The following is a 54,744-nucleotide window of genomic DNA, read 5'->3' as shown; positions in this document are numbered from 1 at the left end:
AACGCGCAGCATGCGGTCCTCACCGGTCGCAAGCGCGAGCAGAAGACCTATTACAAGCACACCGGTTATGTCGGCCACGTCAAGGAGCGCACCGCGCGCCAGATCCTTGAAGGCAAGCATCCCGAGCGCGTGCTCGAGAAGGCCGTCGAGCGCATGATCCCGCGTGGTCCGCTCGGTCGCGTCCAGATGGGCAACCTCCGCGTCTATGGCGGCGCCGATCATCCGCACGAGGCCCAGACGCCCGAGAAGATCGACATCGCCAAGTTGAACCGCAAGAACACGAGGGCCGCATAACATGGCCGAATCCATCCAGTCGCTCGACCAGCTCTCGCAGCTCAAGACGGCGGCGGCGCCCGACGCGCCCAAGCACGAGAAGAAGGTCGACAAGTTCAACCGCGCGTACGCCACCGGCAAGCGCAAGGACGCGGTCGCCCGTGTCTGGATCAAGCCGGGCGCCGGCAAGGTCACGGTCAATTCGCGCGAGGTCGAGGTCTATTTCGCCCGTCCCGTGCTGCGCATGATGATCGAGCAGCCGTTCTCGGTGGCCGCGCGTTCCGGCCAGTACGACGTGATCTGCACGGTTGCCGGCGGTGGTCTGTCCGGCCAGGCCGGTGCCGTCCGTCACGGCATCTCCAAGGCGCTCACCTATTTCGAGCCGGAGCTGCGTACCGTGCTCAAGAAGGGCGGCTTCCTCACCCGCGACTCCCGCGTGGTCGAGCGCAAGAAGTACGGCAAGGCCAAGGCCCGCCGGTCCTTCCAGTTCTCGAAGCGTTAATCGCTTCGGTCACATTCGCCGCGAAAGCGGCTTCAATGAGATGCAAAAGGGCGCTGATTTCAGCGCCCTTTTTGTTGTTCGTTTGTATGCAAATTGATGACGTGTTTCCCGAAAACTTGGCCCCGCATGAAAACCTGAATGGAACTCGCGGGACATAGCGTCGCATCTGGAAGGGCGCGCAAGTCGGCTGGGCCGATCGCGTAACTTGCTATGTCTAGAAGGGGGCCGACATGATGTCGCTCGATAGCATCACGCTCTATTTGGTCGCCACCATGGTTGCCGCACTGCTCGGCGCCATGATGGTGTTTTTCGGCAAGCAGGAGAACAGCCCCGCGCTGAAATGGTGGGGCACCGCGTATCTCCTCGGCGCAGCGTCCGTCGCGCTATGGACCGCGGCCGGCGACAAGCTCGGCCCGCATCTTTACCTTGCGCTGAACGCAGTCGGCTTCGTCGCCTGCGGCATGGTGTGGAATGCGGCGCGCGTCTTCCACGGCCGCAAGCCGAATTGGCCGGGTCTCCTTGTCGGCGCGCTGGCCTGGGCCGCCGCCGTGACGCTGCTTGATCCCGCCGCGTCCATGCTGCGCATGATCGTCGGCGCCGGCATCGTCTCGGTCTATGCGGCACTGACGGCGAGCGAGCTCTGGGTCGAGCGGCGCAAGAGCCTGCAACGGCGCTGGCCGGCCTTCGTGGTGCCGGTGCTGCACGGCTGCGTGCTGATGCTGCCGATCGTGCTCGGCAGCTTCCTGCGTCCGAACGATGCCGGCTTCTCCGGCAGCATCTGGGTCACCGTGTTTGCGGTCGAGCTCATCCTCTATGCCGTCGGCACCGTGTTCGTGATCTTCATGCTGGTGTCGGAGCGCACGGTGACGGCGCACCGGACCGCCGCGTCCACCGATCCCCTGACCGGCATGCTCAACCGCCGCGGCTTCTCGGAAGCCTGCGGGCGCGTGATCGAGCGCGAGGCCAAGGCCGGCCGTCCCGTGACCGTGATGATCTTCGACATCGATCACTTCAAGTCGATCAACGACCGCTTCGGCCATCCTGCCGGCGACGAGATGCTGAAGCTGTTCTCGACCGTCGTCGTCAGCAACCTGCGCATGACCGATATGTCGGGCCGCATCGGCGGCGAGGAGTTCGCGGCGCTGCTGCCGTGTTCGCTGGAGGAGGGTGTCCTGGTTGCCGAGCGCGTGCGCGAGGCGTTCGAGACCTCCGGCGTCGTCGTCGATGAGGGCCCGGTCGACACCACTGTCAGCATCGGCGTCGCCGGCGGTCCGGCCGGCACCGAGCTCGAGGTGCTGCTGGCCTCGGCCGACACCGCGCTCTATCAGGCCAAGCGCGGCGGTCGTAACCGGGTCGAGGCGGCGGAGGAGCTGCCGCTGTCGCTGGAGAACTGGCGCCGCCAGAGCGCGGCGCGGGTTGGTGCGCCGCAGGCGCGTCCGGCCACCGCCTGAAGCCAAGAGGCGCCTCAAGAGGCGCCTTCGGTAATCCGCTGTTTACCATTCGATCCCTACCATTGCGGTCATGGAAGCGATCCGTCGACAGAACCCGCAGGCTGCCCTGATGTCGCTCGAAGCCGCTGCGGCCTCGGCACGCGGCGGCTTCGCTTGCGTGTTCTCCACCGCGGATGAATACGAGCGCGCGCTCATCACCGAGCGCCGCGCCCAGGGGCGCTACACGCAAAGCCGTAGCTACTGGCCGCTCGCGCTGTTCATCGGTTGCGCGCTCATCGTGGCGGGCACCGCTCTGCTGTTCGCCTGAGAGCACGCATTTTTGACCGGTCAGGGCGCCGATTCGGTGCCTTTTTCTTCGTTGCGGTCTACGGTAGACACACCCATCAAACAAACAGGGTGGAAACCGATGATCACCGAGATTGCGCAAATCGACGTCAAGCCGGGCAGCGAGAAGGATTTTGAGGCGGCCGTCGCCAAGGCCAAGGCCGCCTTCGGCGGTTCGAAGGGCTTTCACGGCTTCGAGCTGCACAAGTCGATCGAGAAGCCGCAGCGCTACCGGCTGATGGTGAAGTGGGCGACGCTGGAGAACCACACCGTCGATTTCCGCGGCTCGGAGAATTTCACCGAATGGCGCGGCCTCGTCGGTCAGTATTTTGCTTCGCCCCCGGAGGTCGAGCACACCGAGACCGTGCTGACGACCTGAGCGACTGCACGACGCCTTACGCCGCCTCGTTGCCTGAGCATGATCTTTTCGGAGAACCGCTGCGCACTTTTCCGGATCATGCTGCCAGGGGCGGCGCCTCGTACGTCTTGAAATGGTCGATCATGACCTTGGCGATGGCGACCAGTGGGAGCGCCAGCGCCAGGCCCCAGATGCCGAACACGACGCCGAGCAGGATCTGGAACGCGAACAGCGTGGCCGGCGGGATGTCGAGCGCCTGCCGCTGCAGGATCGGCGTCAGCACATAGCTCTCCATCGCGTGCACGCCCATGAAGAGGAGGAAGGCCGACAGCGCCGGAATCCAGCCCGAGGCGAGGCTCGCGAGCACCACGACGACGCCGGCAATGATGGCGCCGACGGTCGGAATGAAGGCGAGCAGGCCCGCCTGAATCCCCAGGATGAACGAGCCGGGGATGCCGATGATGGCTAGCCCGATCCAGGTCACGATGCCAACCGCGATCATCACGACGATCTGCGCGATCAGCCAGCGTTCCAGCGTCTCGCCGATGCCGTCGATGATCAGGGTGACGCGGGTGCGATGCCTCGCCGGCGCCAGGAACAACAGGCCGTCGTGGTAGACGCCGGGCTGGGCGGCGAAGGACAGCCCCAGGAACAGCACGATGAAGATGTTTCCCACGCCGTGGATGGTGCCGAGCAGGAGCTTGAAGGTCTGGCTCACGATCGCGCCACCGCTGGAGGCCAGCGCGCCGGCGCCGGGCAAGGAACCGCGCGGGGGTGCTGCTGGCGAGGGTGTCGAGTCCGATGGTGGATTGGCCGAAGCGTCAGACGCAGCGCTGCCGAGATCGAAGAAGCTGGTGTCGATCCCGTGGTTGTCCAGGAAGGTCTTCACGTTGCCGATCTGCGACTTGATGGTCTTGCTCAGCAGCGAGGCCTGCTCGGCGATGGTGGCGCCGCCGAGATAGGCGACGCCCGCGAGCAGCACCGCAAGCACGACGCAGACGATCGCGAGCCGGACCGGATGCGGCAGGTGCACGCGGCGGCCGAGCGCGTTGGTCAGCGCGTTGAGGCCGACGCCGAGCAGCATGCCGGTGAAGATCAGCAGCAGCGTGGTCGCAAAATACCAGGTGAAGACCAGCATCGCCGTGAACAGCACGACACCGATGCCGCCGACCGAAATTGCCCAAGCCAGATCGGTGCGGGTCGTGGGGCGTTGGTCTGCGAGGATGGTCACATCATGTCCTTTTCGGCGGCTGCGGGCGGGGCACTCTTTCGGCAAACGCGCTTTCGATCAAGACCGCGTCAACGCGCTGGTTTGACGCTGTCGCGCGAACGGTGCAGAGCGATGAGGAGAAAACAGGTGGGGGGCGCTTGAGTTTCATCAGCAAGTGGGCCGGTCTGCTCGGGCTTCTGGCCGTGATCGTGATCGGTGACCAGATCCGGATCAACCGGCCCAGCCACAAATACCGCCTCACGGTTGAGGTGACGACGCCTGACGGGATCAAGACGGGGTCCGGTGTTCTCGCCGTCGTGCCTGACCGCAACTATAACCGCGGCGGCCGCACCACGATGCGCGGGGAGGCCGTGTTCGTCGATCTCGGCCAAGACGGCGGCAAAGGCAAGAACCTGGTGGCATTGCTGGCGCATCAGCAGGGCGGCAAGCTCGACCTCGACGACATCAACTATGTCGCGCTCCGTGCCTATGGCGCCGCGCGCGGCAACCGCGTCTCGTTCAACGACATCAGCCGGCAGGCCGGCATTGTCCCGGTGCAGGGGGAGTTGATCCCCGTGCTCGTGAGCTTTGGCGATCCCCGAGATCCCCAGACCGCGCGCCTTGTCGCCGGCGACCATGCGGATGCGGTTCTGGGCGATGGCTACGCCGTCCGTGCCCTCACCGTCGAGGTGGTGCCCAACGGGTTTTGGCCGATCGATTTCGGCGGGGTGCTGGGGGAGCCCGTGACGCGCGGAATCGAGGCGAAATTGCCCTGGCTGGCCACGCCGGACGATCCGGCGGCAACCGCGCTGAAGGCCGCCGGCCTGCCCGTCGTGGGGACAACCGAGGCCCGGGAGGCATTTGCGCGAAAATAGCATTGCCGTCCCGCGATCCCTTCTGTTGAATTTGTTCCATCCCAAGGGCATGTTTGGAGAATCTTCTTACGCGGGAGGTCGGAACGGGAGATGAGAAAGCCGGTCGTCGGCGTGATCGGGAACGCCCATCGCGTCGAAAATCGATTTCAGGTCCAGATGGTCGGCGAGCGCAATTTGCGCGCTGTGGCCGAGGTTTCCGGCGGCCTGCCGATGATGTTTGCGGGAGCGCCCGACATCACCGATATCGGCGCGCTGCTCGATGTGGTCGACGGGATCGTGCTTACCGGCGCCCGCGCCAACGTCCATCCGACCCGTTTCAATGTCGACCCGTGCGAGCGGCACGAGCCCTACGACATCCACCGCGACGAGGTGGCACTGGCGCTCTCGGTCGCTTGCGTGTCCCGCGGCATTCCGCTGTTCGGAATCTGCCGCGGCCTCCAGGAGATGAACGTCGCCTTCGGCGGCTCGCTGCATCCGGAGATCCGCGAAATCCCCGGCCGCATGAACCACCGCATGCCCAGGCTCGAGAACGGCGAGATTCACCCTGATCCAACCGTGGTGTTCGCCGACCGTCACGATGTCGACCTCACGCCCGGAGGCGCCTTCGCGCGGCTGCTCGGCTGCGAGAAGATCAGGGTCAATTCGCTGCACGGCCAGGGCATTCTCGACCCCGGCAAGCGCGTGCTGATCGAAGGCATCGCCGAGGACGGCACCATCGAGGCGATCCGCATCGCGGAAGCCCCGACCTTCGCGCTCGGCGTACAATGGCACGCCGAATACGACCCGCAGCGCAATCCGATCAACCGCAAGCTGTTCGAGGCGTTCGGCGAGGCGATGGTCGTACGCCAGCGCGCGGCGGCGTAGCAAGAAGCTCGCTCGCAGCCCTCGACTGAACGGCGCCTTGGTTTCGCAGCTTACGCCGTCCGCTCCATCCGTCGCGCGCGATAGGCCTGCGGCGACATCAGGGTGAGCTTGCGGAAGGCCTTGCGAAAGCTGCTCTCGTCCTCATAGCCGGCCGTGCGTGCGATGGTCTTGATCGGCTGCGCGGTCGTCTCCAGCAGCGTGCGCGCATGCTCGACGCGGCGGCGCATGATGAAGGCTTGCGGCGGCTCGCGCGTGAGCTCCTGGAACTTCCGGTTCAGCGTGCGCTCGCTGAGGCCGAGCGCATCGGCGAGGCGCTTGACCGTCATCGGGCTCTTGCCGGTGCGGCGAACCAGCAGGTCGGCCCGGGTCAGCAGCGGGTCCTGCGACAGCAAATAGCCGACGGGCATGAAGATCGACTGGGTGCGTTGCGCGGTGTCGATGACGACGTAGTCCGCGCAGAGCTTTGCAATCGCCTTGCCGTCGACCATCTCGATCAGCCTGAGCAGGAGGTCGACCCACGACATCGGTCCGGCCGCGCAGACGATGCGGTCCGCGACCGTGATGACGGCGTCGGCGGCGAGGTCGATGGTGGGATGGCGCTGCCGCAGCTCGCCTTGCAGCCACCAGGTGATGGTGGCGCGGCGGTGGTCGAGCAGGCCGCTGCCTGCAAGCAGGAACACGCCGCTGCAGAACGCGCCGATCAGCCGGCCGCTCGCATGCTGCTGCCGAAGCCAGGCGCCGGCGCGGGCATATTGCGGTTGCAGGCGTTCCGCCGTGACGTGATCGACGAGGTTGCCGGGGACGATGATCGCGTCGAAGCGACCGCGTTTGCCGACCGCGCCATCGACGGCGACCATCTGGCCGCCGCCGGCGCGCACCGGCTTGCCGTCGAGCGAAAGCACCTCCCAGGCGAAGCGCGTTTTCGCACCGCTCTGCTGCATCACGTGATTGGCGAGCGACAGGATGTCGGCGACCCCGGCGATCGCCGAATGCATACAGCCTTCCAGCGCCAGAATTGCGAGCTTCATGAGACCTCCAGGACAGGCGCGGCGATCCTAGCCGATCGGCGCGGGGCTGCGTGGCGGAAATTGCCCGATCTCTGTCTCATCCGCCACTGCCTTGCCGGCGCCGTCAGGTCCAGTCTCGTGCCGTCGTCACACGACATCATTGGAGAGAGACATGCCTTACGTCACCATTTCCACCGTCCGCGGCATCCTGGATGCCGGGCAAAAGAAGACCTTGCTCGAACGCGTCACCGATCTCCTGGTCGAGGTCGAAGGGCAGGGCAATCCGGACTTCCGCCGCAACGTCTGGGTCAGGATCGAGGAGCAGGAGCCGGCGCACTGGTCGCTGGGCGGCATGCAGCCGACGCCTGAGATCATCGCCGGCATGTTCGGCACGATCGGCGCGGATGGCGTGCGGGTCCCACGGCCGTAGCAGCACAGCGTGCGCGGGCGGACCAGCCAAAGGCATGGTTCGCCACCGCCCTGTGCTCAATCGATCTGCGGGGCGATTTCCATTGCATCGCACAATCACAATCACGACCATGGCCCGCATGCGGCCGCATTGAGGTTCGCAAGACGCGCACCATATGCTCTGCAAGGGAGCCCTGCCGTGCAGACCATGAAGGCGGCCCTCGTTGCGGCGATTGGCGTCGTGGCTTTGATCTGCTGCCTCCTTCCCAGCTCAGCGGAGGAGAACGGCCGTCTTGCATTGGTCGTTTCGATCGACGGAGCCATCGGCCCTGCGTCGGCCAGCTACGTCAAGGAGGCTTTGGCCAAGGCAAGCGAACGGCGTGCCGAGGTCGTGCTTCTGAGACTGAACACGCCCGGCGGCCTCAATTCCAGCATGCGCGAGATCATCGCGGATGTGCTGGCCTCGCCGATCCCTGTCGTCGGTTACGTCGCGCCATCCGGCGCCCACGCGGCGAGCGCGGGGACCTATATCCTTTATGCGACCCACATCGCGGCGATGGCGCCGGGCACCAATATTGGCGCCGCGACGCCGGTGCAGATCGGCGGGCCGCTGCCGGGTCTTCCGAGCGGACCGGCGGACAAGGGCGGCAAGGACAAGAAGGACGGTGACCAGCAGAGCGAGTCCAAGGATCAGCCCAAGGATGCCATGACGGCCAAGGCGACCAATGATGCGGTTGCCTTCATCCGCAGTCTTGCGGAGCTGCGCAACCGCAATGTGGACTGGGCGGAGAAGGCGGTCCGTGAGGCTGCCACGCTCTCTGCGAACGCCGCGCTAGAGGCTCATGCCATCGATCTCGTCGCGCGCGATCAGGCTGAATTGCTGAGGCAGATCGATGGTCGCGTGGTCGAGGTCGCAGGCGGCAAGACGCAACGCCTGGTGACAAAGGATGCCGTCGTCGAAGCCATCGATCCCGGACCGATATCCCGCTTCCTGGCGGTGATCACCGATCCGAACGTGGCGTTCATTCTCCTGATGGTCGGCATCTACGGCTTGATCTTCGAGTTCATGTCTCCTGGAGCCGTCGCCCCCGGAGTCGTCGGCGCGATCTGCCTGCTGATCGGCCTCTATGCGCTCAATCTGCTGCCGATCAATTATGCCGGCCTCGCCCTGATGTTGGTTGGACTCGTGCTTCTCACCATCGAAGCCTTCAACCCGACCGTGGTGATCGGGCTCGGAGGGATCATCGCGTTCGTGCTGGGAGCGCTGATGCTTTTCAGGGGCGAGGCGCCGGGCTACCACCTGTCGTGGTGGGTGATCGGCATCACCGCAGCAGTGTTCGCCGGCTTTGCGCTCGTCGTGCTCGGTTCGCTTCGGCGCGTCGGCAGGGCTCCTGCACTGGTCGGCGCGCAGGCCATGCGAGGCTTGCCCGCCGAGGTTCTCGACTGGAATGGGAACGAAGGTCATGTCTTCGCCCATGGTGAGCGCTGGCAGGCGCGCGGCGCCGAAACGTTCAAGCCCGGAGAGACGGTCGAAGTCGCCAACATCGTCGACCTGACGCTGCTGATACGGCGCGCACCAACAGGCGAGGGAGGTACATCATGATGCTGGAATATCTGACCTATGCGGCGCTTGCGTTGCTCGTCATCATGTTCCTGTCCCAGGCTATTCGAATCCTGCGCGAATACGAGCGTGGCGTCATCTTTACGCTCGGCCGCTTTACCGGCGTGAAGGGCCCGGGCCTCATCATCCTCATTCCGATCGTGCAGCAACTGGTGAAGGTGGATCTGCGGGTGATGGTGCAGGTCGTGCCGCCGCAGGACGTGATTTCGCGGGACAACGTCTCCGTCAAGGTCAACGCCGTTCTGTACTTCCGCATCGTCGACCCCGAACGGGCCATCATCAAGGTCGGCGACTACATGGCCGCGACCAGCCAGCTCGCCCAGACGACCTTGCGCTCGGTGCTCGGCAAGCACGAGCTCGACGAGATGCTCGCCGAGCGCGACAGGTTGAACGCGGACATCCAGGAGATCCTCGACAAGCAGACCGACGTCTGGGGCATCAAGGTCACCGGCATAGAGATCAAGGACGTCGATCTCAATGAAACCATGGTGCGCGCGATTGCCAAACAGGCCGAGGCTGAGCGGTTGCGGCGGGCCAAGGTGATCAATGCGATGGGCGAGCAGCAGGCTGCCGAAAAGCTCGTCGAGGCCGGCCGGATTCTCGCGCAGGAGCCTCAGGCGATGCAACTACGTTATTTCGCGGCCCTGCACGACATCGCGGGCGAACGGTCCTCGACCATCGTCTTTCCGCTGCCGACGGGGCTGCTCGACCATTTTGTGCCGCGGCGCGACAACCCGTAGCCATCAGCGGCAGGATGACCCATCTTCGGCCCAAATGGAGGTGTCGAATATCGTTCCCAACTTAAACGGGAGGAAAATTCGATGACGAAGCATGCCGCCAGACCAGCAAGCCGCCGCCGAAATCGGACATTGATGCTCACCGTTCCGCTGGTCGCCCTCGCACTTTGGTCGTGGAGGATCGATGCGGCGCAGGCCGCAGAGCCGGGCAAGGACGCGACGGCGGCCGGCCTGCCGCGCATTCTCGTGCTTGCGACGGGAGGCACCATCGCAGGCCAGGCCGACACGCGCGCGACCGGCGCGTACAAATCCGGCCAGATCACCGGGGAGCAGTTGATGCAGTCGGTACCGGGCCTGGACAAGCTCGCGAAGCTGAACGCTGAGCAGATTTCGTCGATCGGATCCCAGGACATGAACGACAAGGTCTGGTTTGCCCTGGCCCGCCGCATCCAGGACGCCTTCGACAAGAATGAAGCCGATGGAATCCTCATCACCCACGGCACGGATACGCTCGAGGAGACCGCGTTCTTTCTCGACAATGTCGTGCGCGGCGACAAGCCGGTGGTGATCGTCGGTTCGATGCGTCCGGCCACGGCGGTGAGTGCGGACGGCCCCGGCAATCTGTACGAAGCGGTGCAGGTGGCGGCCGATCCGCGCTCTCGCGGCCGCGGCGTGATGGCCGTGCTGAACGACAAGATCCAAAGCGCCCGCTCGATCACCAAGACCAACACCACGAGCATCGAGACGTTCAGCTCCCCCAATGACGGCCCGATCGGCTATGTCGACACCGCCGGCGGCATCCGTTTCATGACCCAGGCCGCCGGCAAGCGCACGACCTATCCGCTCCCGGCAGGCGAGCAATTGCCGCGCGTCGAGATCGTCTACTCGCATGCCAACATGGACGCCGTTCCGATCGAGGACGCCATTTCCCACGGCGCCAAGGGCATCGTGCTGGCCGGCGTCGGCGACGGCAACACGTCGAAGCAGGCCCTCGATGCGCTCGAAGCGGCGGCGAAGAAGGGCATCATCGTCGTCCGCTCCACGCGGGTTCGATCCGGCTTCGTCACCCGGAATGTCGAGGTTGACGACGACAAGAACGGGTTCGTCGTGTCCGAGGACCTCAATCCGCAGAAGGCCCGTGTTCTCACTCAATTGCTGATCGCGGGCGGGGTTACGGCTCCGGCCGAGCTCCAGCGCGCCTTCACTGCAACGTGGTGATTGGGCGCGTCGTGTCCTGCAGGGAGGGTTAGCGTAATCCACCCTGCGACTCCCCAAAACGAAAAGGCGCTCCTCGCGGAGCGCCTTTTGCTTGTCGCAGAGAGTTTGGGCCGCTTAGCCCGAATAGTACATGTCGAACTCGACCGGGTGCGGGGTCATTTCGAAGCGCTCGACCTCGGTCATCTTCAGCTCGATGTAGCTGTCGATGAAGTCGTCGTCGAACACGCCGCCGTTCTTGAGGAAGCCGCGGTCCTTGTCGAGGTTTTCGAGCGCCTCGCGGAGCGAGCCGCACACCGTCGGGATCTGCTTCAGCTCTTCCTTCGGCAGGTCGTAGAGGTCCTTGTCCATCGCCGGACCCGGATCGATCTTGTTCTTGATGCCGTCGAGGCCGGCCATCAGCATCGCGGCGAAGCCGAGATAGGGATTGGCGAGCGGATCGGGGAAGCGCACCTCGACACGCTTGGCCTTCGGCGAAGCGGTGTAGGGGATGCGGCAGGAGGCCGAGCGGTTGCGCGCGGAGTAGGCGAGCAGCACGGGAGCCTCATAGCCCGGGACCAGACGCTTGTAGGAGTTGGTCGACGGGTTGGTGAAGGCGTTGATCGCCTTGGCGTGCTTGATGATGCCGCCGATGTAGTGAAGGCAGGTCTCCGACAGGTCGGCGTACTTGTTGCCGGCGAACACCGGCTTGCCGTCCTTCCAGATCGACTGGTGCACGTGCATGCCCGAGCCGTTGTCGCCATAGACCGGCTTCGGCATGAAGGTGGCGGTCTTGCCGTAGATGTGCGCGACCTGGTGGATGCAGTACTTGTAGATCTGCATGTGGTCGGCCATCAGCGTCAGCGTGTCGAACTTCATGCCGAGCTCGTGCTGGGCGGACGCGACTTCGTGGTGATGCTTCTCGACCTTGACGCCCATCTTGGCCATGGCGCCGAGCATTTCGGAGCGCATGTCCTGCACGGAGTCCTGCGGCGGCACCGGGAAGTAGCCGCCCTTGGTGCGGACGCGGTGGCCGAGATTGCCGCCTTCATATTCGGTGTCGGAGTTGGTCGGCAGCTCCGAGGAGTCGAGACGGAAGCCGGTGTTGTAGGGGTTGGCGGAGAAGCGCACGTCGTCGAACACGAAGAACTCGGCTTCGGGGCCGACGAACACGCTGTCGCCCACGCCCATCGACTTCACCATGGCCTCGGCCTTCTTGGCGATGCCGCGGGGGTCGCGGTTGTAGGGCTCGCCGGTGGTCGGCTCGAGCACGTCGCAGGTGATGACCATGGTGGTCTCGGCGAAGAACGGGTCGATCGTCGCGGTCACCGGATCCGGCATCAGGCACATGTCGGACTCGTTGATCGCCTTCCAGCCGGCGATCGAGGAGCCGTCGAACATCGTCCCTTCGGCGAAAATGTCCTCATCGATCATGCTGATGTCGAACGTCACGTGCTGCCACTTGCCGCGCGGATCGGTGAAGCGCAGGTCGACGTATTTGACGTCGTTGTCCTTGATCGATTTCAGGACGTCTTTGGCGGTCTTCATGCATACCCCTTTTGGCTCTGCGGGTCGGTTTCCAGGTGAGCAAGATTGTTCTCGCTTTTGGCGAGTTCGCGCGCGAGCGCACAAACAAAATCAGGCCGCCGAAGCAGCCTTTTTCTTGTCGGAGTGTCGCAAAATGCGGGATAGCACCCGGCTCAGATAGCGTCCAGCCCGGATTCGCCGGTCCGGATGCGGATCGCCTCTTCGATATTGGAGACGAAAATCTTGCCGTCGCCGATGCGCCCGGTCTGCGCGGCGCGGCGGATCGCGTCGATGGCGCGCTCGACCAGATCGTCGCCGATCACGATCTCGATCTTCACCTTGGGGAGGAAATCGACGATGTATTCTGCGCCGCGGTAAAGCTCGGCGTGGCCCTTCTGCCGGCCAAAGCCCTTGGCCTCGGTCACGGTGATGCCTTGCAGGCCGACTTCCTGAAGCGCTTCCTTCACCTCGTCGAGCTTGAATGGCTTGATGATGGCTTCGATTTTCTTCACTGCGCGCCTCCCGGCCTTTCGATCAAATAGCAACGTCTTCGTCAGGATGCGCTTTTCTTAACGCACGATCTTGTCTTCGCTATGCCGGGATGCCTGACCAACCCGGCAACAACGGCCGGCCACACCCTGATAGATTGCCAGTGAGCACGACGAACCGAAGCGGCTTCCTCGAAAGCAGGGTCTATGCCAAGTTGCAAATGCCCTGATTATTGGAGCGTTATCAGCCTTTTAACGCGCATCTCTGATAGGTGGAGCCGACTGGCTCAAAATACCGCAGACTACGAAATAGGCAATCGGTTCAATATCTGTGCAAATCGTTGTTCTGCCGGGTGGGTCTGTACGGAACGTGCCTGTTGAAAAGGCGTTTGGACCAGGGAAGTGGCATGGAAGTTCTGACCAACGCTGAAATGCAGCGCGCCGACCAGCTCAGTATTGCGGCAGGCACGCCCGGCTTCAAGCTGATGCTCAGCGCGGGACAGGCGGTCGCGGAGGCCGCCAATGCGCTGGTGGAGGAGGGGCCGATCCTGATCGTGGCCGGTCCCGGCAACAATGGCGGCGACGGTTTTGTCGCAGCCGCCGAACTCGCCGCGCAAGGGCGCGACGTCTCGGTGATCCTGATGTGCGAGCGCGACCAGCTCCAGGGTGACGCGGCCTCCGCGGCGCGCGGCTGGAAGCACCCGGTGCTGCCGTTCAATCCGCAGGCGATCGGAAAGCCCGCGCTGATCATCGATGCGCTGTTCGGCGCGGGCCTCAGTCGCCCGGTCGACGGCGAGGCGCATGCGATGATCGAAGCGATCAACGCCAACGGCGCCCCGGTGCTCGCGGTCGACCTGCCGAGCGGCATCAACGGCACCAGCGCAGCTGTGATGGGCGCGGCGGTGAACGCCACCGAGACCGTCACCTTCTTCCGCAAGAAGCCGGCGCATTTGCTGCTGCCCGGCCGTATGCATTGCGGCCACGTGCGCGTCGCCGACATCGGCATCGACGCACAGGTGCTGGACGAGATCGCGCCGCGGACCTTCGAGAACGATCCGGATTTCTGGGGCACCGCCTTTCCGGTGCCGCGCATCGACGGCCATAAATACGCACGGGGCCACGTGCTGGCGGTCTCGGGCGATGCCGCCGCGACCGGCGCGGCGCGGCTCGCCGCCCGTGGGGCTTTGCGGGCCGGAGCGGGCCTTGTGACATTGGCAACGCCGCGCGATGCGCTCGCGATCAATGCCAGCGCGCTGACTGCGGTGATGGTTCGCGCCTGCGACACAGCGGTCGAATTCGGCGCGTTGCTCGGCGACAAGCGCTACAGTACCTGCCTGATCGGACCCGGCGCGGGCGTCGGCGATCGCACCTGCGATCTGGTCCACACGGCGCTTCACGCGCAGCGGCATCTGGTGCTGGACGCGGATGCGCTGACGAGCTTTGCCGCAAACCCCGAGCGGCTGTTTGAATCGATCAAGTCCTCTGAGGACAGTGCGGTGGTGCTGACGCCGCACGAGGGTGAATTTCCGCGCCTGTTCTCCGACCTCAGCAACAAACATCCGGGCCGCTCGAAGCTGGAGCGCGTCCGCGCCGCGGCCGAGCGCTGTGGTGCGGTCGTGCTGCTGAAGGGGCCGGACACGACGATCGCCGCCCCTGACGGCCGCGCCACCATCGCCGCCAACGCGCCGCCCTGGCTCGCCACCGCGGGCGCCGGCGATGTGCTCGCCGGCATCATCGCAGGGCTCCTGGCGCAAGGCGTTCCGGCCTTCGAGGCCGCCAGCATCGGCGTCTGGATGCATGGCGAGGCGGCAAGCGAGGCTGGGCCGGGGCTGATCGCGGAGGACCTGACCGAGACGCTGCCGGCCGTGCACCGGCGGATCTATAGTGCGCTGGGGGTGGAGTATTAGTGCTCAGGCAGCTCGCACTCACCGATATGGGCGAGGCCGCGCAGGTCCATCGGATTGCGTTTGACCAGGCGATGCCGTGGCTCGTTGGGCTGCACACACCTGACGAGGACAGCTGGTTCTACCGCGAGCGCGTTTTCACGACGTGCCGTGTGTGGGGACGGTTCGATGATGGCGTCCTGAGCGGGATCATCGCCTTCCGCGAAGGTTGGGTCGAGCAGCTCTATGTGCTTCCCGCCGCCCAGGGGCGCGGCGTCGGCACAGAACTCCTCGATGTCGTCAAGCGGGCCAGCGACCAGCTGGAGCTCTGGACCTTCGAGCGCAACGCGCCGGCGCGGCGCTTCTATGAGGCGCGCGGGTTCGCACTGGTTGAGCAGACCGACGGGGCGCGGAACGAGGAGCGGGAGCCTGACGCTCGCTACCTCTGGACGGGGCGGTAGCCGCTCACTCCACCGCGTACCAGCGCACCAGCCGCGGCGCGGCCCAGTCGGTCACGACGGATTCGATCAGCCAGCGTCCGGGTGAGGTCGCCGCGAACGCGATGCGCTGGGTCTGGCCGGGCTCGATTGCGAGCGTGTCGAGCCAATAGGGCTTCCAGCCGTCGTCGAGCTTGTCGAGCAGGCGGAAATGATGGCCGTGCATTTGAAACACGGTCGTGGCCGGTCCGGGGTTCTTGAGGGCCAGCACGACGGTGCGGCCGGCCTTGGCGCGGAAGACGGGATTGGAGGAGACGGAGAAGCTTGCAGGCCGTGCCCAGCCGGCCTCGGGCGCGCCGAGCGCGACATCGAACCGCAGGGCGCCTTTGAGGTCGAGCTTCTCGGGGAGGTCGTTCAGGGGGAGCGGCTGTGGCGGCAACAGCGGCGCGCGCCGCTCGAGCTTGCCAGATATCGTGAGGCTCCCGACCTGGCGCGCCTCCTTGCCGTCATGCAACAGGAATGGGGCCGATGTGGCCGCGTCCACGAAGGCGTCGGCGCGTGCGCCGGGGGCGAGCACCAGGGCGCCGTTGCGCGCCGGGAATGGCTCGGCCGGCTGTCCGTCCAGGGCCATCACCTGGACCTCGTGGCCTTCCAATTTGATCGCCAGAACAGAACGTTGCGAGCCGTTGATAAAGCGCAGCCGCAGCCGCTCGCCGGCCGTGGCTGAGAGTTCGAACGAAGTCCGTCCATTGAGGGTAAAGAGCGGTGTCGCGTCCCCGGGGGCGCGGCCGGGCGGAAGCGCGGTCCCATCCGGCCGCAGGCGCCATTCCTCGATCAACAGGACCTCGTCGCGGTCGACAGGGACGCGATTTGTCTCGCCGGCGATGATCGGAAGCGGGCGCGCGGGCAGCTTCAGACCGTCTTCGAAGAGGCGGAAGTCGGCTGCCAAAGTTCCTGCATTTGGTATTGAAACAATTGAGGTTTCAGTCACATCCGGCGCAGTCGGCGTACGCCCTCGCAACGGGTCGGCCCCGGCCGGGCCATTCAGGCCGTACCAGACTGGCGCAAGCGGGACAGGCAGGTCGTTCCGGAAGACCACCTCGCAGCGGTCGCCTCGCTTGAGACGGACGTTGCCGATATGGCTTACGGCGGCCAGCTCCCAGATCGGTGTAGCCGGCTGACCCGGCCTGAGCGCCAGGGTTGCCGGCCTTGCCTGCAGGGCGAGCTGGGCGGTGACAGCGGGGGCCGCGCCGCCGGCGATCAACCCGGCTGCGGGGGCTGCAAGTCCAGCTCCAAGTCCGGCCAAAACCTCACGCCGGGTCGGGTCAGAGATCCGCGTTTTCATGGCTCGATGCGGACCATGAAGCGCTGGATAAGTCCAGCCGTCGCGCCTACTTAAAGCCTGTCTCTATCGGGCCATTTTTTTGCTGCGAACAGTCAGGCACATGCTATAAGCCCGGCCGCCCGCGGCATCGCGGCCGGTCTTGATGCAAATTCACGCGGGCGTGGCGGAACTGGTAGACGCGCTGGATTTAGGTTCCAGTGACGAAAGTTGTGGGGGTTCGAGTCCCTCCGCCCGCACCAAGCGCTTTCAGCGTTTGCACGGATTACCGAAGGGCTGCTTCCTCACGGAGTGTTTCCGGCGGAAGTGGTCCGATGAACCACCGGCGTTGAGGCGTCTTGCCTCGCGCCGGTTCGATTAATGACAGCGTCCCGACGCATGCGTGCCGGGGCCGAGCGAGAAGAAGATTGGACGCCATGCAGGTCACAGAAACCCTCTCGGAAGGTTTGAAGCACGAGTTCAAGATCAGCGTTCCCGCGTCTGATCTCGACGCCAAGGCTGGTGCCAAACTCGTCGATCTCAAGGACAAGGTCCGCATCAACGGCTTCCGCCCCGGCAAGGTGCCGGTCGCTCACCTGAAGAAGGTCTATGGCCGCTCGGTGATGGCCGAGACCATCGACCAGACCATCCGCGACACCAACACGCAGCTGTTCTCCGACCGCGGTTTCCGCCTCGCGACCGAGCCGAAGATCACCATGCCGACAGAGCAGGCCGAGGTCGAGGAGCTGCTCAACGGAAAAACCGATCTGACCTACACGGTCGCGATCGAAGTGGTGCCCGCGATTGCGCTCGCCGATTTCAAGAGCTTCCAGGTCGAGAAGCCTGTCGCCGACGTGTCCGACACCGATGTCGACGAAGCCATCAAGCGCATCGCCGACAGCAACCGCGGCTATGCGGCCAAGGCCGAGGGCGCCAAGGCCGAGTCGGGCGACCGCGTCACCATCAACTTCAAGGGCACCATCAACGGCGAAGTCTTCGAGGGCGGCACCGGCGAGGGCATCCAGGTAGCGATCGGTTCCAATACCTTCATCCCCGGTTTCGAGGAGCAGCTCACCGGCATCGGCGCCGGCGAGACGCGCACGCTGAAAGTGTCGTTCCCCAAGAACTACATGAACGACAAGCTCGCCGGCCAGCCGGCCGAGTTCGAGACCACCGCGACCTCGATCGAGGCGCCGCAGGACGTCGCGATCGACGACGAGTTCGCCAAGACGCTTGGCCTCGAATCGCTGGACAAGCTGAAGGAAGCCGCGCGCGAGCGTCTGGCTGCCGAGTTTGCCGGCGCGACGCGCCAGCGTGTCAAGCGAGCGCTGCTCGACCGCCTCGACGAGGCGCATCGCTTCGAAGCGCCGCCGTCGCTCGTCGACGAGGAATTCAATCTGATGTGGAACTCGGTCAAGGCCGAGATGGATTCGGCCGGCAAGACCTTCGCGGACGAGGATACCACCGAAGACAAGGCCAAGGACGAGTACCGCAAGATCGCAGACCGCCGCGTGCGGCTCGGCCTCGTGCTGTCCGAGATCGGCGAGAAGAACAAGATCACCGTGACCGACGACGAGGTCGGCCGCGCCGTGATCGAGCGCGCTCGCTCGATGCCGGGTCGCGAGAAGGAAGTCTGGGACTATTACCGCAACAACGCCCAGGCGTTGGCCCAGCTTCGTGCACCGATCTACGAGGACAAGGTCGTCGACTTCATCCTCGAGCTCGCCAACGTGACCGAGAAGAAGGTCTCGCGCGAGGACCTGTACAAGGACGAGGACGCGGAAAAGACCGCAGCCTGAAGGCTCTAGAGCGTTTTCGAGCGAAGTGGATACCGGTTCGCGTAAAGAAAGCGCGTCAAACTTAGAATCTAGAGCTCCGTTCCGATTCCATCGGAACGGGGCTCTAGGACAGCCTTCCATTAAGGATGATCAGCAAAGGGGCCCGGCTAGCCAACTGGCTGGCTGGGCCTGTTTGCGAGAATCAGCTTCAAGTGCCCCGTGGATTAAGCCTTAATTCGCTCCGCACTTGTCTGGCGCGAATTGGGCTATATCTGTCGGTACGCCCTGTACCCAAGTCTTATACCAAGCGTTCTACCTCTACCCACTTCCTGCATCACTGGCGTCCATCGGCCTTCCGGCAAATCCAGCCAAACTGGCAGCCAAGACTGGCAATGTCCGCCTCCTAAAACCCTAGGTGACTCATGCGCGATCCGGTTGAAACCTACATGAACCTCGTGCCCATGGTGGTCGAGCAGACCAACCGTGGCGAGCGCGCCTACGACATCTTCTCGCGCCTGTTGAAGGAGCGCATCATTTTCCTGACCGGGCCGGTCGAGGACGGCATGTCGACGCTGGTGGTCGCGCAGCTCCTGTTCCTTGAAGCGGAAAATCCGAAGAAGGAAATCTCGATGTACATCAACTCGCCGGGCGGCGTGGTGACGTCGGGCCTCGCGATCTACGACACCATGCAGTTCATCCGCCCGCCGGTCTCGACGCTGTGCACGGGCCAGGCCGCCTCGATGGGCTCGCTGCTGCTCTGCGCCGGCGAGAAGGACATGCGCTTCTCGCTGCCGAACGCGCGCATCATGGTGCACCAGCCCTCCGGCGGCTTCCAGGGCCAGGCCACCGACATCATGCTGCACGCGCAGGAAATCCTGAACCTGAAGAAGCGGCTCAACGAGATCTACGTGAAGCACACTGGCCAGACCTACAAGACGATCGAGGACGCGCTGGAACGCGACAAGTTCCTCACCGCGAACGACGCCAAGGAGTTCGGCCTGGTCGACAGGGTCATCGACAAGCGCGCCGAAGAGCCGGCGGCGAAACCGCAGTAACGCGAACGGGGCTGCAACATCGATCCCTGGAATACCTATGGGGATTTCTCGGGATCGTCAGGGCGACGTTCACGTTAACGGCGCACTACGCGGCGGCGCAAAAAACAGTCTTGCGCCCCGCGACAGGCAGAAAGTTCCGCTTTCGTGCTTGTTTTTCGTGGCAATCCAGCAACTCCGGGGCGATTTCGATCACTTCGTCCGTGCCAAGACGTGAAATCACGGTATTGTCACGGGTAGCCAGCGCCCCCTCGATTAGCGAATTCTTGATAGTCGGGTGACAGCATGGTTGGCTACGATTGATCGGCTATGATCGCGGAGAATCGAGTGACCGTGATTCGCACGGGATGTAACGCGTAGGGTCTTTTTTGGTACGGAATTTGCTCTATTTGAACTTCATACGGCATGCGTGCCGGAATGGAGCGATCGAGCGGAGCGGGATCGAACCGCGGACGGAGACATGAATGAGTAAGGTCGGCACGAGCGACTCCAAGAACACGCTGTATTGCTCGTTCTGCGGCAAGAGCCAGCACGAAGTCCGCAAACTGATCGCGGGTCCCACGGTCTTCATCTGCGACGAGTGCGTTGAGCTCTGCATGGACATCATCCGCGAGGAGAACAAATCCTCGCTCGTGAAGTCGCGCGACGGCATTCCGACGCCGAAGGAAATCTGCAAGGTCCTGGACGATTACGTCATCGGCCAGAGCCATGCGAAGAAGGTCCTGTCGGTCGCGGTGCACAATCACTACAAGCGCCTCAACCACCAGACCAAGCACAACGACGTCGAGCTCGCGAAGTCGAACATCCTGCTGATCGGTCCGACCGGTTCGGGCAAGACGCTGCTCGCGCAGACGCTCGCCCGCATCCTGGACGTGCCGTTCACGATGGCCGACGCAACGACGCTGACCGAAGCCGGCTATGTCGGTGAGGACGTCGAGAACATCATCCTGAAGCTGCTCCAGGCCGCCGACTACAATGTCGAGCGCGCCCAGCGCGGCATCGTCTACATCGACGAAATCGACAAGATTAGCCGCAAGTCTGACAATCCCTCGATCACGCGCGACGTGTCGGGTGAGGGCGTGCAGCAGGCGCTGCTGAAGATCATGGAGGGCACGGTGGCTTCGGTCCCGCCGCAGGGCGGCCGCAAGCATCCGCAGCAGGAGTTCCTGCAGGTGGATACCACCAACATCCTGTTCATCTGCGGCGGTGCGTTCGCCGGCCTCGAGAAGATCATCTCGGCGCGCGGGCGGTCGACCTCGATCGGCTTCGCCGCCCAGGTGCTCGCGCCGGAGGATCGCCGTACCGGCGAGATCTTCCGCCACGTCGAGCCTGAGGACCTCCTGAAGTACGGTCTCATCCCCGAATTCGTCGGCCGTCTGCCGGTCGTGGCGACGCTCGAGGATCTGGACGAGACCTCGCTGAAGAAGATCCTCACCGAGCCGAAGAACGCGCTGGTGAAACAGTACCAGCGGCTGTTCGAGATGGAGAACATCGAGCTGACCTTCGCCGACGAGGCGCTTGGCGCGGTCGCCCGCAAGGCGATCGAGCGCAAGACCGGCGCGCGTGGTCTGCGTTCGATCCTCGAGGCGATCCTGCTCGAGACCATGTTCGACCTGCCGGGCCTGGAAGGTGTGGAAGAAGTCGTGATTTCGCGCGAAGTCGTGGAAGGTACGGCCCGTCCGCTCTACATCTACGCCGATCGGTCCGATCGCGCCGTCGAGAACGCCAGCGCCTGATTTTCGGCGCTGGAACGCTCCAATCGTCTTTGATAGTAGCGGCTGCGGAATGGTTCTCCGCAGCCGATGTTGCGTCGCTTATACGCGTGCGTAAGCGCCTGATGGCGCGCGTCTTTCAATGACTTGACACCCCCCCGGTCGATAGCCACCTAATGTCGGCGGCGAGCGAGAATTCTCTTCAAGATTCGCCTCAGTTCCGATCCGGCAAGCCCGGTCCAACCTTCGAATGGTAGGCCGGTTTTCTGGATCACCTCGGCACCTTGTGGCGGTTGCGCATGAGCATGGCGGGCTGCGTGCAAGGGGGCAAAGCAAAAGGAAAAGGCCATGACTAATCCAAAACCCCGGCCAACCATCGTCCATGGCGAAACGCACGCCTATCCCGTGCTGCCGCTGCGCGACATCGTCGTCTTCCCGCACATGATCGTTCCGCTCTTCGTCGGTCGCGAGAAGTCGATCCGCGCGCTCGAAGAGGTGATGAAGAACGACGCGCTGATCATGCTCGCGACGCAGAAGAACGCGTCCGACGATGATCCGGCGCCCGATGCCATTTACGAGACCGGTACGCTCGCCAGCGTGCTTCAGCTCTTGAAGCTTCCCGACGGCACCGTGAAGGTGCTGGTCGAAGGGCTCGAGCGTGCGCGCGTGCAGAAATACACCGATCGCAGCGAGTACTACGAAGCGACCGCGATTGCGCTCGCCGACACCGATGCGAAGTCGGTCGAGGCGGAGGCACTGTCGCGCTCGGTCGTGTCCGATTTCGAAAGCTATGTGAAGCTCAACAAGAAGATCTCGGCCGAGGTCGTCGGGGTCGTGCAGGCGATCACCGATTTCGCCAAGCTCGCCGACACCGTTGCCTCGCATCTCGCCGTCAAGATTGCGGATCGCCAGCAAATCCTGGAGACGCTGTCGGTCACCACGCGCCTCGAGAAGGTGCTGGGCCTGATGGAGAGCGAGATCTCGGTGCTGCAGGTCGAGAAGCGCATCCGCTCGCGCGTCAAGCGCCAGATGGAGAAGACCCAGCGCGAGTATTATCTCAACGAGCAGATGAAGGCGATCCAGAAGGAGCTCGGCGACGACGACGGTCGCGACGAACTCGCCGATCTCGAAGAGAAGATCTCCAAGACCAAGCTCTCCAAGGAAGCGCGCGAGAAGGCGCAGCATGAGTTGAAGAAGCTGCGCCAGATGTCGCCGATGTCCGCGGAAGCGACCGTCGTGCGCAACTATCTGGATTGGCTGCTGTCGATCCCGTGGAACAAGAAGTCCAAGGTGAAGAAGGATCTGGAATCGGCGCAGGCGGTTCTGGATGCCGATCACTACGGGCTGGAGAAGGTCAAGGACCGTATCGTCGAGTATCTCGCGGTGCAGTCGCGCGCCAACAAGCTGACGGGCCCGATCCTGTGCCTCGTCGGACCGCCCGGCGTCGGCAAGACCTCGCTCGGCAAGTCGATCGCGAAGGCGACCGGACGTGAGTTCGTGCGCGTCTCGCTCGGCGGCGTGCGCGACGAGGCCGAGATCCGCGGTCATCGCCGCACCTATATCGGTTCGATGCCCGGCAAGATCATCCAGTCGATGCGGAAGGCGAAGTCGTCCAATCCGCTGTTCCTGCTGGACGAGATCGACAAGATGGGCGCCGATTTCCGCGGCGATCCGTCTTCGGCGCTGCTCGAGGTCCTCGACCCCGAGCAGAATGGGACCTTCAACGACCACTACCTCGAGGTCGACTACGATCTGTCCAATGTGATGTTCATCACGACCGCGAATACGCTCAATATTCCGGGGCCGCTGATGGACCGCATGGAGATCATCCGGATCGCGGGCTACACCGAGAACGAGAAGGTCGAGATCGCGCGCAAGCATCTGATCCCGAACGCGGTGTCCAAGCACGGCCTGGACTCCAAGGAGTTCTCGATCGACGACGACGCGCTGCTGCTGTTGATCCGCCGCTACACCCGCGAAGCGGGCGTGCGTAATCTGGAGCGTGAGCTCTCCACACTCGCCCGCAAGGCGGTGAAGGAGCTGATGATCTCCAAGAAGAAGTCGGTCAAGGTCACCGAGAAGACTCTGGAAGAGCTTCTGGGCGTGCCGAAGTACCGCTACGGCGAGATCGAGAGCGAGCCGCAGGTTGGCATCGTCACGGGCCTTGCATGGACCGATGTCGGCGGTGAGCTCTTGACCATCGAAGGCGTCATGATGCCCGGCAAGGGCAAGATGACGGTCACGGGCAATCTGCGCGACGTGATGAAGGAATCGATCTCGGCGGCGGCGTCCTACGTGCGCTCGCGTGCGATCGTCTACGGCATCGAGCCGCCGCTGTTCGACCGGCGCGACATCCACGTGCACGTGCCGGAAGGCGCGACGCCGAAGGACGGTCCGTCGGCGGGCGTGGCAATGGCCACCGCGATCATCTCGGTCATGACCGGCATTCCGGTCCGCCACGATGTCGCGATGACCGGCGAGATCACGCTGCGCGGCCGTGTGCTGCCGATCGGCGGCCTGAAGGAGAAGCTGCTGGCTGCTGCCCGCGGCGGCATCAAGATGGTGCTGATCCCCGAGGACAACGCCAAGGATCTCACGGAGATTTCCGATGCGATCAAGGGCGGCATGGAGATCATCCCGGTGTCGCGACTGGACGACGTCGTCGCCAAGGCGCTGGTGAAGAAGCCGGTGCCGATCGTCTGGGAAGAGGACACCAAGGTGACGGTGAAGCCGGACGGGGACGAGGCCGCCGGCGGACTGACCGCTCACTGAGGTTCAGCGAAAGATGATAAAACGGCGCCTTCGGGCGCCGTTTTTGTTTTGGGGGCAGGGGATCAGGGCGATGCAGATCGACGGGCAGTGCCATTGCGGGCAGATCACCTTTGAGGCCGAGATTGACCCCGAGACGGTGTCGGTCTGCCATTGCCGCGACTGCCAGACCCTGACGGGATCGCCGTTCCGGGTGACCGCGATCTGCACCAAGGCCGACGTCAGGCTGACCAGCGGCACGCCAAAAGTCTACGGCAAGCGCGGCGACAACGGCCGGATGCGCTTCCAGCACTTCTGCGCCGACTGCGGTTCCCCGCTGTTCACCAGCGGCGAGGGCGACCAGGCTGACGATTGGGGCATCCGCTGGGGCTCAATCCGCCAGCGCGACAAATTGCGGCCCGTCAGGCAGATCTGGTGCCAGTCGGCGGCGGTGTGGATCGACACGGTGCCGTTGCTGCCGGGCCGACCGCAGGATTAGGCTGGATTGCCAAGCCGAAGCTCGCCGCAAAAAGCCCGCCTTCGCCCGTTGGCATTCGGCGTGGCAGCCTGCGTCGCTGCGCGAGCGCAGGCTGGTGGGCGGTCACGGATTCGAACCGCGGACCCTCTCGGTGTAAACGATACTGGAAAAACCCGGCGCTAGCAATTTCAATGCTTTGCGTGTTGCCCCGATGCACCCTGTTCTATCTTGGTTCGGCGTTTTCATGGGCGTTTCATGGGCGTGGCGGTTCTGCCAAAGCGTGGCATGGCTTCGAAGACGCGGTTGAAGGTGCCGGGCATGTGGTGCTTGTAGTGGCGGCGGATGATTGCTTCGGACACGCCGCAGTAGTCGGCAACGTCACTGATCGCGACGCCAGCCCGGAGATACCAACTGATCGCGGTGTGTCTCAGCGTGTGCGGGCTAACATCCGGCAGCTTGGCGGCGGCTCGGACGTTCTCGAATGCTTTGGTGATCCGCAACACCGGCTTGCCCTGCCACTCGATAACGGAATGGTTGGATATGCCAAGGCGCTGCCAGCGCCGCATGTGCGACAGCAGTCGCGGGTTAATATCAACGGTCGGCTGGCGCTTATTGGTTTCACGGACGCCGAGCCCCTTGCGGACGAAGGTGCCTTTGTCGAGATCGACATAGCCGCGCCCGATAGTCGGCATAAGGGCCGCGCCGCAGATCGCTCCGGCCCGCGTCCCGGTGTAGAGACCGACCAGAATGAAACGGGCGACATGCTTCCCGGTATAGGGACCGAGACTACCGCCGCGATGACGTTGTCGAGTGCGCCACGCGGTCCAGATCAGATGTGCCGCCTCGCTTCGCGTCAGCCAGCGGTCGCGAGCTTCCGGTGCGTCGGGCAGCACCGGACGGAATTGTTGGATTGCGCCGCCCACCTTGTCGCGAAGGTGCCAGTTGATCGCGGCAGCCAAGTCCTCCAGATCGCGGCGGGCAGCGGACTGAAAGCCACGCTGCTCGGCGTACTGGCGCTGCAAGGTGCCGTTGAGATCGGCCACAACGTGAAGCCCGAAGAAGTCGAGCAGGTTGTCGAGCCGCTTGCGGATAGCTTCGGGCCGCGACAGCTTTTGCGCGTGTTCCGTCCAATAGGTCGAGATGGCATCTGCTACTTTGACGGCATTTGGATCACCGCCGCGCCCGGCCTTCGGCTCGTGTTTGGCTTTGAGGTAGCTCTCGAAGAAGCGCTCGGCTCCCGCAAGGTCGCCTTTGCCGCAGCCAGTGCTAGTTTCCTTTCCTCCATCGAGGATGACGTAGACTTCGGCTCGGTCGTTGCGGGCAGGTCTGAGCCAAAGCCTGGCACTTTTGCGGGGACGCGGCATTTGGTTTTCATTTCCTCAATGTCGGCGAGCGTGGTGAAATCCTTGCCCGCAATTCTGTAAATTGCCAAGTGTCCGGCCGCCGCCTCACGGCGCAGACCGCTCGCCTTAATGGAGCCATCAGGAAAGGCGGCCCGCGCTGCGGTTTCCAGCCGCAGCATCGCATTCGGATCGATGTTCGGGACGATTGTTTCTGCACTCATGGCCGATCATTCCGGGCGGACTTCTCAAGTGCGTCCTTTGGGCTGTGGCCCTCGTCAGAGCCGCTCCGATACAGCGCCTCGCATTCGCGGTGCAGCCGTGCCGTCTGCCCGTCGCTGAAGTAAACTTCTTTGCCACCCGCACGGCCACATTGCGTGCAGACTTCGCGCTCTTCGCCAGCCCCCCCGTTTTGAACCGCAACACCGCAACGAGGCCGGTCGTTATTGGGTTTTTCGCATTTTTGATCCGCAACATCAGTTGCGGCCGTTGCGCTTTGAAAAGGCTCAGAAGTGCCTTTTTCATAACGATCGTTGCGGTGTTGCGGTTTGGAAGACCCCTCCGGGTCTAGAAAGCGTGAGAACGGCTCCTCAAACTGGTGAAGGTAGTAGCCTTTTGGGGTCCGCTTCTCGTCGATGCGGATGCTGCCCGGTACTATCTTCAACGGCTTCAGCAGCCGGGCGAGCTTATTCTGCGTGATTGGCTTCTCGTTTCGGCCAAACTCGGCCCACGGCCGTCCATCCATCTCGGCGAGCGCCTCGACCAGTGCGGCCGATGGCATCCGGTCGACCTCGCGGCATGCGAAGACCGTCCTGATGTCCGCCAGCAGAAGTTCCAGCAGCGCGGCGTCGTCGATATCGGCGGCGACACCCGCCAGCGCAGCCGCTTGCCCACGCTCCAGCCAGCCACCGCCCGCGACCGTCGCGACGGCGAGCAAGGGCCGCCAGTTATCCGCCGCCCGGTTGTAGATGCCGGTCGGCATGTCCGGCTCGGTCGCCGCGATGGCCACCGCATTGTCTGCCGTCCAGCGCGCCAGCTTGCGCGCCAGCACGACGAGATGCCCGACCCGGTCGAGCCGGAACGGCGTGATGGTCTCGTCGCGCTTCCGGCGCGTCAGGATGATCGGCACCGAGCGATCAGTCAGGGTGGCGGGCAGTTGCCCGATCAGCGCGATGGCGCAGGCACCGTAGGTCGAGAACGAGCGCGGCTCGTGGTCGTCGCCGACGTTGCGCAACACGGCACCGCCCTTGCGATGGCCGCTATTGAGGATGCCGCGCAGTTCGTCGTTGTCTCGGAGGAACGTGTCGGCCTCGTCGATCATCAGGGTCGGGCGGAAGCCTTCGACGACCCGGAAGATCGCGCTGGCCGAGACATTGGCCGCAGGCAACGGCCGCAGCACGAGTTGAGACATCACGTCGAGCGCGGTGGTCTTGCCGCAGCCCCGCGTCGGCGAGGTGATCGCCAGCCGTGGCGAGATCATCGTGCAGTCGAGAAGGAAGGTATGAGCAGCCCACAAGGTGCAGGCGTCGCGGCTGGCCTCTGGCATGACGACGTGTGCGCCTATCGCCTTGGAGATTTCATCCAGCAGCATGGCACCATCGACCGGCTCCGGCCACGGCTCCGGCTCCGCAAACGTGATCGCGCCGCCCTGCATGCCGCTGACTTTATCGTCGCCGAGCCGTGCCCGCTCGCCCTGAACCAGTCGGTCAAGAACGGGCGCACGAACTCCCAGCGCATCGGCCGCGACCTTGCGTTCCTGCTCGTACTTGATCAATGAGAGCTTCGCGAGCCGCGAGATCGCTACGCTGGTTATGCTTTCCTGGTCATCGGGCTTGGCGTCATCGGCACTGGTCGCCGGACCGCTCGGCCCCCACAACGGCGCTTCCTTCACTTCCTTCGCCAGCCTGACGCCAGCGGTATCGTTGGCGATGAAGTTCGAGACATCGGCCCCGTCGTGCCGATCAGGAAAAAGATCGATGATGCGCACCGACGAGGCGACGCCATGGATCGCTATGGCGACCTTCTGCGCATGCGCGCGACCGGGGGGATCGGCATCGGGCAGGACCGCGACGTGCCGACCCTTGAAGAACTGCGTCAGCGCGGGATCCCACTTGGCCGCTGCGCCCTCAGAAGCCGTCGTGGCCACGAAGCCGATCTTGGCGAGGGTATCGGCATCCTTCTCGCCCTCGCAGAAGTACACAAGGGCCGTGATTGGAGTGGCGAGGAGTTGCGGCAGTCGATACGGAATCTTCGAGCCATCAGGCTTGCCCTTCGCCCAGCCGATGCCGTCCCAGTGATACTGCGGGAATTGCTTTTTGCCGGTCCCATCCCGGCACTTTCGGACCTTGAGGTAGCGTTCGCCGTTCTGGTCGTAATAGATGTGTTCGCCGAGCGTGGTCCACGCCGCCTTGCCGCCGTTGGTCTTCTCCTGCGGCTGCGGATCCGGCAGACCGAGCTTCGTGCGGACGTGATCGCGGCAGTCCTTCCAGTCATCGCCCGCGAAACTGTGCGTCACGAAGCCTTCGCGATCCGCCGGGTCGGGTTTCACCGACAGGCTACGGTCACCGGCACTGTGTCCGGGACCGGGACAAAGCACCTCAGCGCCTTGCACGTCGCCCCCGAGCAACTCGGCAATCTTCGTGAGTGGAGGTAACGGGGCGATCATGCGCGCCCCCGCGTCGGAATGAGACGACGGCGCTCCCAGCGCGTCGCATGTTCGTCCCGATAGTCGGCAATGGTCCAGCCATCGCCGGACGGTGGCGTTGACCTCGTGCCCCAACTGCCATCGCGGTCAGCAAACGGCTGGTCGCGGGTCACTACGCTCTCTACGACCGCGAATGGGGTGGGCTGGGATTTAGTAATGCGCACAGCGGGCCTCCATCGAGGGAGGCCGACGCGGTCTTGGCGAATGCGCTGATCGGAACTATATTCGGGGTGTTCGATGCCCAAACAGTTCCGGCCGACGCCGTTCCAAGGCGTCGGCTTTTTATGTTTCAGTTACTTCCGCACGCGCGACACGCTTTGCCATCTTGATCGGCGCAACGTCGTGGATGTCGGGAAGCCGCGCAGCCCATTCGACCAGATCATCCCTCGTGATGATGGTTCGAGAGCCGAGTTTGCGGGCGCGTAGCCGCTTGGCGGCGATTTCTTCGCGGAGCTTGGTCAGGCCGATACCTGCCGTCTCCGCTGCTTCATCCATGCCATAGGCAATACGTTGGGACATGACCTCTCCACCTGTGCCAAGCCCGCGCGCCGTACGAGTTACAGCGACAACGGGCGAGCGACAGTGATGAGAGAACCACGATTTCCATTTCAACTCGAACAGCCAGATCGCCCGCAAATTGGCGAGCATTTTGTGGGCTATTGAGTTCAACCGCTTCTATGCGCGGCGAGTTTTTTTTGGCGAAGTCTGCGGCGCGCTACGCCCTTTTTGGCGATTTTTCTTGCGAGGTATGCGGTGATATTCGGAAGCTCCCGCTCGACCATTTTTCTCGCACTCTCGCCGTCCAATCCGTGGGGCTTGCCGACCTCCTTCCATGGTCTGGGCGTCGATCGACCCTTTTTGGACTTGCGTGTAGGACTTTTACGCGAGCGCGATAGGAACATTTCATAAGCAATGCCGAAGTGCCTACCGGGCTTACTGGGACGGCCCGGCCCGGGTTTCAGGCCGAGATGCTGATCAAAGCTTTTTTTGTTTTTCTTTGAGAGGTAGGCCTCTGCTGCACCCGCAAGCCACTGGAGAAGTTGCGCATCCGCAAGCGTTTCGTGCGCCTCGTACTCGTCAAGGTGTTTTTTTATTTGCTTGGTCAAGGCGCGCAGTCGCGCACGGGCTTCCGTCGGGCTTTTAGGCTTGGAAACGGCTGGGCGCAGAGTGCCCTTCTTGGCCATAGGCGTGTTTCCGCAGACACCCGCAATGAGGGCAACGCGTCGAACTGTGATCATGTGCGTACAAAAAAGCCGTCACCGGAGGCTTCGGGGTGTACGGTGACGGCCTCTTGTATCGCTTAGTGTCCACCAGAATGGACGGGACCGATGGTCGGCCCAATCAGTTAACGGATCGCTAACGACGCCGCCTGTTCGCTGGTGATGGTGTGGCCGCCGTCGCGTCGTGGTGATGCTGATGCCGCGATGCTTCGCCTGTCCCGCTGCGCCCTGCTGTGCGGATCGCGCCGCGTGACCGCCTGTGCGCTAGCGCGGCTGGGCCGCCCTGCGCTGGCGGCGCGCTGTGGGGTTTCCCTGCGGCCTTCCTGCGGCCTCGACGCTGACGCCTGCCGTTGCCCTGTCATCGCGGTGCCGCGCTCGACGCTGGCGTGGCCGTCGCCTGCCGCTGCCCCTTGGCGCTGGAGCGAACGTTCGCTCCGTTGCGTGACCGCGTGGCGATGACGTGATGCCGTCCGCTGTCGGTCGCCCATTGCGCTACTTGTTCGCTTCCAGTCACGCGCGAGCTTCTGAGCTTCGGCTATTTGCGGAGGGGGCATGCGGCTGGCGACCCGCTCGCGGTTGGACGCAGCCGGGAAGCCCTGCGAGGCCGCTAGATTGAACAACATGTGCGCCAAGACACAGTCTTGCGGAACGCCCTCCCGGCGGTGCGCTCGCTAATTTTGCGCGGCTCACCTCATCTGGCGGGGTGCTGGCGAGGTGATGTAGCCCTTCGACACCGCTTGCGGAAGCGTCAGACACTCGCGATAGCTAGTTGCTGTCCGGTTCTGTGCCTTTGCCATCGCCTCGGCGTCGCGGTCGAACACACTCTTACCCGCAAGGCATAGGTTTAGGTTTCTTGCTGGCGACGTGTCCATGAAGTAGGCGTGGAAGGTAATGTCGCCGACCGCTGGCCAGACTTCGATGAGGACCACGGTGTTGCCGTCGATCTCCGGGTAGGGCTTAGGCGGATACTTTAGTTCTTGGCCAGATGCGATGATCGGCACGGTCAGACAGGCAACTACACTGCCAGCCAGAGCGATCCATTTATGCCAAGCCATCCCGTCTCCCCGCTGGGTGACCTACAGTTTAGGGGCCGGACCGGCGGCTGCATAGCCTCTCCACGAGCAGCCTCGCCCCAGCGCAATCAGGGTCCTGTGGAGGGCGCGAGTTTGTGCGGGGTCCGCGCGACCGCGACCTCTGAGGATTTGCAGTTACGAATTCCGGGCTTAATTGTATGCCAGTCGGTACACAAAGGACGATCCATGGCGACCTGAACTAGACTTGCGAACAAATATGCGCTGTGGATCGCGGTCAACAATTACCGGGTTGCTGAAATGCCAGAGGCACTTCCAAAGGTCGATCATGAGTTCTTAAGCGTCCTTGTGCGCGGTGCCGAAAAGACGTTCGACAACGCTGAGAGGCTCTACTTCGAAGCCGAAATCTTGGCCAAAGCCGGTGCAACGGCGCGAGCATTCTGCCTTCATCAGATTTCTCTCGAAGAATGCTCGAAGATCGAGAAGATGGGTGCATGGGCAACCGGCCTGCTGTCTGGCCTTGACGTTGACCAAAACAAAGTCCTCGCCGCATTCAGACGCCATTCCTCCAAAAACAAGGGCAACGCATACATGCTGGAGGGTTCGGAAGCAGAAGAGGAGGCCAAAGCGCGCGGCGATTGGGAGACCGCCCTGCAGGAATTTAAGAAGTTCCAGCAGGAATTCCATGAGGCGTCGAACGACGCGAAAAATGCGTCTCTTTACGTTGACTGGAAGGACGGTGAATTCGTCTCGCCAACCGAGCAAATCACCCCAGAAATGCTCGAACAGATCATCGAACGAAATCAAACGTTTCTGGGATACGCCTCCAACGGCCTGAAGGCGCTCAAACGGTTGGATAAGTCTCCTGACGATTTGCAGGACTTGATAGTCGAATTTATCACAGCCGCAGAAAAGACACGCGCCGAGAAGCCCGATGATCTAATGGCGGTTGGCAAGGACCTCATCCAAAAGTTCTTGGATGCGGGATTGAAGAGGCTCAAACACAAGCCTGATTAAGCAAGAACCTGTGTCAACCTATGGGTGCCGTCCTAGGCCACGTCCGCAAAGCCTTGGATCGTTTACGGCGAGACCGGCCCGCGTCGTCACTTGCGCTGCTGCTTGATCGCCCACAGCCGGTAGGCTTCGTCGATGGACCAGTCCGGTTCGGTCGGCTCCGGGACCAGCTTCGCGCCCTCGTTGCGGAAGTGATCGAGGCCACGGACCATCGCCTTGCCCTTCAACGTGTGCATGTCGAGCGCGTAGTCTGGTATCGTCGGCGCCGAAATCCTCCAGCATGGATCGAGGCCCGATGGCGGCGGCGAAGTGACAGCCCGCGCGAGACTTCGGCGCGCGCGCCATCATGCGGATCTCGCCCGCGATCTTTGCCGCGACGAGCGCGCGGGCCTGTTCGATGGAATAGGCGTGGATAGTGAAAATCAGCTTGCCGTTCTGGATGACGGTGAAGGGTTGCGGGTTTCGCATGGCTTGCTCCTGTGGAAGCTCGGTCGAACCCCGAGCCTCAATGTTCAGCCAAAGAAGCGGCCCGCAGTAAAACATTGTTTTCACGCGGAAATTTATTGTCCAACATTGTTTCGGGCCTGATCTCCGCCGGTAGCGCGGGTAAGCCGGTGCGGGAGGCTGGCCAAGTGCCCTGATCTGTGGCTTGCCAGATTGGGAGAACCGTTGTGTGGGCCTTTCCTTCATCTCATGGTTGCGGTACTTGCCTCGTAGGGCTGGGGGATAAGGGACATGCGTAATTTGGGATTAGCCGTGGCGCTTGCCGTGGCACTGGCAGGGTGCGCAATCCAGCGCGCTCAAGTGGCTCAAGACGCCCGAGCGCAGATGGTTGGGCTTTCCAAGGAGCAGGTTCTCGGATGTATGGGGCCACCGGGAAATAAGGCTGCAGAAGGCCAGACCGAGGTTTGGTCCTACGCTTCCGGCAACGGCTTCTCCTCCACAATCGCAACTGCCGATGTGAATACCACTGGCCAAGCTTCACGCGTGGGCAATCAGGTATACGGCTCGGCCAATTCGACAGGTTTCGGCACGGCTGTATCGACGCGACGTTTTTGTACGGTCAACGTCGTTATGACAAACGGGCTAGTAAGTGCCGTTAACTATCAAGGCCCCACCGGAGGATTGCTGACGGCTGGTGAGCAATGCGCTTTCGCCGTTGATGCCTGCGTTAAGAAATAATGATGTCGTGATGAGACGACCGAAGACAACGCCGGTCCATGAGTTGGAACGCTACATGCGGTGCAAGGACTGCTCGCAGGTTCGTGGTTATCCGTACAAGCGCAGCGCCACTTGTTGCGCTGCGGGCGACGAAGATCAGCGCCAGCGATCCGCCGTCGCATTGGTGGCCGGGTGAAAGGTAGAACCAGTCCCAGGGCATTGCAACTTTTGTGGATCGGTCGCCTTCCATTGCTCGCCCTGATAATAGACGTGGTATCTTTCGCCGGTGGTCCATACAGGACCCGGTCCAAACAGGGAGGGGCAGAAAAAGATGGTGGCCGAGGTCTTCGCAGGTCTGAGCGCGTTTAATTCAATGTTCAACATCGCGAAGTCGATGAAGGACATGAACGATGAAAACGTGCGTAATAAAGCTGTATCCGAGCTTTGGGAACATATCTTTACTGCCCAGACAAGATACGCCGAAGCGTCGGAAAAAATTCATGAGTTGGAAGCGAAGCTGAAGACCTTCGAGGATTGGGAGGTACAAAAAACGAAGTACGAGCTTGTTGAACTGGAGCCGGGCATCCGGGTTTACCGCACCAAGCAGTCCGAAGCGGAAAATGGACCATCGGTCGAGGTGTGCATCGGTTGCTTCGGTGACCGGCACATCGGAATATTGCAGAGCCAGACTTGGAACCCCGGTAGATGCAACGTGCTGGTTTGCAACGACTGTGGGTCCGTCCTTTATCTAAACGGAAGTCCCCATCCTGACCACCAGACGTATAGGCCGACGCCGTACAAGCCCTGACCAGCCTGCGTCCAGATGTGAAATCTCTACAGCATCACGACGAACCAATCCGCGATCATCGCGCTGTTCCGCGCGACAACCGCTACGTCGGCTTGCAGCCAATGCGCCTTTCGAAATTATCCAGCGCTAGGGAATGCATGCGGCAGTACGGCCCAGAGCGGTCAAGTTAAGTAATGAATGGGGGACAAATGGGTTGTGAAGTCAAGAAGGAGCAGATGCGAGAACTTGTGCGTCTACGCCGCAATGGATGGGTACCAGAAGGTTGCTATCGGCTTGGCGACGCGTTGCTCAACAATGGATTTTGGGACGAGGATGAATTTGTAGTGCCTTGGTCAAAGTCCGCCAAGAATTATCGCGCGAAGGTCATGTTGATAGCGCAGGATTGGGACAGCTTCGAACGGCTGTCTATGCCACTAACGGAAGATCACCACAGAATAAAGTTGGCAGGGCGCGACGTGACCCTTCAGACAAACAAGCGCATCGACGAGCTGCTGCTCAAGCATTTTGGTTTAAGGTGGGAAGACACGTTTGGGACAGATGTCTTCCCTTTCGTAAAGCCGGGTAAGATGCGCGGCCGCTTAAATTGGAGCGACTTCGTCCGGTGTGCGGAAGACTTCGCACTGAAGCAAATAGAAATAATCAAGCCCTTGCTAGTGATTTGTCTGGGGCGTTCGACAACGTTCAGGGCGGTCGCGCAGGTGAGACGACACCCATTTACAAAGAATGGGGATAACCCCTTAGGTCCTATCAAATACAACGGCGTCGAAATCTATGGCGTCACTCACACTGGCGGCTGGGGCAATGCGTGGCCAGAAAGAATTACTACGGAATGGACCTATCTTGCCCAGAGACTTCGATATTTGGAAGGCGCCGCCGGTGAGTGAAGAAGAACGCCGGGATGTGTAACCTCAACTGCTTTCTCACGACATCTCCGAACGCTGTGGTCGAGCCGATCCATCCGAAGGCCATGCCGGTGATCCTGACGACCGACGAGGAGCGCGATGTCTGGATGCGCGCGCCGTGGCACGAGACCAAGGCGTTGAAGCGACCGCTGCCGGATCACGCGCTCAGCATCGTCATGCGGGGCCGACAAAGAGGATCGCGCGGTGGCAGCATGATCGCAGATATTTGAGCGGAGAGAGCGTTCAATGCCGGATAGGAAGCGCTTTGGACTAGATCGGCCCTCCGATCTTGTATTGAAGCTGGACTGGGAGATCCACCAGTTGGGGCAGCCTGCGGATCAAGAGGCCATCGCATCCTATCGCGCGTTCAACTGCGCTGTCACGGCTTGGAGCATTTGCGACTGGATTTGGAACGCGGCCTCCGATGACCTCAAAAAGCGGTTTCGATCAGAAAGCTCGAAGCCGAGCGCTAAGGGTTCGGAGCCTCTAGCTGCACTCCTCAGAGACCAAAGCCGCGAACTCGCGATTTGCCAGCAACTTGCCAATGGCTCGAAGCATTTCGTGCTCCGCGACCACAACGATGAGAACATTTCGACATATAGGTCGGCGGGTGTGCTTCTCTACCTTTCGGACGATGGCCGGAGCAGTGCGGTGCCCGGTCACGGGGTATTTGTTCTAGACGGCGATCACCATTACTCCGACCTTGGTCTATTTAGTCGGGCTCGCGACTATTGGATTGAGTTCTTCCGGCGTTATGCCATCGGCTAGCAAACCGAAGCTCTAGCGGGGCATCGCTCCGGCTTCAGCGATCCCTGGCTTGATTGACGGGAAATTCCGCCGAGACAATAGATTGGCGGCGCTCGGCAATCTTTACGTCTGCGCTGTCCTGCTCCGAATGTGTTTCGCAAAAATGCTGACGAGCTTCGTTTCTTTTGTTTGATGTTTGGTCGAACTGTTCGGATGCTATAGCCTCGATAAGCTTCCGATGCGCCTCAAGGCCGCGCCTGATGGCCTTTTGCATCGCTGAGAGGCAGGCCATCGCGGGAAGACCGCTCTTGGTGTCGGGGATCACCGCAGCGTCTGCCAACACTTGATAAGCGGGTCTGTACATGCCAAACGCGGCCTTGGGCGGCCCCTTCGGTGGCGGGCACGGGGAAGAAATGACTATGGTGCGCAGCTTAGTTGTCGCAGTGATCTGCACTGCGCTGGCGGTCACCCTGTTCACAACGGGTGGGGCGGTTGCTGACCCTATGCGCTTCGAGAAAATACGGAACGGCGGAAATTGCGCAAACTGCTCCTACACGCAAGCGACGGGCGAGATTACGTCGGACACCCCTAAACAGTTTGAGAACTTTGTCGCGTCACAGCAGTTTGGAACAGGAACTGTTCGCCTCAACTCGCCGGGGGGTAATCTCTTCGGCGGCATTGCCCTCGGTGAATTGTTTCGTAATCGCGGTATCTCCACAGAGGTAGGTTCAAGTGCGCCGATACCGCAAGCCATAGAAGCAGGGGTGGCTGACAGATCACCGGGTATCTGCGCTTCCGCTTGCGCATATGCCTATCTCGGAGGGGTTGACCGAGCCTTGGACAAGGATGCGAAGCTTGGCTTCCATCGGTTTTATCAAGAAAACGCGCTGGCTCAACCGAGCGCGAAGCTATTCACGGGCCAAGACCTTGGCAACGCTCAGATGATCACTGCTGCGTTGACGTTATACACGCTAAAAATGGGAGTAGATGCGGCCTTGGTCGCTCTAGCTGCATCGGCTGGTCCCAACGAGATGCATTGGATTTCGCGGGAAGATGCTCTGAAGCTGCGGGTCAGCTATGATCCGCGCACCTACAAGCCTTGGCGTGTTGAGCCTTACAGAGGTGGAGCAATAGCGGTCGCAGAAAGCAGCGACGGTTCTAAAAACGTCGTCGTATCGTGTTCGAGGCAACTCGGGCCTAATGTTGCATTGATAGATTTGAAGCCAGTCTCGGAAGCCGCGTCTTGGTATGAACAGTGCAGCAGGCTCAATTTGCCCGACGGACAGCCGGTCTTAGGAGCTAAAGTCGGACCAGACCGTATTCGAGTGATCCGACGGAAGGACGGTAGCATAGTCGTGCGATTTCAACTTCCTACAGAGAACCCAACGCTCACATCGCCTAACTTGCTAAGTTTCGATGATGGATACCCTCGGGCCTGCTCCTCCGGCGATTTCTTCACAAGCCGCGAGAATTTCGCTCCCGCAGTTCGGCTTGCTCTCCGCAATTGTTTCCAAGATTAGTTCGTGGCAGCAGCCCATCAAAAACGTGGCACAAGTCCCCGGCGAGCGATCCGCCCTCGACATGGTGGCCGGGCAAGCGGTGAACGATAGCGCATGACGAGGCACTATTTTCCCGAAGCGGACGACCCGGACCTCCAACCGTTCACGCAAGCCTTCGTCAGCATGATGTTTGCCCATGCTGCCTTTGAGCGCGGGGTTTCCGAATTGATGGGGATCATCACAGGAGAGTATGGCTTTGGCGAACTTCCAGAAAACCAGTGGAAGGCGGACCAGCGACCGAGGCGCATGAAAAAGCTGATCAGGGATTGTCGCCCTGACGGCTTGCCCGAAACGGATGCCATCGCAGCGTGCCTAAAGCGCTCGATCCCATTTTGCCACGCACGCAACCTGCTTGCGCATGGGACTTGGTGGGAGTTCGACATTGGCGCAAAGGCGATCACGGTTCGATCCGGGGTCGCACGGCGCAAGGAGGATCAGCATCGACCGTTTATGGTGGCCGACATCCAAGCTGTCGCCATGTCGCTGGACGACCTCGAAGCCGAACTTTGGACCCTTCGAAGGGCCATCGAGAAGCGGCCACCACCGGAGCGCCCGAGAGCCGAGCGATGGCGTTCGGTAACGGGGCTTTGGCGCTGGTTGACCGCGCGCATTTGCCGCCCATGATCATGCGCCGCCCTTCCGGCTTCATTGCACCGTGCCTGCCGTCGAAGGTGGAGCGGCCACCGTCCGGCCCGCTGTGGGTCCACGAAATCAAGCAGGATGGCCACCGATTGTTGGTGGTTCGGGGTGATCGCGCGTCCGCTGCTCTTCGGTCAGGCTGCCCCGGCAGCCCCGCACACGCGCCGCATGGCGCCTGTGCGCTTGGCGTGGCTTGCCCGGTGTCCTGTGGCGCGGCGCTGGCGGCGCGCTGTGGGGCCTTCCCGGGCTCGCGCTGAGGCGGCCCGGTTGCCGTGGTTGACCCGAATGAACCGACTACTTTTTTTGCTCGGTGGTGGTTGTGGTGGTCGGGGTGCCGTGGCGCGCGTCCCGTCGCTCGTCGCGTCCTGTGCGCCGGTCTTGACGCCGCTCTGTGCGAGCGGTGCGGCGTTCCTGGCGGCGTTGTGTTCGCCCGCTTCGCCGCTCCTGACGGCGCTCTGTCCCAGACATCGGCGCGTCTGCGGGCGGCGTCGCGGGCGTGACCGGGGCGGCGGTCTGAGCTTCCGCCTCTGACACCGCCAAAATCGCGGGCGAGGCCACTAGCGCAAACACAGCCGCGCATCCAAGGAAAGCGAGCGTGCTGCGACGACAGATCAGTTTCGGCTCCGAACTTTCACTCATCTTCAGGCTCCCGGTTTGTTTGCTTCCTCGTGAGCATGTCCCTCAACGTCGAGGGACTGGCTGTTGATCTAAATCAACCGGGGCGTGGCTTCGGCCCGTCCGCTTCGTGCCAGCAATGTCATCGGAACTTTATGGGCGCACTTGAACGCCTGAATTTGGTAGTTCCCAATCAGACCGCCACGAGCAACTCAAAAGTCGCCGAGTATTGGAGACTTCGGTTGCCAACAAGTGCCGTGAGATCAATTTGGGCAGCATTGTCGCAATAGGTGCCGTTAAATCCGATGCCAACTGTTCCCTTTCGCGCCATCGGTCGCATTATCGGGGCTGGGGTGTGTTCGTCATTGGTAAATTCACCTTTCCATTTCCCGTTGGAGCAGGTGTAGGTGCCGACAAAGTAAAAGAAGTCGGTGCCACCGAGCATCGCCCCATCGCGCAATATCATGATGCCGTCAGCGCCACCATCGACACCGTCCCGCGCTTTCGATCTATAAACGTATAGTCCGTTTCTGATCATTGCTATTCGGTGGTGACCAAACCAGTCAGGTTCGCTTTCTCCGTTTGGAAAGCCCTTGGCTTGCACTGATGCATTACGGCTTATCTCAGTCCCACTGACGAGATGAGCTCTCTGACAATGCGTATTGGCAAACCGCCAACATTGATCCACATCAACGGGCGGGGTCCAGTCATCATGGAGTTGCGCTGAAGCGAACACCCATCGCTGATGGCTGCCATCGTGTCGCTGCCATGCCATGTGATCGGTAGGCTCGCGGAGACCGTCGAACGATGGTCGTCCCTCCGCAACGGCCGCCAAGGTACTACCGAGAGCGCCCCAACGTGCCGGGACCGCGCGGCCACCCGGTTCAAGGGTATTTGCAATCGCGCATTCCCGAATTTATTTGTACGGATCGTACACAAATGGCCGTGCGCCATCTGGCGCATGAGTACGGAAGCCGTGATCTTCATGGATTGGAACGCCGGGTCCGGCACGAGGTTGATGGATTGCACACCATCGCGGCGGCGCTGACCGCGCGCTGGATTGGAGGCAGCACATGATCATCGTGGACGAAGACGGCGAGATCATCGCCACAGCATCCGATGACCATACTCTAATCGGCGGCCACCACCGCCTCGCAGTGGCGGCCAGCCTTGGTAAAAAACTGTTCTGGCGACATACCGGCGAACCAGTGAAGCTTGATAACTTCTTCAAGCATTATGGAAGTTCTTTTCGACATTCAGCCTAAGCCGCTAGCCGAGCGTATCGTTGTTCAAGTACATCGCGATGGTCGTCATCGCGGTTACGCTGCTGGTGGCGTGATCGTTGACGGGTGGGCCACCCTCTCAGGGAGGAGACAGTGACCTGACAGATCGGGAATTGCTGCGGACGTGACGGCATGCACAAAAAGAAAGGCCGCCTGCGTTGCCACAAGCGGCCCAAGTCTAGGGAGGAAACGCCCAAGGAGGGCAGCGATAGCAGGGAGCTACCGCATACCCTTAGCTAAGACGATCGCGATCAGCGGCTCAATTGAACGTAAGGGGTGATGGAACGATACAAAGGTTTATGGTCCTGTCGGGCTTACTTGCACTGCTGCTTGATCGTCCAGAGCCGGTAGGCGGCGCACCATTCACCGCAAGGTCTAGCGGCTTGCCGTGGCCGGGCTCGCCGCGCTTCAATGCGTGATGCCCAAGCTCACCCGCCGCCGTTACCCGGAACGCCAAGACTGCTGGCACGTCTATTTCGGCGATGTCCATGTCGGCACCATCGCGCGCCGCGTCGGCCACCCGAGCGATCAAGACCCGTGGCAATGGCTGTGCGGCTTCTATCCCGGCTCCAATCCCGGCGAGCAGACCGGCGGCACCGCGCCTACCTTCGATCAGGCACGCGCCGACTTCGAGGTGGCGTGGCGGAAGTTTTCCGCGAAGCGCACGGAAGCCGACTATCAGGCATGGCGCGATCAGCGCGACTGGACCGCGCGGAAGTACGCCATGTGGGCGCGCGGCGAGCGGCTGCCGTCGCAGCAGGCCCGCGCATGAAGTTCGCGCAAGCCCGTGCCGACCTGTTCGCGTAGGACCATCGCTCGGAAGCTGAACACCTTTTCAAACCTGACCGGGCAGATCATGTCTATTGCAACTACCGTTAGCCGATGGCTAATCTGGCGGCAGGGCAAAAGGGGAATTGAATGAGGGCGGTTTCGATAGTTTTTTTCGTGTTGCTCACCACCGTTGCGGTTGCCAAGGCCGAAGAAGCCGCGCCGAGCCGGATCGATAGCATCACTAAATCCGCGCGCGACATGATGCCCGCTATGCCATCCTTGCCGTCCGTGTCCCTGCCGTCGATGCCGGACCTTTCGCTGCCGGACTTGTCGGACACTACGGGCAGGCTGATGACTGAGTTCAACACCTTCACTCAGCAAGTCGGCGATGCGCTGCCGATCCTCGAACAGATGGGCTATGAGGTCACGATTTTCAAAGTTTCGTGGGGCCTCCCGCCGAAAGCTCGGCTTCGCTTGAAATCAAACGGCAACGCCGACATCCAGAAAGTAAATGCCATCGCTGCCAAAGCGACGAGCAGCGGCATGCTGGTCGCTGCCCTCATCACCAGTGCGGTGACCGCGAAGCGCATCCAAAGCACGATGAAACTCGGCACCGCCTACCTTGACGTGGACTTCGCGGTCCCGCCTCGGGTCAACATGAAATTCGTCAGTCTCAAAGCCAACGAGAAGGATGAATTGCCGCGCGACACGGATGACTTGGAAATTTCGTGCAAATAGAACCGCCCTATCATCTCTCAGTCTCGCCTGTGGAGCCGCCGTGTTCGTCAATGTGACCAACGGAATTAAGACGTGGCTTGTGGGCCTCTTCGCCTCGACCATCACTCACACCACGCGCCCCGAAGACCGGGTCCTGGCGATACGCTGGCTCAGCCAATCACGCGAGGTCGTTGCAAGCGAGGCCAGTGCGCTCGAAAAGCTGAGGCAATTAAACGCGCTGATCAATTCGCGGACGACCATCAAGGCGATGGCCAAGAGCATATCGGCAACCGCCTCGAATTACCGGAAATCAAACCTGCCGTTGTCGATGAAGATCGCGCTACCGGCCACACTCGCCGCAATCCCGCTTGTCGGCGGCCACGCCGCTGGCATAGCCGCGTTTGGTGGCGCTCTCGGCGTTCCGGTACTGCTGCTGGTCTTTCTCGGTGCGGCAGGCATCACCTCGATTATCGAAGCTGTCGTGACAAGCCCTGAGGCGGGGACCCATATTGCTGAAATTATCGACATCATCATCGCGGACGAACGACTGCGTCAGACCAGCGCACAGATGAGGGCTGCAATGAAAGAGCAGCCGGTGGACCCCACTCGTTTCGCCATGCCGGTGGAGGAGATGGCGCTCCGCCAATACCTGCTCAGCATGGACCCCTTTAATTTTGAGCAGCACAGCATGAGCTTTTTTCACAGGGCTGGCCTTGAGGCTTGGGCTACCCGCAGATCGAACGACTTTGGTGTCGATGGCTTTGCCGTACATCCTGACGGCTTGTTGATCGTGCAGTGCAAGCGAAACGCGACCGAGAATAAAGTTGGCCGACCGACCATCCAGCAATTCAAGGGGGTTGTGGAAGAGCAAAATGCGCATCGCGGCTACATCGTCACAACGTCGTCGTTTACAGAGGAGGCGATTGCGTCGGCGGCGCTGACCGACAAGATCGCGCTCGTTGCGATGGATGATCTGGTGCGCTGGCATGCAGAGCCACCGGCATTTTAGCCACCGCCATGATCAGCGAGGGCGGACCACCGACCGAAACGGGGGCAACATGAACTTCAAGGCAATCGCGGTAATCGTTCTGGCGTTGGGCACTCCCGTGCCATCGATGGCCGAAGGTCCGAAGGACATTTGGCAAGATGCGTTTGCGGCAATGAAGCGCGATGACCATCCAACTGCGGTGAGACTGTTCCGATCATTGGCTGAACTCGGCTATCCCGCTGCTCATTTTCAACTTGGCTTTCTGTACCGACAAGGCGACGGTGTTCCGCAAGATTACGCAGAAGCGGCAAAGTGGCTTCAACTCGCAGCCGGACAGGGCCATGTGTGGGCGCAAAGCAATCTTGCATTCATGTATCGCGACGGAGAGGGAATGCCGCAGGATTTTGTCAGAGCGCACATGTGGTTCAATCTGGCTTCTGCCGGGGCACCTGCTAAAGATCGCGGCAACTACATCGAATACCGTGATGAGTTGGCCAAAAGGATGACCTCAACGCAGATCGCCGAAGCGCAGAAGCTCGCGCGCGACTGGAAGCCTAACAAGTAGCTTCTCAACACGCGGCGGAGCAGCAACAGATGGGGGATCAGGGACGATGAAGTCCGAGACTTGGCTTGCAGTATACGCAGCAGTTGTGGCTACCGCCGCGTTTGCGCTGAATTTTAGGACTTGGTTCGAGAAACGGGTCAGGCTGAACTTATCGTTAATGCCTGATGCCGTTTTGATTGGGGGCCATGGCGCGGAAGACGACAAGAACCTGATGGCCCTAACGGTGATCAATCGCGGCGGCCAGACCACCACTTTGACAAATCTTGTTGTGTTGCGGTTCGACAATGCATGGAAGAGATGGCGAATACGACCTTCCGCGAGTTTCATGATCGCCAACCCGCAAGTCGGCGGCACAGGCACGCTCCCTTTTGAACTTGATCCGGGCAAGAAATGGACGGGCATCATTCGCAAACGCCCGGACGTCATTTCCGATGTGCAAGACGGGACCTATTGTGCCGGAGTTTATGGCTCGCACCACGACCGGCCTCATCTAATCAGAATTGTTAAGGCACGCTCCAAGCTACCGCCGAACACAAAGATGCTCTCGTAGGAATTGAGCAGCATGGCCGTCCAGCGGCGGCGTCCCTCCGGCTTCGTCGAACCTTGCCCGCCGTCGGAAGCGTGAGGAGGAGTGACCGGCTCACGGTCATCAGATGCATGAACTCGGTGGCATCGACGTGATGATGGCCTCGACTAGACGCTCGGGCCGGTCGCGTCACGCTGCCTGCGCATCAAGTTGTATTTCGATCAGAACTTGCCTTGAAGAAGGGATCAAGCTTCACGGGCTTCCCAGTATCTTTCCAGAATAGTTGTTTACCCTGGCTGGCCGCCACCGCGAGGCGGTGGTGACCGCCGATCAGCGTATGGGTCATCCGTCGCCATCGCGATGATCTCGCCAGCTTCTTCCACGATGTTTCTCATGCGCCATTTTTGGTGGCAGTCGAGCGGAAACGTTGATCTAAATCATGTACGGCGACCATCGCATCCAGCAGCCGCTCCTTCAGCGGCTTCGGGCAACACAGAGTGCAGAATGCCGCTAGTGACAGTTCCGGATCGTCTTCGTAGTTGTACCGCTTAGCCATCAGCGCGCTAGCAAGTCATTCCGGTCGCACATCTGCGGACGGCTCGACGGGTCTGACGGACGGTGGTTCTTGCCACGCACACACCGTTAACTCGGGTCCTACCCGCGCCGCAGGCAGCAGCGACTTCTGTGATCATGCCGTTGGGCGGAGGAGTAATCGGCGCAGGTGTCATGGCATGCGCCGATACTGCGACCGATAAGGCGAAGCCAGCAATAGCAATCAACCTAATCATTCTGCACCTCCTTTAACCGTCCAAACATCCCGCCCTCTCATAGCAGGGATGGGTCCGGCTCTCGTCTGAACGCAATGCGAGCCTCCGGCGCTGGCCGTTGGAAGGCTTGAGATAGATCAAGGTCTTTCTCGGTTCAAAATGGCGCATATTACTGCGAGGACAGGTAAACTCAGGGTAGGCGTATGGGGCGCTATATCGACGAAATCCTACAGCCCGGCGAAAGGGTGCTGTATTCGACCAACGAACACTGGGTGTACTTTTTGCCTGCAATCGGGGCGTGGATCGCGGCGGTCGCATTTCTGGTGCTGTGGCGCTTGGTCGCCGCTGACGCGCTGACGTGGGTTTGCTTGGTATTGGCGGCAGTCGCTGGGCTTGCGGCCTTGTACTGGACCGCGACGGCTTGGTTCCGCCGCTGGACCACCGAGACCGACGTTACCAACATGCGGGTCGTCCACAAGAGCGGTTTCATCAGGAGGCGGACCTTTGAGATGAGGCTCGACAAAGTTGAGAGCGTCGATGTCAACCAAAGCGTTCTTGGCCGCCTTTTGAACTATGGCGACCTTACCATTCAGGGCGTCGGCGAGGGTACGCAAACCATTTCCACCGTTAATTCGCCTCTCGCGTTTCGCAGCGCCATCACGACAAGACCGGTTGGCACATAAATCGCGGCATGGTTTGGCAGCCGCCGCCCCCAACACAAAGCAAACTTCCCGTCGGAATTGTTTCCCTCCGATGAGCGTGTCCACAACGCGCCTACCTGCTCATGAGATCAATCATGACGGCTATCGGTGCTGGTCCGAACGGCGCGCAAATCGCAGGCAGCGCATCATCCGTCAGGCGGGCCAGCATCTTTGTGTTATATCGTTTCCGTGATTGTCGCCGGATGCGGATGCTGCCCGCGCCAACAGGGAGGGGTGACCCACCCCGCAAACCGTTGCCCCGAAAGAAAATCCCATCCGATTTGCGGTCGCTGGCGCGGGGGCACACCGCACTATGCATCAAGGTGCTTGCCGGGATCGTCAGCCAAGAGACCGTGCCAGCGGCAGCACGCGTATCGGCGGCGGGTATCCTGCTCGACAGGGGCTGGGGCAAGGCGATCCAGCCGCACGCTGACAAGGATGGCGGCCCGATCAGGGTTATCATCCGCCAGATCATCGATGCCGCCGGCGAAGCCGAGCCGCTCGTGATCGAACACGATGGCTGCGACGAGGCATAGGGCAAAATGCCCTAACATGCTCCAGCCCCCGGAACGCGAGCGACCCGGTTAAGGATCGTCTGTAACACACTCCCATTGACTTGTTCCACCTCCTCTGTAACACCACGACCGACGTCGTCATGTTGCAGATCAGGGATCAAGACCCGTGAAAACCGCCATCGCCTACATCCGCGTCAGCACCGCCCGACAGGGCAAGTCTGGTTTGGGTCTTGAGGCTCAGCAGGCGGCGCTGGCCCGCTTTGCTGAGGCCGAGGGCTATCGCCTGATCGAGACCTTCGAGGAGGTCGAAACCGGCAAGGGCGCAGACGCACTCGACAAGCGACCGCAGCTTGCAGCGGCGCTGAAGCTGGCACAGAGCCACAAGGCCCCGATCATCGTCGCCAAACTCGACCGGCTATCCCGCGACGTTCACTTCATCAGCGGCCTGATGGCGCACAGAACGCCTTTCATCGTCGCAGAACTGGGCGCTGATGCCGATCCCTTCATGCTGCACCTGTTTGCAGCACTTGCCGAGAAAGAGCGCCGGATGATCTCCCAGCGCACAAGAGACGCGCTCGCCGCCAAGAAGGCGCAGGGCTTCAGGCTCGGCGGCATCAATGCCGGTAGCCTCCGCACCCGTGACGAGGCAAGGGAGCGCGCTGAGGCGTTGCGGCCTGTACTAGCCGAACTTTCGGGCCTGTCGGCGCGGGCCGCCGCCCGTGAGTTGAACGCGCGCCAGATCGAGACGCCGAACGGTAAACCGTGGTCAGCCGTGACCGTGTTGCGGGTGCGGAAGCGGCTGGGTTCGTAAGGCCTGCGCGGCCGACAGGGTCATCAACGTGCGTGCCCGCCTCGCAGATTGAGGCCACCTCCCGCGAAGGGATCGTAATTGTTCGGCGGGGGTGGGGGTCCTCCGGGTGGTTGGTCGGGATTAACATCCACAGGTCAGGTGCTGATACCAGTTATGACCCCACATTCCAGTTGGCTTGCGGGCGCGCGCCACACCGATGCGTTGTTTCGGACCATCTGGCGTTGGACAGCGGGGAGTGGTGGGCGGTGACGGGATCGAACCGCCGACCAGATGCGTGTAAAGCACCTGCTCTACCGCTGAGCTAACCGCCCCCAGCGCCTGCGCCCATGAACGAGGAATTTCATGGGCGGTTTCATGGGCGTTAGTGCGCTGATCTGGAAGAAGTGCCTGCAAATGCTGCTCTTCCCACGTCGTAAGCATCTCGGTGTAAACGAGATGCTCTAACCAGCTGAGCTAACCGCCCCAAGGCGCCTCTTTAGCCCTCCCGCGGGTGTTCGAGCAAGGCCCGAACGCATCGCAAACAGGGCTCGAGCAAGATCGCCTTTGTGATGATTGTCACAGGCGTCCGCCCGCGAGTCGGCCAATGTCCACCGCAATTCACGATGGAGGGGTCGCCAATGTGTGCTCTGCTGGACCTCATCTACCGACATTGTTGCCGGGCGTGTTTGCGCGAAGCGCGACGCATGAGCCGCCGCGGCTCGATCATTCCAATTTGGTAGTCCCGGCTGACGGCGCGCCGATTTGGCCGCTGGCGGCTGTCCTGCCTCGTTGCGCCTGGCATCGGACGCCCACGAGCCGCCCTCCAAGGGTCCAAAATTGCCCTTTTTCGGTCATCTTTTTGATCGCCATCCGAACCAACGTTACGGCTCCCTGTGGCAGCGTGGAGTATCGCCGTGATGAGTGATCTTCGCATCAAGCTGGAAAGGTACGAGTCGAAAGCCGCCCACTGCATGAAAGCGGCTCAAGAAGCTCCTGATGAGGCCGGTCGGGCCTTCTACGAGGAGCTTGCCAACTATTACGACGAGCTGGCAGCCGACTTTCGCCGCGTCCTCGCCAAGCGAACCGGAGTTTCGCTCGCGGCCGAATGATCCGGCGTAGCGCAGGTCGGCAGTTGAAGACCTCGGCGGTCCGTCAACCTCTGACGCCGTGTCGTGCGGCGTGAACGCAAGAACGTCTCGCTGACAGGTGGACCGAACAGGCCGCCTCAGTTGACGGCGTCCTTGCTTTTCGGCATCGGGGTCTTTCGACCAAGCTGCCGGAGGGGATCCATGGAACAGCCAAGCGGACACGCAGAGAATGCCGACCAGATCGCTTATTGGAACGGTCCGAGCGGGCAGCGCTGGGCCGATCGGCACGCTGCCCAGGAGAGCCTGCTCGGACCCATCGCCGACGTGCTGATCGATCGTGCTAGGCCGAAGCCGGGCGAGCGCGTGCTCGATGTCGGCTGCGGCTCCGGCGCGACGACGTTCGCGTTCGCGAAGGCTGTCGCGCCTGATGGCTTCGCGCTCGGCCTCGACGTCTCCGATCCCATGCTGTCGCAGGCGCGCGCGTTTGCGCCAAAAGGCCTGCCGCTCGATTTCGTGCTGGCGGATGCGACGGTGCATCCGTTCGAGCCGGCGAGCTTTGACCTGCTGGCATCGCGCTTCGGCGTGATGTTCTTCGCCGATCCCATTGCGTCCTTCACCAACCTCCGCCGCGCGCTGAAGCCGACCGGACGGCTCGCCTTCGCCTGCTGGCGCGAGCCGAAGGAAAACCCGTGGATGATGGCGCCGCTGATGGCGGTCTACAAACATGTCCCGAAGATGCCGCCGGTCGGGCCGGAGGAGCCGGGCCCGTTCGCCTTCGCCTCGGAAGAGCGCGTGATGCGCATCCTCAAGGGCGCGGGCTTCGTGGACGTGGCGATGGAGCCGCACAATCTCGCGATGGATGTCGCCATCGGCGGCGGGCTCGATGCCGCCGTGGACGGCGCGCTCCAGATCGGCCCGGCCAGCCGCGCGCTCCAGGGCCATCCGCCGGAGACGTACGAGGCCGCAAAAGCCTCGATCCGCGAGATGCTGGCGCCGTTCATGAAGGGACAAAGCGTAGCGCTGCAGGGCGCGATCTGGATCGTGACGGCGAAGGCGGCGTAAGGCGCCGCTCTCTCTCCACGTCGTCATTGCGAGGAGCGAAGCGACGAAGCAATCCAGACTGCCTCGTCGGAGACAGTCTGGATTGCTTCGCTTCGCTCGCAATGACGATGGGGAGGCGTTGTGCCCATTACACCACATCATCCGGCGCCAGTGCGCACCCGTTATCCGGATGCGTCTCGATCTGGAGCGTGGTGTGGCCGATGCGGAAGGACGCCCTCAGCATCTGCGCCGTCTCCATCAGGAATGCATCGCCGGCTCCGGTGGGCATGACGAGATGGCAGGTCAGTGCCGTCTCGGTGGTCGAGATCGGCCAGACGTGGAGGTCGTGGATTCCCGAGACGCCGGGCCGCTCCAGCAGAAAGATCCTGATCGCAGCGATGTCGGTGCCCCTGGGCGCCGCAGCCATCGACATGTCGATGGAGCCGCGCAGCAGGCTGGTGGTGCTCCAGAGGATGGTGGCGCAGATGACGAGGCTGGTGACGGGATCGAGCCAGAGCCAGCCGGTCCAGATGATCAGCGCCGCCGAGATCACGACGCCAAGCGAGACCGCTGCGTCGGCCGCCATGTGCAGATAGGCGCCCTCGATGTTGATGTCGTCCTTGCGTCCGCGCGCGAACAGCATGGCGGTAAAACCGTTGATGAGGATGCCGATACCGGCGACCACCATCACGGTGACGCCTGCGACCGGCTCCGGCTCGCGCAGCCGCAAGATCGCCTCCCAGCCGATCGCGCCGGTCGCGACCAGCAGGAACACCGCATTCGCAAGTGCCGCCAGGATGGTGGAGGCGCGAAAGCCATAGGTGAAGCGGCCGCTCGGCGCGCGCCGTGCCGCGATCGATGCGCACCAGGCCACGACCAGGCCGAGCACGTCGCTGAGATTATGGCCGGCATCAGCGAGGAGCGCGGTGGAGTTGCCGATATAGCCGTAGATCGCCTCGGCCACGACCAGCGCGGTGTTGAGCGAAATGCCGATCGCGAATGCCGTGCCGAAATTGGCGGGCGCATGGACATGCGCGTGGCCAGAACCGTGGTTATGCCTGTGATCATGCCCGTGGCCGGCATGATCATGGTGGTGATGACCGTGATGGTCGTGGCTGCCCAAATCTAGCGCTCCCCGGACGCCGCCAAATCAGGCGCCATTGTAGGCGTTTCGGTGTCCGCGTCACGCCGGAACAGCGCATAGAGCGCCGGCAGCACCAGCAGCGTCAGCACGGTCGAGGAGATGATGCCGCCGATCACCACGGTCGCCAGCGGACGCTGCACCTCGGCGCCGGCGCCGGTGGCGAGCGCCATCGGCACGAAGCCGAGGGAGGCGACCAGCGCGGTCATCAGCACCGGGCGCAGCCGCGTCAGCGCACCCTCGCGCACCGCGTCGGCAACGGGGCGCCCCTCGCTGCGCAGCCGCTCGATGAAGGCGATGATGACGAGGCCGTTGAGAACGGCCACGCCCGACAATGCGATGAAGCCGACACCGGCGCTGATCGACAGCGGGATTTGGCGCAGCAGAAGCGCCGCGACGCCGCCCGTCAACGCCAGCGGCACGCCGGAGAACACCAGAGCCGCATCCGCCGCCGATCCCATGCCCATGAACAGCAGCAGGAACACCAGCAGGAGCGCCACCGGTACCACGATCATCAGCCGCTTAGTGGCGGAGACCAGCTGCTCGAACTGTCCGCCCCAGCCGATCCAGTAGCCGGGCGGCAGCTTGACCTTCTCGGCGACGGCGGCTTCCGCCTCGCTCACGAAGGAACCGAGATCGCGCGCGCGGACATTGGCGGTGACGACGATGCGCCGCTTGCCGTTCTCACGGCTGATCTGGTTGGGACCGGGCGTCGCATCGACGGTTGCGACCGACGACAGCGGGACATAGCGCATCTGGGCAAGGGGAGAGGCGGTCAGCGCTGTTCGAACGGCGGTGCCGCCTGCTGCTTCCTCGCTCGGCGGCAGCGGGATCGGGATGGCCCGGATCGCGTCGAGATTGCCGCGCAGATGTTCCGGCAGGCGCACGACGATGTCGAAACGGCGGTCGCCCTCGAACAGCTTGCCTGCCGATTTGCCACCGACCGCGATCTCGACGATGCCCTGTACCTCGCCGATGCTGAGCCCGTAGCGGGCGAGCGCCTGGCGGTCGAGCCGGACGGTGAGGATCGGCAGGCCCGAGACCTGCTCGATCTTGACGTCGCTGGCGCCGCGGATGCCGCGGATTGCGGCCTCGACCTGCTTTGCGGCGCCCTGGAGGATGTCGAGGTCGTCGCCGAAGACCTTGATACCGACGTCGCTGCGCACGCCGGAGATCAGCTCGTTGACACGGAACTGGATCGGCTGGGAGATTTCATAGGCACTGCCGGGAATGTCGTCGGCGGCGTGGTCGATGGCCTCGATCACCTCCGATTTCGGCTTGCCCGGGTCGGGCCATTCCGCGCGCGGCTTCAGCATGATGTAGCCGTCTGTTTGCGCCGGCGACATCGGGTCGGTCGCGATCTCGGCGGTGCCGATGCGGGTGAAGAATTCCTTCACCTCGGGAATCTCCTTGATGCGCTTTTCCAGCGCCTTTTGCAGATCCAGCGACTGCGTGAGGCTGGTGCCGGGAATCCGGATCGAGGCCAGCGCGACGTCGCCTTCGTCCAGGCTCGGGATGAACTCGCCGCCCATGCGCGCGGCGGCAATGCCGCTTGCGATCACGATGACGGCGGCCATGACGGTGACCGCGACCCGATTGTCGATCGCGAGGCGGAGCAGGGGGAGATAAATGCGCTTCGCCACCCGCATGAACAGGTTTTCGTGTTCGGACACCTTGCCGGTGACGAAGATGGCAACCGCCGCCGGCACGAAGGTGATGGAGAACAGCACCGCGGCGCCGAGTGCCATCAGCACGGTCAGCGCCATCGGCGTGAACATCTTGCCCTCGACGCCGGTCAGCGTCAGCACGGGCAGGTAGACAACGGCAATGATCAGCGTTCCGAACAAGCTCGGCTTGATGACCTCGCGCGACCCGCGCAGGATCGCGCGCAGCCGTTCGGGGGTGGAGAGCAGCCCGCCCTTCTGGCGCTGCGCCTCAGCGAGCATGCGCAGGCAGTTCTCGACGATGATTACGGCGCCGTCGACGATGATGCCGAAATCGATCGCCCCCAGGCTCATCAGGTTCGCGCTGACTTTTGTTTCGACCATGCCGGTGATCGTCATGGCCATGGAGAGCGGAATGACGCAGGCCACCACGAGCGCGGCGCGGATGTTTCCGAGGATCAGGAACAGCACGGCCACGACCAGGGCCGCACCTTCCAGGAGGTTGTTTTCGACCGTGCGGATGGTGGCCTCGACCAGATGGGTGCGGTCGTAGACGGTCCGGGTCACGACGCCGTCGGGCAGCGATTTGGCGATCTCGTCGAGACGGGCTGCGACGCGGCGCGCCACGCTGCGGCTGTTCTCGCCGATCAGCAGCATGGCGGTGCCGAGCACGGTTTCCTCGCCGTCGCGCGTCGCCGCTCCCGTGCGGAGGTCTCGGCCTTCCTTGACGGTGGCGACATCCCTGATCCTGACGGGATTGCCGCCCCGCGAGCCGATCACGATGTCCTGGATCTCGCTGATGTTGCCGACCTGGCCCGGGGAGCGCACGAGATACTGCTCGCCGTTGCGTTCGATATAGCCGGCGCCGACATTGGCGTTGTTGGCGGCGAGCGCCGTCATGACGTCGCGAAAGCCGAGCCGGTAGGCCATCAGCTTGCCGGGGTCCGGCAGCACGTGGAACTGCCGCTCGAACCCGCCGATGGTGTTGACCTCGATCACCCCGGGCACGTTGCGAAGCTGCGGCCGGATGATCCAGTCCTGCACGGTGCGCAGATCGGTCAGCGAATAGTCGTGACCGCCTTGCGTCTTCGCGCCCGCCTTTGCCTCGACGGTGTACATGAAGATTTCGCCCAGGCCGGTCGAGACCGGGCCCATCGCGACCTCGACGCCCGCCGGAAGCTGATCCTTCACCTGCTGGATGCGCTCGCCCACGAGCTGGCGGGCAAAATAGATGTCGGTGCCGTCCTTGAACACGACCGTCACCTGGCTCAGGCCGTAGCGCGACAGCGAGCGGGTGTAATCGAGCTTCGGCAGGCCGCCCATCGCGGTCTCGACGGGGAAGGTGATGCGCTGCTCGGTTTCGAGCGGCGAGTAGCCGGGCGCGCGGGTGTTGATCTGGACCTGGACGTTGGTGATGTCAGGGACAGCATCGATCGGCAGGCGCTGGAAATTCCACGCTCCGAAAGCGACGGCGCCGAGCGCGAGCACAAGGACCAGCCAGCGCTGTTGAAGCGAGACGGCGATGAGGCGCTCAATCATGTTCCGCCTCGCCCTTGCCCATCTCCGCCTTCACGACAAAACTATTCTCCGCGACGTAATGCTCGCCGGCCGAAAGACCCGCCTTGATCTCGACATGGCGCGGATCGGAATCCCCGAGCTCCACGGGACGCGCCTCGATCTTGTCGCCGTCCTCGCGGACGAACACAATGGTCCTGTTCTCCAGCGTCTGGATCGCACTTCGGCGCACGGCGACCGCGACGTTGCGCGCGGCGAGGATCAGCCGCGCCGTGACGAACAGACCGGGACGCAGGCGTCCGTCCGGATTTGGCAGCACCACGCGGGCGAGCGCGGTCTGGGTCTCGCTGCTGCCGATCGGCGCCATGTAGGAGATCGTGCCCTTGATCTCGCCGCGGCCGTCGTCGGGATCGATCAGCACCTCGTCGTTGAGGCGGACGCGCCGGAGGTCCTGCCGGTAGATCGACAGGTCGACCCAGATCGTCGAGAGGTCGGCCACCACGAAGGCCGGCTTCTGCTCGGAGGCGTATTCGCCGAGCGAGATCTGCCGCTCGATGATGGTGCCGGCGATCGGCGCCTTCAGCTCGTAGACGGTGAGGCTCTGGTTGCTCTCGATCGCGGCGAGCAGATCGTCCTTGCCGACCCTGTCGCCGATGCGCTTCTGGATCGATTTGGCGACCCCCGGAAAGCGCGGCGTCACCTGCACGACGGCTTCCTGGTTGGCGCGCAAGATGCCGTTGAAGGACAGCGTATCGGTCAGCGTCGCACTCCCGGCCTCCGCCAGCGTGACACCGGCGGCCGCCAGCTTGACGTCGGAGATGCGGATGCGGTCGGCGCCGTGCTCGTCCTGCTCGACATGGTCGTTCGGCTTCTTCTGTTCGGAATGCTCGGCATGCTCGGTGTGCGTGACCCCGGCAGGGGCGAGCAGGGAATAGCCGTAAGCGCCGAGTGCTGCGGCAAGGATGGCAATGACGATGGTGGAGGATGTTTTCATCGCGCGCTCTCCCGGGCCAGCGCAAAGGGATTGCCGACGAGGCCTTCGATGGTCGCAACGCCGGCATGGAAGTTCTGCAGCGCCTCCTGCTCGCGCAGCCGCGCCTGGGTGACGCTCGCCTGGGCGTCGAGCACTTCGAGCAGCGAGAAGCGGCCCTGGCCGTAGCCCTGCGCGATCGCTTCGGAGGCTTCCGTGGCTTTCGGAATCGCGGTCTCGCGCAGCACCGCGAGCTCGCGCAGCGAGCCCTGGAGCGAGTCGTAGGCGCGGCCGGCGACAACGATCAGCGTGTTGCGGTTGGCCTCGCGCTCCGCCCTGGTCTTGGCGAGGCTTTCCTGCGCCGAGAGGATGTTGCCCTGGTTCTGGTCGAACACGGGAATCGGCACCGAGACGGTGAGGCGCACCGCGTCGTCATTGGTCTCGTTGAAATGGCGCCATCCCGCCGCGATCCGCGCGTCGGGATAGGGCCTTAAGCGCGCCATCAACAGCTCGGCGTTGCGCTGGGCATAGACCGCGGTCCAGCGCACCAGCTGCGGATTGGCATCGATGGCGGCGACGACCGACTGGAACGTCGGCGTCTTTCCCGTGGTGTCGAGCCGGCCGGAGACCTCGCCGAATTTTGCCGCGGGATCCCCCATCAGCACCGCAAGCTCGCGCCGGGCGCTCGCCAGCGTTGCCTTGAAGCGTTCGCGGTCGGCCTTCACCAGGGCGGACGCCACCTCGGCGCGGCCGGTCTCGGCCGGCGAGGAGGCGCCGGCCTCGACGCGGCGGCGCAGCAGCGGCGTCAGCCGGTCGATCGCGGCGATCTGCTCGTCGAGGATCTGGATGCGCCGCTGCGCGCCGAGCACGCTGAGGAAGGCGATCGCAGTCTCCGACAGCACCTCCAGCCTGACCGCCTTGCGCTGGATCGCGGCCACCTCGATGCCGGCGGCGCCTGCGGCGATCCGCGCATCACGCTTGCCGAACAGCTCGAAGGCCTGGCTGATCTGGAGCGTGGTCTCGGCCGATCTCGTGCCGCGATAGATGCCCGACCCGAACGAATTGTCCTGCTCATAGGACAGCTCCGGATTGAGCAGCGCGCCGGCCTGGATGCGCTGCCCCGTGGCGATGCCGACGTCGCGCTCTGCCGCGGTGAGCCGCGGGCTCGCGGCCAGCGCGCGCGACAGCGCGCTCCGCATCGTCAGCGTCTGGGCGTGCGTGTGCTGCGTCAGCCAGGGGCTGACGAAAATCGCCATCGCGCACGCCAGGCGCGCGGCAGTCCGTCTGCAAGACATGAAGGTGACCTGTGAACAATCGTATCGTGGGCGCGCAGGCGCCCGGCTGATCAGTTCAGGTCAGGTGTTTGGGGGGCGGAGAGTCGGTGTCGGGCGCAATGCCGAGCAGCGCAGGCTCACGCTGCGGGATCGGTGCGGCAACGATGTCGGCGGCGGATCCAGGCTGCAGCGGCTGCGCGACGGCGACCGAGAAGCAGCCGTGGCAGTGATGGCCGCCGAAGGCCTTGTGATCGCCATGGCCCGCAGAACCGTCTTCGACAATCGAGGCGATCTCCGAGCCGCCGGAGGGGCTGGTGACATCGATGTCGTGGGGGGCCGGGGGCGCGCCCCGCGCGCGGGGGGGCGGGGGGGGGCCCCCCCCCCCCCCCGGGCGGGGGGCCCCCGGGGGGGGGGGGGGGGGGGGGTGGTTTTTGGGGGGG

Annotated in this window: 56 protein-coding genes and 2 tRNA genes (1 of these 58 only partly in view); 38 read left to right on the top strand and 20 right to left on the bottom strand. The window is 62.8% G+C overall.

Going from position 1 to position 54,744, the window contains the following annotated elements; genetic code table 11:
- The 5 genes from rplM to AC0L3X_RS17565 form a co-directional block, all read left to right on the top strand.
- Positions 1-294: the 3' portion of a 50S ribosomal protein L13 gene (rplM, locus tag AC0L3X_RS17585; protein ID WP_008137961.1), read on the top strand. It extends 171 nt beyond the left edge of the window; only the last 294 of its 465 coding nucleotides appear in the window; the start codon falls outside the window, past its left edge; the stop codon is at positions 292-294.
- A 1-nt stretch (position 295) separates the two neighbouring features.
- Positions 296-775: a 30S ribosomal protein S9 gene (rpsI, locus tag AC0L3X_RS17580; protein ID WP_007611021.1), complete on the top strand. Its 480-nt coding sequence runs from the start codon at positions 296-298 to the stop codon at positions 773-775.
- 230 nt (positions 776-1,005) lie between these two features.
- Positions 1,006-2,226, top strand: a complete 1,221-nt coding sequence (locus AC0L3X_RS17575) for a GGDEF domain-containing protein (protein WP_231142094.1) — start codon at positions 1,006-1,008, stop codon at positions 2,224-2,226.
- Positions 2,227-2,296: 70 nt separating this feature from the next.
- Positions 2,297-2,533, top strand: coding sequence for a hypothetical protein (locus AC0L3X_RS17570; RefSeq protein WP_063982945.1), 237 nt, complete (start codon positions 2,297-2,299; stop codon positions 2,531-2,533).
- A gap of 99 nt (positions 2,534-2,632) precedes the next feature.
- On the top strand, positions 2,633-2,929 hold the full coding sequence (locus tag AC0L3X_RS17565) for an antibiotic biosynthesis monooxygenase family protein (protein WP_028155908.1): 297 nt from the start codon (positions 2,633-2,635) through the stop codon (positions 2,927-2,929).
- 76 nt (positions 2,930-3,005) lie between these two features.
- On the opposite strand, the gene AC0L3X_RS17560 is transcribed toward AC0L3X_RS17565, so the two are convergent.
- Positions 3,006-4,139, bottom strand: coding sequence for an AI-2E family transporter (locus AC0L3X_RS17560; RefSeq protein ID WP_473316561.1), 1,134 nt, complete (start codon positions 4,137-4,139; stop codon positions 3,006-3,008).
- A 137-nt stretch (positions 4,140-4,276) separates the two neighbouring features.
- On the opposite strand from AC0L3X_RS17560, the gene AC0L3X_RS17555 reads away from it, so the two are divergent.
- Positions 4,277-4,993: a hypothetical protein gene (locus AC0L3X_RS17555; RefSeq protein ID WP_063982947.1), complete on the top strand. Its 717-nt coding sequence runs from the start codon at positions 4,277-4,279 to the stop codon at positions 4,991-4,993.
- 90 nt (positions 4,994-5,083) lie between these two features.
- Positions 5,084-5,857 carry a gamma-glutamyl-gamma-aminobutyrate hydrolase family protein gene (locus AC0L3X_RS17550; RefSeq protein WP_354131595.1) on the top strand — a complete coding sequence of 258 codons (774 nt, stop codon included), beginning with the start codon at positions 5,084-5,086 and terminating at the stop codon, positions 5,855-5,857.
- Positions 5,858-5,907: 50 nt separating this feature from the next.
- Here the strand turns inward: AC0L3X_RS17550 and AC0L3X_RS17545 are convergent, their stop codons facing one another.
- Entirely contained in the window at positions 5,908-6,885 is a 978-nt protein-coding gene (locus tag AC0L3X_RS17545; protein ID WP_063982949.1) for a GlxA family transcriptional regulator, read from the bottom strand.
- Between the two features lie 151 nt (positions 6,886-7,036).
- On the opposite strand from AC0L3X_RS17545, the gene AC0L3X_RS17540 reads away from it, so the two are divergent.
- The 4 genes from AC0L3X_RS17540 (at position 7,037) to AC0L3X_RS17525 (ending at position 10,848) form a co-directional block, all read left to right on the top strand.
- Positions 7,037-7,294: a tautomerase family protein gene (locus AC0L3X_RS17540; RefSeq protein ID WP_014494824.1), complete on the top strand. Its 258-nt coding sequence runs from the start codon at positions 7,037-7,039 to the stop codon at positions 7,292-7,294.
- A 177-nt stretch (positions 7,295-7,471) separates the two neighbouring features.
- Positions 7,472-8,875, top strand: a complete 1,404-nt coding sequence (locus AC0L3X_RS17535) for an NfeD family protein (protein ID WP_063982950.1) — start codon at positions 7,472-7,474, stop codon at positions 8,873-8,875.
- Positions 8,872-9,633, top strand: a complete 762-nt coding sequence (locus tag AC0L3X_RS17530; RefSeq protein ID WP_063982951.1) for a slipin family protein — start codon at positions 8,872-8,874, stop codon at positions 9,631-9,633. Before AC0L3X_RS17535 ends, AC0L3X_RS17530 begins: the two co-directional genes overlap by 4 nt.
- An 81-nt stretch (positions 9,634-9,714) precedes the next feature.
- The gene (locus AC0L3X_RS17525) at positions 9,715-10,848 is read left to right on the top strand and encodes an asparaginase (RefSeq protein ID WP_354131594.1); all 1,134 of its coding nucleotides are present in this window, start codon (positions 9,715-9,717) and stop codon (positions 10,846-10,848) included.
- 114 nt (positions 10,849-10,962) lie between these two features.
- Here AC0L3X_RS17525 and glnA read toward each other — a convergent pair whose 3' ends face one another.
- Both glnA and AC0L3X_RS17515 read right to left on the bottom strand, forming a co-directional pair.
- Positions 10,963-12,372 (bottom strand): type I glutamate--ammonia ligase, encoded by a 1,410-nt coding sequence (glnA, locus tag AC0L3X_RS17520; RefSeq protein WP_063982953.1) that lies wholly within the window; start codon positions 12,370-12,372, stop codon positions 10,963-10,965.
- Between the two features lie 152 nt (positions 12,373-12,524).
- Positions 12,525-12,863, bottom strand: a complete 339-nt coding sequence (locus AC0L3X_RS17515; RefSeq protein WP_007603495.1) for a P-II family nitrogen regulator — start codon at positions 12,861-12,863, stop codon at positions 12,525-12,527.
- 383 nt (positions 12,864-13,246) lie between these two features.
- Here AC0L3X_RS17515 and AC0L3X_RS17510 point away from each other — a divergent pair, with 383 nt between their 5' ends.
- Both AC0L3X_RS17510 and AC0L3X_RS17505 read left to right on the top strand, forming a co-directional pair.
- Positions 13,247-14,746 (top strand): NAD(P)H-hydrate dehydratase, encoded by a 1,500-nt coding sequence (locus AC0L3X_RS17510; protein WP_354131593.1) that lies wholly within the window; start codon positions 13,247-13,249, stop codon positions 14,744-14,746.
- On the top strand, positions 14,746-15,183 hold the full coding sequence (locus AC0L3X_RS17505; RefSeq protein WP_354131592.1) for a GNAT family N-acetyltransferase: 438 nt from the start codon (positions 14,746-14,748) through the stop codon (positions 15,181-15,183). Before AC0L3X_RS17510 ends, AC0L3X_RS17505 begins: the two co-directional genes overlap by 1 nt.
- 4 nt (positions 15,184-15,187) lie before the next feature.
- On the opposite strand, the gene AC0L3X_RS17500 is transcribed toward AC0L3X_RS17505, so the two are convergent.
- Positions 15,188-16,504: a multicopper oxidase domain-containing protein gene (locus AC0L3X_RS17500; protein ID WP_354131591.1), complete on the bottom strand. Its 1,317-nt coding sequence runs from the start codon at positions 16,502-16,504 to the stop codon at positions 15,188-15,190.
- 154 nt (positions 16,505-16,658) lie between these two features.
- On the opposite strand from AC0L3X_RS17500, the gene AC0L3X_RS17495 reads away from it, so the two are divergent.
- The 6 genes from AC0L3X_RS17495 (at position 16,659) to AC0L3X_RS17470 (ending at position 24,269) form a co-directional block, all read left to right on the top strand.
- Positions 16,659-16,743, top strand: a tRNA-Leu gene (locus AC0L3X_RS17495).
- A gap of 174 nt (positions 16,744-16,917) precedes the next feature.
- On the top strand, positions 16,918-18,279 hold the full coding sequence (gene tig / locus AC0L3X_RS17490; protein WP_354131590.1) for a trigger factor: 1,362 nt from the start codon (positions 16,918-16,920) through the stop codon (positions 18,277-18,279).
- Between the two features lie 401 nt (positions 18,280-18,680).
- On the top strand, positions 18,681-19,313 hold the full coding sequence (locus AC0L3X_RS17485) for an ATP-dependent Clp protease proteolytic subunit (RefSeq protein WP_063982958.1): 633 nt from the start codon (positions 18,681-18,683) through the stop codon (positions 19,311-19,313).
- Between the two features lie 461 nt (positions 19,314-19,774).
- Complete coding sequence (gene clpX / locus AC0L3X_RS17480) at positions 19,775-21,046, top strand: ATP-dependent Clp protease ATP-binding subunit ClpX (RefSeq protein ID WP_014494834.1); 1,272 nt, start codon at positions 19,775-19,777, stop codon at positions 21,044-21,046.
- Positions 21,047-21,370: 324 nt separating this feature from the next.
- Positions 21,371-23,794: an endopeptidase La gene (gene lon / locus AC0L3X_RS17475; protein ID WP_063982959.1), complete on the top strand. Its 2,424-nt coding sequence runs from the start codon at positions 21,371-21,373 to the stop codon at positions 23,792-23,794.
- Between the two features lie 70 nt (positions 23,795-23,864).
- Positions 23,865-24,269 (top strand): GFA family protein, encoded by a 405-nt coding sequence (locus tag AC0L3X_RS17470; protein ID WP_166342027.1) that lies wholly within the window; start codon positions 23,865-23,867, stop codon positions 24,267-24,269.
- A 221-nt stretch (positions 24,270-24,490) separates the two neighbouring features.
- Here AC0L3X_RS17470 and AC0L3X_RS17465 read toward each other — a convergent pair whose 3' ends face one another.
- The 5 genes from AC0L3X_RS17465 to AC0L3X_RS17445 all read right to left on the bottom strand — a co-directional run bounded on the left by AC0L3X_RS17465 (position 24,491) and on the right by AC0L3X_RS17445 (position 30,567).
- Positions 24,491-25,612, bottom strand: coding sequence for a tyrosine-type recombinase/integrase (locus AC0L3X_RS17465; protein ID WP_473316560.1), 1,122 nt, complete (start codon positions 25,610-25,612; stop codon positions 24,491-24,493).
- A 196-nt stretch (positions 25,613-25,808) separates the two neighbouring features.
- Entirely contained in the window at positions 25,809-28,253 is a 2,445-nt protein-coding gene (locus tag AC0L3X_RS17460) for a DUF3631 domain-containing protein (RefSeq protein WP_473316559.1), read from the bottom strand.
- Positions 28,254-28,574: 321 nt separating this feature from the next.
- Positions 28,575-28,940, bottom strand: a complete 366-nt coding sequence (locus AC0L3X_RS17455) for a helix-turn-helix domain-containing protein (protein WP_473316558.1) — start codon at positions 28,938-28,940, stop codon at positions 28,575-28,577.
- Positions 28,941-28,957: 17 nt separating this feature from the next.
- A complete protein-coding gene (locus AC0L3X_RS17450; protein WP_473316557.1) occupies positions 28,958-29,476 on the bottom strand; it encodes a hypothetical protein in 519 nt (172 codons plus the stop codon).
- A gap of 722 nt (positions 29,477-30,198) precedes the next feature.
- Positions 30,199-30,567 carry a hypothetical protein gene (locus AC0L3X_RS17445; protein ID WP_473316556.1) on the bottom strand — a complete coding sequence of 123 codons (369 nt, stop codon included), beginning with the start codon at positions 30,565-30,567 and terminating at the stop codon, positions 30,199-30,201.
- 276 nt (positions 30,568-30,843) lie between these two features.
- On the opposite strand from AC0L3X_RS17445, the gene AC0L3X_RS17440 reads away from it, so the two are divergent.
- Positions 30,844-31,560 (top strand): AbiV family abortive infection protein, encoded by a 717-nt coding sequence (locus AC0L3X_RS17440; RefSeq protein WP_473316555.1) that lies wholly within the window; start codon positions 30,844-30,846, stop codon positions 31,558-31,560.
- 86 nt (positions 31,561-31,646) lie between these two features.
- Here the strand turns inward: AC0L3X_RS17440 and AC0L3X_RS17435 are convergent, their stop codons facing one another.
- On the bottom strand, positions 31,647-31,793 hold the full coding sequence (locus AC0L3X_RS17435) for a hypothetical protein (RefSeq protein ID WP_473316554.1): 147 nt from the start codon (positions 31,791-31,793) through the stop codon (positions 31,647-31,649).
- A gap of 499 nt (positions 31,794-32,292) precedes the next feature.
- Between AC0L3X_RS17435 and AC0L3X_RS17430 the strand changes: the two genes are divergently transcribed.
- From AC0L3X_RS17430 to AC0L3X_RS17410, 5 genes are all read left to right on the top strand, one after another.
- On the top strand, positions 32,293-32,739 hold the full coding sequence (locus tag AC0L3X_RS17430) for a hypothetical protein (RefSeq protein ID WP_473316553.1): 447 nt from the start codon (positions 32,293-32,295) through the stop codon (positions 32,737-32,739).
- Between the two features lie 310 nt (positions 32,740-33,049).
- The gene (locus AC0L3X_RS17425; protein WP_473316552.1) at positions 33,050-33,526 is read left to right on the top strand and encodes a hypothetical protein; all 477 of its coding nucleotides are present in this window, start codon (positions 33,050-33,052) and stop codon (positions 33,524-33,526) included.
- A gap of 215 nt (positions 33,527-33,741) precedes the next feature.
- Positions 33,742-34,410, top strand: a complete 669-nt coding sequence (locus AC0L3X_RS17420) for a uracil-DNA glycosylase family protein (protein ID WP_473316551.1) — start codon at positions 33,742-33,744, stop codon at positions 34,408-34,410.
- 14 nt (positions 34,411-34,424) lie between these two features.
- Positions 34,425-34,658 (top strand): hypothetical protein, encoded by a 234-nt coding sequence (locus AC0L3X_RS17415; RefSeq protein ID WP_473316550.1) that lies wholly within the window; start codon positions 34,425-34,427, stop codon positions 34,656-34,658.
- A 16-nt stretch (positions 34,659-34,674) separates the two neighbouring features.
- Positions 34,675-35,196 (top strand): hypothetical protein, encoded by a 522-nt coding sequence (locus tag AC0L3X_RS17410; RefSeq protein WP_473316549.1) that lies wholly within the window; start codon positions 34,675-34,677, stop codon positions 35,194-35,196.
- 34 nt (positions 35,197-35,230) lie between these two features.
- On the opposite strand, the gene AC0L3X_RS17405 is transcribed toward AC0L3X_RS17410, so the two are convergent.
- Positions 35,231-35,539 carry a hypothetical protein gene (locus AC0L3X_RS17405; RefSeq protein ID WP_473316548.1) on the bottom strand — a complete coding sequence of 103 codons (309 nt, stop codon included), beginning with the start codon at positions 35,537-35,539 and terminating at the stop codon, positions 35,231-35,233.
- Between AC0L3X_RS17405 and AC0L3X_RS17400 the strand changes: the two genes are divergently transcribed.
- Both AC0L3X_RS17400 and AC0L3X_RS17395 read left to right on the top strand, forming a co-directional pair.
- Positions 35,538-36,695, top strand: a complete 1,158-nt coding sequence (locus AC0L3X_RS17400) for a COG3904 family protein (RefSeq protein WP_473316547.1) — start codon at positions 35,538-35,540, stop codon at positions 36,693-36,695. The genes AC0L3X_RS17405 and AC0L3X_RS17400 overlap by 2 nt on opposite strands.
- Before the next feature lie 93 nt (positions 36,696-36,788).
- A complete protein-coding gene (locus AC0L3X_RS17395) occupies positions 36,789-37,358 on the top strand; it encodes a hypothetical protein (RefSeq protein ID WP_473316546.1) in 570 nt (189 codons plus the stop codon).
- Between the two features lie 823 nt (positions 37,359-38,181).
- On the opposite strand, the gene AC0L3X_RS17390 is transcribed toward AC0L3X_RS17395, so the two are convergent.
- Entirely contained in the window at positions 38,182-38,763 is a 582-nt protein-coding gene (locus AC0L3X_RS17390) for a hypothetical protein (protein WP_473316545.1), read from the bottom strand.
- A 298-nt stretch (positions 38,764-39,061) separates the two neighbouring features.
- Here AC0L3X_RS17390 and AC0L3X_RS17385 point away from each other — a divergent pair, with 298 nt between their 5' ends.
- The 6 genes from AC0L3X_RS17385 to AC0L3X_RS17360 all read left to right on the top strand — a co-directional run bounded on the left by AC0L3X_RS17385 (position 39,062) and on the right by AC0L3X_RS17360 (position 42,862).
- Entirely contained in the window at positions 39,062-39,253 is a 192-nt protein-coding gene (locus AC0L3X_RS17385; RefSeq protein WP_231145704.1) for a ParB N-terminal domain-containing protein, read from the top strand.
- 406 nt (positions 39,254-39,659) lie between these two features.
- A complete protein-coding gene (locus AC0L3X_RS17380; protein ID WP_473316544.1) occupies positions 39,660-40,043 on the top strand; it encodes a hypothetical protein in 384 nt (127 codons plus the stop codon).
- Between the two features lie 146 nt (positions 40,044-40,189).
- The gene (locus AC0L3X_RS17375) at positions 40,190-40,780 is read left to right on the top strand and encodes a hypothetical protein (protein WP_473316543.1); all 591 of its coding nucleotides are present in this window, start codon (positions 40,190-40,192) and stop codon (positions 40,778-40,780) included.
- Positions 40,781-40,820: 40 nt separating this feature from the next.
- A complete protein-coding gene (locus AC0L3X_RS17370; RefSeq protein ID WP_473316542.1) occupies positions 40,821-41,768 on the top strand; it encodes a restriction endonuclease in 948 nt (315 codons plus the stop codon).
- Between the two features lie 49 nt (positions 41,769-41,817).
- Entirely contained in the window at positions 41,818-42,312 is a 495-nt protein-coding gene (locus AC0L3X_RS17365) for a tetratricopeptide repeat protein (protein WP_473316541.1), read from the top strand.
- A gap of 46 nt (positions 42,313-42,358) precedes the next feature.
- Positions 42,359-42,862: a hypothetical protein gene (locus AC0L3X_RS17360; protein WP_473316540.1), complete on the top strand. Its 504-nt coding sequence runs from the start codon at positions 42,359-42,361 to the stop codon at positions 42,860-42,862.
- Positions 42,863-43,043: 181 nt separating this feature from the next.
- On the opposite strand, the gene AC0L3X_RS17355 is transcribed toward AC0L3X_RS17360, so the two are convergent.
- The gene (locus AC0L3X_RS17355; RefSeq protein ID WP_473316539.1) at positions 43,044-43,184 is read right to left on the bottom strand and encodes a hypothetical protein; all 141 of its coding nucleotides are present in this window, start codon (positions 43,182-43,184) and stop codon (positions 43,044-43,046) included.
- Between the two features lie 624 nt (positions 43,185-43,808).
- On the opposite strand from AC0L3X_RS17355, the gene AC0L3X_RS17350 reads away from it, so the two are divergent.
- The 3 genes from AC0L3X_RS17350 (at position 43,809) to AC0L3X_RS17340 (ending at position 45,632) form a co-directional block, all read left to right on the top strand.
- Positions 43,809-44,288: a PH domain-containing protein gene (locus AC0L3X_RS17350; RefSeq protein ID WP_473316538.1), complete on the top strand. Its 480-nt coding sequence runs from the start codon at positions 43,809-43,811 to the stop codon at positions 44,286-44,288.
- A 113-nt stretch (positions 44,289-44,401) separates the two neighbouring features.
- Positions 44,402-44,842 (top strand): hypothetical protein, encoded by a 441-nt coding sequence (locus AC0L3X_RS17345; protein WP_473316537.1) that lies wholly within the window; start codon positions 44,402-44,404, stop codon positions 44,840-44,842.
- Between the two features lie 145 nt (positions 44,843-44,987).
- Positions 44,988-45,632, top strand: a complete 645-nt coding sequence (locus AC0L3X_RS17340) for a recombinase family protein (RefSeq protein ID WP_473316536.1) — start codon at positions 44,988-44,990, stop codon at positions 45,630-45,632.
- 236 nt (positions 45,633-45,868) lie between these two features.
- Here AC0L3X_RS17340 and AC0L3X_RS17335 read toward each other — a convergent pair.
- Positions 45,869-45,943: transfer RNA gene (locus AC0L3X_RS17335), tRNA-Val, on the bottom strand.
- A 585-nt stretch (positions 45,944-46,528) separates the two neighbouring features.
- Between AC0L3X_RS17335 and AC0L3X_RS17330 the strand changes: the two genes are divergently transcribed.
- Together AC0L3X_RS17330 and AC0L3X_RS17325 are read left to right on the top strand one after the other, a co-directional pair.
- On the top strand, positions 46,529-46,720 hold the full coding sequence (locus AC0L3X_RS17330) for a hypothetical protein (protein WP_014494837.1): 192 nt from the start codon (positions 46,529-46,531) through the stop codon (positions 46,718-46,720).
- A 180-nt stretch (positions 46,721-46,900) separates the two neighbouring features.
- Complete coding sequence (locus tag AC0L3X_RS17325; RefSeq protein ID WP_166342026.1) at positions 46,901-47,761, top strand: class I SAM-dependent methyltransferase; 861 nt, start codon at positions 46,901-46,903, stop codon at positions 47,759-47,761.
- A 127-nt stretch (positions 47,762-47,888) separates the two neighbouring features.
- Here the strand turns inward: AC0L3X_RS17325 and AC0L3X_RS17320 are convergent, their stop codons facing one another.
- From AC0L3X_RS17320 to AC0L3X_RS17300, 5 genes are all read right to left on the bottom strand, one after another.
- Entirely contained in the window at positions 47,889-48,863 is a 975-nt protein-coding gene (locus AC0L3X_RS17320) for a cation diffusion facilitator family transporter (RefSeq protein ID WP_166342025.1), read from the bottom strand.
- A gap of 2 nt (positions 48,864-48,865) precedes the next feature.
- Entirely contained in the window at positions 48,866-52,084 is a 3,219-nt protein-coding gene (locus AC0L3X_RS17315) for an efflux RND transporter permease subunit (protein ID WP_354131589.1), read from the bottom strand.
- Positions 52,077-53,054, bottom strand: coding sequence for a divalent metal ion exporter adaptor subunit IhpB (ihpB, locus tag AC0L3X_RS17310; protein ID WP_063982964.1), 978 nt, complete (start codon positions 53,052-53,054; stop codon positions 52,077-52,079). The genes AC0L3X_RS17315 and ihpB overlap by 8 nt, the downstream gene beginning before the upstream one ends.
- Positions 53,051-54,325: a divalent metal ion exporter subunit IhpA gene (gene ihpA / locus AC0L3X_RS17305; protein ID WP_063982965.1), complete on the bottom strand. Its 1,275-nt coding sequence runs from the start codon at positions 54,323-54,325 to the stop codon at positions 53,051-53,053. The genes ihpB and ihpA overlap by 4 nt, the downstream gene beginning before the upstream one ends.
- 55 nt (positions 54,326-54,380) lie before the next feature.
- Positions 54,381-54,744, bottom strand: a 364-nt coding sequence (locus tag AC0L3X_RS17300) for a hypothetical protein (RefSeq protein ID WP_473316535.1), incomplete at its 5' end; no start/stop codon positions are given.

The sequence above is a fragment of the Bradyrhizobium sp. MI1.7 genome (assembly GCF_055811795.1).
Note: the sequence above shows the minus strand (reverse complement) of the source record. Positions and strands in the feature narration are given on the sequence as shown.

What these genes read in the sequence shown, in the direction of transcription:
- AC0L3X_RS17485 (WP_063982958.1), top strand. Translation starts at nt 18,681, where the DNA reads ATGCGCGATCCGGTTGAAACCTACATGAACCTCGTGCCCATGGTGGTC.
- AC0L3X_RS17465 (WP_473316560.1), bottom strand. Translation starts at nt 25,612, where the DNA reads ATGCCGCGTCCCCGCAAAAGTGCCAGGCTTTGGCTCAGACCTGCCCGC.
- AC0L3X_RS17550 (WP_354131595.1), top strand. Translation starts at nt 5,084, where the DNA reads ATGAGAAAGCCGGTCGTCGGCGTGATCGGGAACGCCCATCGCGTCGAA.
- AC0L3X_RS17470 (WP_166342027.1), top strand. Translation starts at nt 23,865, where the DNA reads ATGCAGATCGACGGGCAGTGCCATTGCGGGCAGATCACCTTTGAGGCC.
- AC0L3X_RS17375 (WP_473316543.1), top strand. Translation starts at nt 40,190, where the DNA reads ATGAGGGCGGTTTCGATAGTTTTTTTCGTGTTGCTCACCACCGTTGCG.
- ihpB (WP_063982964.1), bottom strand. Translation starts at nt 53,054, where the DNA reads ATGAAAACATCCTCCACCATCGTCATTGCCATCCTTGCCGCAGCACTC.
- AC0L3X_RS17400 (WP_473316547.1), top strand. Translation starts at nt 35,538, where the DNA reads ATGCCAAACGCGGCCTTGGGCGGCCCCTTCGGTGGCGGGCACGGGGAA.
- AC0L3X_RS17360 (WP_473316540.1), top strand. Translation starts at nt 42,359, where the DNA reads ATGAAGTCCGAGACTTGGCTTGCAGTATACGCAGCAGTTGTGGCTACC.
- AC0L3X_RS17420 (WP_473316551.1), top strand. Translation starts at nt 33,742, where the DNA reads ATGCGAGAACTTGTGCGTCTACGCCGCAATGGATGGGTACCAGAAGGT.
- rpsI (WP_007611021.1), top strand. Translation starts at nt 296, where the DNA reads ATGGCCGAATCCATCCAGTCGCTCGACCAGCTCTCGCAGCTCAAGACG.
- AC0L3X_RS17445 (WP_473316556.1), bottom strand. Translation starts at nt 30,567, where the DNA reads ATGGCTTGGCATAAATGGATCGCTCTGGCTGGCAGTGTAGTTGCCTGT.
- AC0L3X_RS17530 (WP_063982951.1), top strand. Translation starts at nt 8,872, where the DNA reads ATGATGCTGGAATATCTGACCTATGCGGCGCTTGCGTTGCTCGTCATC.
- AC0L3X_RS17325 (WP_166342026.1), top strand. Translation starts at nt 46,901, where the DNA reads ATGGAACAGCCAAGCGGACACGCAGAGAATGCCGACCAGATCGCTTAT.
- lon (WP_063982959.1), top strand. Translation starts at nt 21,371, where the DNA reads ATGACTAATCCAAAACCCCGGCCAACCATCGTCCATGGCGAAACGCAC.
- AC0L3X_RS17430 (WP_473316553.1), top strand. Translation starts at nt 32,293, where the DNA reads ATGCGTAATTTGGGATTAGCCGTGGCGCTTGCCGTGGCACTGGCAGGG.
- AC0L3X_RS17545 (WP_063982949.1), bottom strand. Translation starts at nt 6,885, where the DNA reads ATGAAGCTCGCAATTCTGGCGCTGGAAGGCTGTATGCATTCGGCGATC.
- AC0L3X_RS17405 (WP_473316548.1), bottom strand. Translation starts at nt 35,539, where the DNA reads ATGTACAGACCCGCTTATCAAGTGTTGGCAGACGCTGCGGTGATCCCC.
- AC0L3X_RS17395 (WP_473316546.1), top strand. Translation starts at nt 36,789, where the DNA reads ATGACGAGGCACTATTTTCCCGAAGCGGACGACCCGGACCTCCAACCG.
- AC0L3X_RS17345 (WP_473316537.1), top strand. Translation starts at nt 44,402, where the DNA reads ATGACGGCTATCGGTGCTGGTCCGAACGGCGCGCAAATCGCAGGCAGC.
- ihpA (WP_063982965.1), bottom strand. Translation starts at nt 54,325, where the DNA reads ATGTCTTGCAGACGGACTGCCGCGCGCCTGGCGTGCGCGATGGCGATT.
- AC0L3X_RS17390 (WP_473316545.1), bottom strand. Translation starts at nt 38,763, where the DNA reads ATGGCATGGCAGCGACACGATGGCAGCCATCAGCGATGGGTGTTCGCT.
- AC0L3X_RS17450 (WP_473316557.1), bottom strand. Translation starts at nt 29,476, where the DNA reads ATGGCCAAGAAGGGCACTCTGCGCCCAGCCGTTTCCAAGCCTAAAAGC.
- AC0L3X_RS17570 (WP_063982945.1), top strand. Translation starts at nt 2,297, where the DNA reads ATGGAAGCGATCCGTCGACAGAACCCGCAGGCTGCCCTGATGTCGCTC.
- AC0L3X_RS17540 (WP_014494824.1), top strand. Translation starts at nt 7,037, where the DNA reads ATGCCTTACGTCACCATTTCCACCGTCCGCGGCATCCTGGATGCCGGG.
- AC0L3X_RS17365 (WP_473316541.1), top strand. Translation starts at nt 41,818, where the DNA reads ATGAACTTCAAGGCAATCGCGGTAATCGTTCTGGCGTTGGGCACTCCC.
- AC0L3X_RS17575 (WP_231142094.1), top strand. Translation starts at nt 1,006, where the DNA reads ATGATGTCGCTCGATAGCATCACGCTCTATTTGGTCGCCACCATGGTT.
- tig (WP_354131590.1), top strand. Translation starts at nt 16,918, where the DNA reads ATGCAGGTCACAGAAACCCTCTCGGAAGGTTTGAAGCACGAGTTCAAG.
- AC0L3X_RS17410 (WP_473316549.1), top strand. Translation starts at nt 34,675, where the DNA reads ATGCCGGATAGGAAGCGCTTTGGACTAGATCGGCCCTCCGATCTTGTA.
- AC0L3X_RS17435 (WP_473316554.1), bottom strand. Translation starts at nt 31,793, where the DNA reads ATGCACACGTTGAAGGGCAAGGCGATGGTCCGTGGCCTCGATCACTTC.
- AC0L3X_RS17500 (WP_354131591.1), bottom strand. Translation starts at nt 16,504, where the DNA reads ATGAAAACGCGGATCTCTGACCCGACCCGGCGTGAGGTTTTGGCCGGA.
- AC0L3X_RS17460 (WP_473316559.1), bottom strand. Translation starts at nt 28,253, where the DNA reads ATGATCGCCCCGTTACCTCCACTCACGAAGATTGCCGAGTTGCTCGGG.
- AC0L3X_RS17525 (WP_354131594.1), top strand. Translation starts at nt 9,715, where the DNA reads ATGACGAAGCATGCCGCCAGACCAGCAAGCCGCCGCCGAAATCGGACA.
- AC0L3X_RS17510 (WP_354131593.1), top strand. Translation starts at nt 13,247, where the DNA reads ATGGAAGTTCTGACCAACGCTGAAATGCAGCGCGCCGACCAGCTCAGT.
- glnA (WP_063982953.1), bottom strand. Translation starts at nt 12,372, where the DNA reads ATGAAGACCGCCAAAGACGTCCTGAAATCGATCAAGGACAACGACGTC.
- AC0L3X_RS17355 (WP_473316539.1), bottom strand. Translation starts at nt 43,184, where the DNA reads ATGACCCATACGCTGATCGGCGGTCACCACCGCCTCGCGGTGGCGGCC.
- clpX (WP_014494834.1), top strand. Translation starts at nt 19,775, where the DNA reads ATGAGTAAGGTCGGCACGAGCGACTCCAAGAACACGCTGTATTGCTCG.
- AC0L3X_RS17425 (WP_473316552.1), top strand. Translation starts at nt 33,050, where the DNA reads ATGGTGGCCGAGGTCTTCGCAGGTCTGAGCGCGTTTAATTCAATGTTC.
- AC0L3X_RS17315 (WP_354131589.1), bottom strand. Translation starts at nt 52,084, where the DNA reads ATGATTGAGCGCCTCATCGCCGTCTCGCTTCAACAGCGCTGGCTGGTC.
- AC0L3X_RS17440 (WP_473316555.1), top strand. Translation starts at nt 30,844, where the DNA reads ATGCCAGAGGCACTTCCAAAGGTCGATCATGAGTTCTTAAGCGTCCTT.
- AC0L3X_RS17455 (WP_473316558.1), bottom strand. Translation starts at nt 28,940, where the DNA reads ATGCTCGCCAATTTGCGGGCGATCTGGCTGTTCGAGTTGAAATGGAAA.
- AC0L3X_RS17415 (WP_473316550.1), top strand. Translation starts at nt 34,425, where the DNA reads ATGTGTAACCTCAACTGCTTTCTCACGACATCTCCGAACGCTGTGGTC.
- AC0L3X_RS17330 (WP_014494837.1), top strand. Translation starts at nt 46,529, where the DNA reads ATGAGTGATCTTCGCATCAAGCTGGAAAGGTACGAGTCGAAAGCCGCC.
- AC0L3X_RS17385 (WP_231145704.1), top strand. Translation starts at nt 39,062, where the DNA reads ATGATCATCGTGGACGAAGACGGCGAGATCATCGCCACAGCATCCGAT.
- AC0L3X_RS17350 (WP_473316538.1), top strand. Translation starts at nt 43,809, where the DNA reads ATGGGGCGCTATATCGACGAAATCCTACAGCCCGGCGAAAGGGTGCTG.
- AC0L3X_RS17565 (WP_028155908.1), top strand. Translation starts at nt 2,633, where the DNA reads ATGATCACCGAGATTGCGCAAATCGACGTCAAGCCGGGCAGCGAGAAG.